54 protein-coding genes, 2 tRNA genes, 1 other RNA gene and 2 pseudogenes (2 of these 59 running past the window's edge) are annotated in these 54,435 nt (G+C 69.4%); 29 read left to right on the top strand and 30 right to left on the bottom strand.

What is annotated here, in order from left to right; genetic code table 11:
* Positions 1-272: the 5' portion of a MarR family winged helix-turn-helix transcriptional regulator gene (locus tag ACIP6U_RS21105; RefSeq protein WP_401719873.1), read on the bottom strand. The gene continues 205 nt to the left of window position 1, outside the view; 272 of the gene's 477 nt are visible here — the first part of the coding sequence; the start codon lies at positions 270-272; its stop codon lies beyond the left edge, outside the window.
* A 115-nt stretch (positions 273-387) separates the two neighbouring features.
* Here ACIP6U_RS21105 and ACIP6U_RS21100 point away from each other — a divergent pair, with 115 nt between their 5' ends.
* The 3 genes from ACIP6U_RS21100 to ACIP6U_RS21090 are packed head-to-tail and all read left to right on the top strand — an operon-like array spanning position 388 to position 2,636.
* On the top strand, positions 388-750 hold the full coding sequence (locus ACIP6U_RS21100; protein ID WP_401719870.1) for an HGxxPAAW family protein: 363 nt from the start codon (positions 388-390) through the stop codon (positions 748-750).
* The gene (locus ACIP6U_RS21095) at positions 750-1,676 is read left to right on the top strand and encodes a DUF2797 domain-containing protein (protein WP_401719868.1); all 927 of its coding nucleotides are present in this window, start codon (positions 750-752) and stop codon (positions 1,674-1,676) included. Before ACIP6U_RS21100 ends, ACIP6U_RS21095 begins: the two co-directional genes overlap by 1 nt.
* Before the next feature lie 30 nt (positions 1,677-1,706).
* Complete coding sequence (locus ACIP6U_RS21090; protein ID WP_401719866.1) at positions 1,707-2,636, top strand: amidohydrolase family protein; 930 nt, start codon at positions 1,707-1,709, stop codon at positions 2,634-2,636.
* A 45-nt stretch (positions 2,637-2,681) separates the two neighbouring features.
* Here ACIP6U_RS21090 and ACIP6U_RS21085 read toward each other — a convergent pair whose 3' ends face one another.
* The gene (locus tag ACIP6U_RS21085) at positions 2,682-4,022 is read right to left on the bottom strand and encodes a PQQ-binding-like beta-propeller repeat protein (RefSeq protein WP_401719863.1); all 1,341 of its coding nucleotides are present in this window, start codon (positions 4,020-4,022) and stop codon (positions 2,682-2,684) included.
* A gap of 307 nt (positions 4,023-4,329) precedes the next feature.
* On the opposite strand from ACIP6U_RS21085, the gene ACIP6U_RS21080 reads away from it, so the two are divergent.
* From ACIP6U_RS21080 to ACIP6U_RS21055, 6 genes and pseudogenes are all read left to right on the top strand, one after another.
* Entirely contained in the window at positions 4,330-5,070 is a 741-nt protein-coding gene (locus ACIP6U_RS21080) for a response regulator transcription factor (RefSeq protein WP_185146104.1), read from the top strand.
* Positions 5,067-6,755 (top strand): sensor histidine kinase, encoded by a 1,689-nt coding sequence (locus ACIP6U_RS21075; RefSeq protein WP_401719859.1) that lies wholly within the window; start codon positions 5,067-5,069, stop codon positions 6,753-6,755. Before ACIP6U_RS21080 ends, ACIP6U_RS21075 begins: the two co-directional genes overlap by 4 nt.
* Before the next feature lie 13 nt (positions 6,756-6,768).
* Entirely contained in the window at positions 6,769-8,214 is a 1,446-nt protein-coding gene (locus ACIP6U_RS21070; protein ID WP_401719856.1) for a glycosyltransferase, read from the top strand.
* The gene (locus ACIP6U_RS21065) at positions 8,211-10,409 is read left to right on the top strand and encodes an ArnT family glycosyltransferase (protein ID WP_401719853.1); all 2,199 of its coding nucleotides are present in this window, start codon (positions 8,211-8,213) and stop codon (positions 10,407-10,409) included. Before ACIP6U_RS21070 ends, ACIP6U_RS21065 begins: the two co-directional genes overlap by 4 nt.
* A 52-nt stretch (positions 10,410-10,461) precedes the next feature.
* Positions 10,462-11,884, top strand: a pseudogene (locus ACIP6U_RS21060) (MFS transporter).
* A 43-nt stretch (positions 11,885-11,927) separates the two neighbouring features.
* Positions 11,928-12,683, top strand: a complete 756-nt coding sequence (locus ACIP6U_RS21055) for a TetR/AcrR family transcriptional regulator (RefSeq protein ID WP_401719850.1) — start codon at positions 11,928-11,930, stop codon at positions 12,681-12,683.
* A 6-nt stretch (positions 12,684-12,689) separates the two neighbouring features.
* Here the strand turns inward: ACIP6U_RS21055 and ACIP6U_RS21050 are convergent, their stop codons facing one another.
* The 4 genes from ACIP6U_RS21050 to ACIP6U_RS21035 form a co-directional block, all read right to left on the bottom strand.
* A complete protein-coding gene (locus tag ACIP6U_RS21050) occupies positions 12,690-13,163 on the bottom strand; it encodes a PPOX class F420-dependent oxidoreductase (protein ID WP_401719847.1) in 474 nt (157 codons plus the stop codon).
* A 21-nt stretch (positions 13,164-13,184) separates the two neighbouring features.
* On the bottom strand, positions 13,185-14,003 hold the full coding sequence (locus tag ACIP6U_RS21045) for a YceI family protein (RefSeq protein ID WP_401719844.1): 819 nt from the start codon (positions 14,001-14,003) through the stop codon (positions 13,185-13,187).
* Between the two features lie 95 nt (positions 14,004-14,098).
* A complete protein-coding gene (locus tag ACIP6U_RS21040) occupies positions 14,099-16,669 on the bottom strand; it encodes an MFS transporter (RefSeq protein ID WP_401719841.1) in 2,571 nt (856 codons plus the stop codon).
* 13 nt (positions 16,670-16,682) lie between these two features.
* A complete protein-coding gene (locus tag ACIP6U_RS21035; RefSeq protein ID WP_401719839.1) occupies positions 16,683-17,180 on the bottom strand; it encodes a MarR family winged helix-turn-helix transcriptional regulator in 498 nt (165 codons plus the stop codon).
* 204 nt (positions 17,181-17,384) lie between these two features.
* Between ACIP6U_RS21035 and ACIP6U_RS21030 the strand changes: the two genes are divergently transcribed.
* The gene (locus ACIP6U_RS21030) at positions 17,385-17,582 is read left to right on the top strand and encodes a hypothetical protein (protein WP_401719837.1); all 198 of its coding nucleotides are present in this window, start codon (positions 17,385-17,387) and stop codon (positions 17,580-17,582) included.
* Positions 17,583-17,608: 26 nt separating this feature from the next.
* On the opposite strand, the gene ACIP6U_RS21025 is transcribed toward ACIP6U_RS21030, so the two are convergent.
* The 5 genes from ACIP6U_RS21025 to ACIP6U_RS21005 form a co-directional block, all read right to left on the bottom strand.
* On the bottom strand, positions 17,609-18,361 hold the full coding sequence (locus ACIP6U_RS21025) for a hypothetical protein (protein ID WP_401719834.1): 753 nt from the start codon (positions 18,359-18,361) through the stop codon (positions 17,609-17,611).
* Positions 18,362-18,462: 101 nt separating this feature from the next.
* Entirely contained in the window at positions 18,463-19,356 is an 894-nt protein-coding gene (locus ACIP6U_RS21020; protein WP_401719831.1) for an RNA polymerase sigma factor SigF, read from the bottom strand.
* A gap of 304 nt (positions 19,357-19,660) precedes the next feature.
* Positions 19,661-20,536, bottom strand: coding sequence for an RNA polymerase sigma factor SigF (locus ACIP6U_RS21015; RefSeq protein ID WP_401719829.1), 876 nt, complete (start codon positions 20,534-20,536; stop codon positions 19,661-19,663).
* A 151-nt stretch (positions 20,537-20,687) separates the two neighbouring features.
* On the bottom strand, positions 20,688-20,981 hold the full coding sequence (locus ACIP6U_RS21010; RefSeq protein WP_401719826.1) for a Dabb family protein: 294 nt from the start codon (positions 20,979-20,981) through the stop codon (positions 20,688-20,690).
* A 24-nt stretch (positions 20,982-21,005) separates the two neighbouring features.
* Positions 21,006-21,182: a hypothetical protein gene (locus ACIP6U_RS21005; protein WP_185146105.1), complete on the bottom strand. Its 177-nt coding sequence runs from the start codon at positions 21,180-21,182 to the stop codon at positions 21,006-21,008.
* 738 nt (positions 21,183-21,920) lie between these two features.
* Here ACIP6U_RS21005 and ACIP6U_RS21000 point away from each other — a divergent pair.
* Both ACIP6U_RS21000 and ACIP6U_RS20995 read left to right on the top strand, forming a co-directional pair.
* The gene (locus tag ACIP6U_RS21000; protein WP_401719823.1) at positions 21,921-22,139 is read left to right on the top strand and encodes a hypothetical protein; all 219 of its coding nucleotides are present in this window, start codon (positions 21,921-21,923) and stop codon (positions 22,137-22,139) included.
* Positions 22,140-23,096: 957 nt separating this feature from the next.
* Positions 23,097-24,075, top strand: a pseudogene (locus tag ACIP6U_RS20995) (tyrosine-type recombinase/integrase); the annotation flags it as partial.
* Between the two features lie 40 nt (positions 24,076-24,115).
* Here the strand turns inward: ACIP6U_RS20995 and ACIP6U_RS20990 are convergent.
* The 5 genes from ACIP6U_RS20990 to ACIP6U_RS20970 form a co-directional block, all read right to left on the bottom strand.
* Complete coding sequence (locus ACIP6U_RS20990) at positions 24,116-24,928, bottom strand: hypothetical protein (protein ID WP_401719820.1); 813 nt, start codon at positions 24,926-24,928, stop codon at positions 24,116-24,118.
* Positions 24,929-25,043: 115 nt separating this feature from the next.
* Positions 25,044-25,128, bottom strand: a tRNA-Ser gene (locus ACIP6U_RS20985).
* A gap of 64 nt (positions 25,129-25,192) precedes the next feature.
* Positions 25,193-25,618 carry a tRNA adenosine(34) deaminase TadA gene (gene tadA / locus ACIP6U_RS20980; RefSeq protein ID WP_401719817.1) on the bottom strand — a complete coding sequence of 142 codons (426 nt, stop codon included), beginning with the start codon at positions 25,616-25,618 and terminating at the stop codon, positions 25,193-25,195.
* 56 nt (positions 25,619-25,674) lie between these two features.
* On the bottom strand, positions 25,675-26,208 hold the full coding sequence (locus ACIP6U_RS20975; RefSeq protein WP_401719814.1) for a hypothetical protein: 534 nt from the start codon (positions 26,206-26,208) through the stop codon (positions 25,675-25,677).
* 302 nt (positions 26,209-26,510) lie between these two features.
* Positions 26,511-26,729 (bottom strand): hypothetical protein, encoded by a 219-nt coding sequence (locus ACIP6U_RS20970; RefSeq protein WP_401719812.1) that lies wholly within the window; start codon positions 26,727-26,729, stop codon positions 26,511-26,513.
* Positions 26,730-26,825: 96 nt separating this feature from the next.
* Here ACIP6U_RS20970 and upp point away from each other — a divergent pair, with 96 nt between their 5' ends.
* The gene (gene upp, locus ACIP6U_RS20965; RefSeq protein WP_401719809.1) at positions 26,826-27,461 is read left to right on the top strand and encodes a uracil phosphoribosyltransferase; all 636 of its coding nucleotides are present in this window, start codon (positions 26,826-26,828) and stop codon (positions 27,459-27,461) included.
* Positions 27,462-27,620: 159 nt separating this feature from the next.
* Here the strand turns inward: upp and ACIP6U_RS20960 are convergent, their stop codons facing one another.
* Together ACIP6U_RS20960 and ACIP6U_RS20955 are read right to left on the bottom strand one after the other, a co-directional pair.
* Positions 27,621-28,268: a LytR C-terminal domain-containing protein gene (locus ACIP6U_RS20960; RefSeq protein WP_401719806.1), complete on the bottom strand. Its 648-nt coding sequence runs from the start codon at positions 28,266-28,268 to the stop codon at positions 27,621-27,623.
* A gap of 112 nt (positions 28,269-28,380) precedes the next feature.
* The gene (locus ACIP6U_RS20955; RefSeq protein WP_003999914.1) at positions 28,381-28,677 is read right to left on the bottom strand and encodes a type II toxin-antitoxin system VapB family antitoxin; all 297 of its coding nucleotides are present in this window, start codon (positions 28,675-28,677) and stop codon (positions 28,381-28,383) included.
* 105 nt (positions 28,678-28,782) lie between these two features.
* Between ACIP6U_RS20955 and ACIP6U_RS20950 the strand changes: the two genes are divergently transcribed.
* Positions 28,783-30,390 (top strand): helicase HerA-like domain-containing protein, encoded by a 1,608-nt coding sequence (locus tag ACIP6U_RS20950; protein WP_401719803.1) that lies wholly within the window; start codon positions 28,783-28,785, stop codon positions 30,388-30,390.
* Between the two features lie 21 nt (positions 30,391-30,411).
* On the opposite strand, the gene ACIP6U_RS20945 is transcribed toward ACIP6U_RS20950, so the two are convergent.
* From ACIP6U_RS20945 to ACIP6U_RS20925, 5 genes are all read right to left on the bottom strand, one after another.
* The gene (locus ACIP6U_RS20945) at positions 30,412-30,555 is read right to left on the bottom strand and encodes a hypothetical protein (RefSeq protein WP_401719801.1); all 144 of its coding nucleotides are present in this window, start codon (positions 30,553-30,555) and stop codon (positions 30,412-30,414) included.
* A gap of 57 nt (positions 30,556-30,612) precedes the next feature.
* The gene (locus ACIP6U_RS20940) at positions 30,613-30,918 is read right to left on the bottom strand and encodes a hypothetical protein (RefSeq protein ID WP_401719799.1); all 306 of its coding nucleotides are present in this window, start codon (positions 30,916-30,918) and stop codon (positions 30,613-30,615) included.
* A 74-nt stretch (positions 30,919-30,992) separates the two neighbouring features.
* Positions 30,993-31,658, bottom strand: coding sequence for an HdeD family acid-resistance protein (locus tag ACIP6U_RS20935; protein WP_401719797.1), 666 nt, complete (start codon positions 31,656-31,658; stop codon positions 30,993-30,995).
* Between the two features lie 214 nt (positions 31,659-31,872).
* Entirely contained in the window at positions 31,873-32,466 is a 594-nt protein-coding gene (locus tag ACIP6U_RS20930) for an HhH-GPD-type base excision DNA repair protein (RefSeq protein WP_401719794.1), read from the bottom strand.
* 24 nt (positions 32,467-32,490) lie between these two features.
* Complete coding sequence (locus tag ACIP6U_RS20925) at positions 32,491-33,201, bottom strand: siderophore-interacting protein (RefSeq protein WP_401720574.1); 711 nt, start codon at positions 33,199-33,201, stop codon at positions 32,491-32,493.
* A 78-nt stretch (positions 33,202-33,279) separates the two neighbouring features.
* On the opposite strand from ACIP6U_RS20925, the gene ACIP6U_RS20920 reads away from it, so the two are divergent.
* The 8 genes from ACIP6U_RS20920 (at position 33,280) to ACIP6U_RS20885 (ending at position 42,627) form a co-directional block, all read left to right on the top strand.
* Positions 33,280-35,448, top strand: coding sequence for a penicillin acylase family protein (locus ACIP6U_RS20920; RefSeq protein ID WP_401719792.1), 2,169 nt, complete (start codon positions 33,280-33,282; stop codon positions 35,446-35,448).
* A complete protein-coding gene (locus ACIP6U_RS20915; RefSeq protein WP_401719791.1) occupies positions 35,441-36,055 on the top strand; it encodes a GNAT family N-acetyltransferase in 615 nt (204 codons plus the stop codon). The genes ACIP6U_RS20920 and ACIP6U_RS20915 overlap by 8 nt, the downstream gene beginning before the upstream one ends.
* Positions 36,052-36,525, top strand: a complete 474-nt coding sequence (locus ACIP6U_RS20910; protein WP_401719788.1) for a cupin domain-containing protein — start codon at positions 36,052-36,054, stop codon at positions 36,523-36,525. Before ACIP6U_RS20915 ends, ACIP6U_RS20910 begins: the two co-directional genes overlap by 4 nt.
* Positions 36,522-37,286, top strand: coding sequence for an SDR family NAD(P)-dependent oxidoreductase (locus ACIP6U_RS20905; RefSeq protein ID WP_401719785.1), 765 nt, complete (start codon positions 36,522-36,524; stop codon positions 37,284-37,286). The genes ACIP6U_RS20910 and ACIP6U_RS20905 overlap by 4 nt, the downstream gene beginning before the upstream one ends.
* Positions 37,287-37,423: 137 nt before the next feature.
* Complete coding sequence (locus tag ACIP6U_RS20900) at positions 37,424-39,208, top strand: copper resistance CopC/CopD family protein (protein WP_401719784.1); 1,785 nt, start codon at positions 37,424-37,426, stop codon at positions 39,206-39,208.
* Between the two features lie 229 nt (positions 39,209-39,437).
* A complete protein-coding gene (locus ACIP6U_RS20895) occupies positions 39,438-40,754 on the top strand; it encodes an ABC transporter substrate-binding protein (RefSeq protein ID WP_401719781.1) in 1,317 nt (438 codons plus the stop codon).
* Between the two features lie 8 nt (positions 40,755-40,762).
* Positions 40,763-41,743 carry a carbohydrate ABC transporter permease gene (locus ACIP6U_RS20890; protein ID WP_401719780.1) on the top strand — a complete coding sequence of 327 codons (981 nt, stop codon included), beginning with the start codon at positions 40,763-40,765 and terminating at the stop codon, positions 41,741-41,743.
* Positions 41,740-42,627 (top strand): carbohydrate ABC transporter permease, encoded by an 888-nt coding sequence (locus tag ACIP6U_RS20885; RefSeq protein ID WP_401719778.1) that lies wholly within the window; start codon positions 41,740-41,742, stop codon positions 42,625-42,627. The genes ACIP6U_RS20890 and ACIP6U_RS20885 overlap by 4 nt, the downstream gene beginning before the upstream one ends.
* A 93-nt stretch (positions 42,628-42,720) precedes the next feature.
* Here the strand turns inward: ACIP6U_RS20885 and ACIP6U_RS20880 are convergent, their stop codons facing one another.
* Positions 42,721-43,065 (bottom strand): hypothetical protein, encoded by a 345-nt coding sequence (locus ACIP6U_RS20880; RefSeq protein WP_401719775.1) that lies wholly within the window; start codon positions 43,063-43,065, stop codon positions 42,721-42,723.
* 346 nt (positions 43,066-43,411) lie between these two features.
* Here ACIP6U_RS20880 and ACIP6U_RS20875 point away from each other — a divergent pair, with 346 nt between their 5' ends.
* The 3 genes from ACIP6U_RS20875 to ACIP6U_RS20865 are packed head-to-tail and all read left to right on the top strand — an operon-like array spanning position 43,412 to position 45,186.
* A complete protein-coding gene (locus ACIP6U_RS20875; RefSeq protein ID WP_401719773.1) occupies positions 43,412-44,413 on the top strand; it encodes an acyl-CoA desaturase in 1,002 nt (333 codons plus the stop codon).
* Between the two features lie 60 nt (positions 44,414-44,473).
* Positions 44,474-44,872: a DUF5994 family protein gene (locus tag ACIP6U_RS20870; protein ID WP_401719772.1), complete on the top strand. Its 399-nt coding sequence runs from the start codon at positions 44,474-44,476 to the stop codon at positions 44,870-44,872.
* Between the two features lie 20 nt (positions 44,873-44,892).
* Entirely contained in the window at positions 44,893-45,186 is a 294-nt protein-coding gene (locus ACIP6U_RS20865) for a hypothetical protein (RefSeq protein WP_401719769.1), read from the top strand.
* On the opposite strand, the gene ACIP6U_RS20860 is transcribed toward ACIP6U_RS20865, so the two are convergent.
* A complete protein-coding gene (locus tag ACIP6U_RS20860) occupies positions 45,162-45,851 on the bottom strand; it encodes a DUF5994 family protein (RefSeq protein ID WP_401719768.1) in 690 nt (229 codons plus the stop codon). The genes ACIP6U_RS20865 and ACIP6U_RS20860 overlap by 25 nt on opposite strands.
* A 1,068-nt stretch (positions 45,852-46,919) precedes the next feature.
* Positions 46,920-47,315 carry a hypothetical protein gene (locus ACIP6U_RS20855; RefSeq protein ID WP_401719765.1) on the bottom strand — a complete coding sequence of 132 codons (396 nt, stop codon included), beginning with the start codon at positions 47,313-47,315 and terminating at the stop codon, positions 46,920-46,922.
* Positions 47,316-47,379: 64 nt separating this feature from the next.
* Here ACIP6U_RS20855 and ACIP6U_RS20850 point away from each other — a divergent pair, with 64 nt between their 5' ends.
* Positions 47,380-47,571 carry a hypothetical protein gene (locus ACIP6U_RS20850; protein ID WP_401719763.1) on the top strand — a complete coding sequence of 64 codons (192 nt, stop codon included), beginning with the start codon at positions 47,380-47,382 and terminating at the stop codon, positions 47,569-47,571.
* A gap of 1,435 nt (positions 47,572-49,006) precedes the next feature.
* Here the strand turns inward: ACIP6U_RS20850 and ACIP6U_RS20845 are convergent.
* Positions 49,007-49,483, bottom strand: coding sequence for a hypothetical protein (locus ACIP6U_RS20845; RefSeq protein ID WP_401719760.1), 477 nt, complete (start codon positions 49,481-49,483; stop codon positions 49,007-49,009).
* A gap of 114 nt (positions 49,484-49,597) precedes the next feature.
* Positions 49,598-50,554, bottom strand: a complete 957-nt coding sequence (locus ACIP6U_RS20840) for an ArsR/SmtB family transcription factor (RefSeq protein ID WP_401719757.1) — start codon at positions 50,552-50,554, stop codon at positions 49,598-49,600.
* Positions 50,555-50,873: 319 nt separating this feature from the next.
* On the opposite strand from ACIP6U_RS20840, the gene ACIP6U_RS20835 reads away from it, so the two are divergent.
* On the top strand, positions 50,874-51,395 hold the full coding sequence (locus ACIP6U_RS20835) for a hypothetical protein (RefSeq protein ID WP_401719754.1): 522 nt from the start codon (positions 50,874-50,876) through the stop codon (positions 51,393-51,395).
* Between the two features lie 257 nt (positions 51,396-51,652).
* Here the strand turns inward: ACIP6U_RS20835 and ACIP6U_RS20830 are convergent, their stop codons facing one another.
* Both ACIP6U_RS20830 and ACIP6U_RS20825 read right to left on the bottom strand, forming a co-directional pair.
* Positions 51,653-52,171, bottom strand: a complete 519-nt coding sequence (locus ACIP6U_RS20830) for a DUF402 domain-containing protein (protein WP_401719751.1) — start codon at positions 52,169-52,171, stop codon at positions 51,653-51,655.
* Between the two features lie 114 nt (positions 52,172-52,285).
* Positions 52,286-52,373 (bottom strand) — tRNA-Ser (locus tag ACIP6U_RS20825).
* 72 nt (positions 52,374-52,445) lie between these two features.
* Between ACIP6U_RS20825 and ffs the strand changes: the two genes are divergently transcribed.
* Positions 52,446-52,544, top strand: an RNA gene (ffs, locus tag ACIP6U_RS20820) — signal recognition particle sRNA small type.
* Between the two features lie 154 nt (positions 52,545-52,698).
* Positions 52,699-54,435: the 5' portion of a DNA polymerase III subunit gamma and tau gene (locus ACIP6U_RS20815; RefSeq protein ID WP_401719748.1), read on the top strand. The gene runs 678 nt beyond the window's last position; only the first 1,737 of its 2,415 coding nucleotides appear in the window; it begins with the start codon at positions 52,699-52,701; its stop codon lies off the right edge, out of view.

The raw sequence follows: 54,435 nt of genomic DNA, 5'->3' as shown, positions 1-54,435 counted from the left end.
TCGGGACGGCGGGTGACGTAACCGGCGCGTTCCAGGCGGTTGAGGATGCCGGTCACCGCGCCCGTCGTGACGTGGGCGCGGGCCGCCAGGTCGCCGGCCGTGAGGAGGTTCTCGCCGGCCTCGATGACGTAGCCGAAGCAGGTCAGGTCGGTGACGTTCAGGCCCACCTGCTGGGCCATCTCCTGCTGGCCGATCATGCTCGTCGTGATGAGGTGGTCCATCGCGCTCAGTGCCTCGGCCGCGGTGGCGGGGCGGCGCGGTGTGGCTTGCATCGGAGTGGTTCCCTGATTCCCTTAGCTTGTGAGAGGTTTATGCGGTAAATTTCTTACGTAGTGAGAGATTGCTTGGATTCCAGTTTCCGCTGCCTGGAGAGAGGCGGGTACGTGCATGAGCGCACATCAGTATGACGAGGGCCATACGGCTGCGGGGTGGACCGGCTTCGGCATCGCCACCGTCGGAACGGCCGTGCTGGGGCTCGGCGTGTGCACGACCTCGGTCGCGCTGCTGGCCGGGGGCCTTGGGATCGTCGTCGTGAGCGTCCTGGTCACCTGGGTTCTGCACCTCGCCGGCTGGGGCAAACCGCCCGGGCTGCGACCGCGGGAGCAGTGGGCGTGGCGGGTCCGGGATCTGACCGCGCGGGAAGGGCATGCGGGGTGTGTGGGGTGTCGGTTGGCGGGGCGGAATCCCGAGCGCGGGCGGTCGCCCTCTCCGGCAGCCGTTGTCAGTGCCGTCTCCTACTCTCGTGAGTGATGGCACAGGGATGGAAGTGTTCGGGGTTGCGGTGGGTGGACGGCGGCCCCGTGCTGGTGTGGGACGGCGGGCGGCGCAGTGCGCTGACCTGGGGGAAACGAGTGGCCTTCGGGGTCGCGAACGGGGGTGTGCGGACGTGTGTGGGAGCGCGGGGGCACGCGTGTCCGGTGCGGGCGGGGGTGTCGGGGCGGAGTACGGGGGCGCGGTGCGAGGAGTGTGCGCGGCTGGACCGGGCGCACTCGGTGGCCGCCGACACGATCGCGGACGACCCGCGGCCGTACCGCGTATATCTGGCGTGGTTCGGACCCGGCATGGTCAAGGTCGGGATCACGGGGGTCGAGCGGGGATCGGCCCGGCTGTTGGAGCAGGGGGCGGTGTGCTTCAGCTGGCTCGGCACCGGTCCGTTGATGGCCGCCCGACGGACCGAAGAGTTGTTGCGGGCCGCGCTCCGGGTGCCCGATCGGATTCCGTACGCCGACAAGCGGGCGGTGCGTTCGGAGTTGCCCGGGGCGGAGAGTGAGCGGGCGGCCGAGGTCGTGGAGTTGCATGCCCGTGCGGTCGCGCTCGCCGACTGGCCCGAGTCGCTCACGCGTGAGCCGTGCCGGCCGGTCGACCACGCGGGCGCGTTCGGGCTCGCGGAACTGCCGGGTGCCGTCGGCGAGGTGAGTGAGCTGGTTGCCGGTGGGGTGGTGAGTGGAGAGCTGGTTGCGGCTGCGGGGCCTGATCTCCACCTTGCCGTCGGGGGAGGTGGCGACGGAGTGCCGGAGGTCGTCGTGCTCGACAGCCGGTTGATGACCGGGTGGGAGCTTGTGCCTGTCGGGGACGGGGACGGGACTGGAAGCGGGACCGGTGACGGGCGCCGACTCCGTTTTCCCGTGCGGGAGTTCAGAGGAGTGTCTCCGGTGGTGCAGGACGAGCTGTTCTGATTGTTCGGACGAGGTCAGGATCAGGAACGGATGGGCGACGTGGACGATCAGGAGACCGAGGCAACGGATTCCGAGGCGACGGAAGCCGAAGAAAAAGACCAGGTCCGCCGCTTCTGGCAGCGCCTCGGGCTCCCCGGGCTCGTCGACGTCCACACCCACTTCATGCCCGAGCGCGTTCTCCACAAGGTCTGGGGATACTTCGACGCGCTCGGCCCGCTCACCGGCGGCGTCGAGTGGCCGATCACCTACCGCGCCGAGGAGGCCGAACGGGTCGCCCTGATCCGGGACTTCGGTGTTCGTGCCTTCACCGCGATGCTCTATCCGCACAAGGCAGGCATGGCCGAGTGGCTCAACGGCTGGGCCGTCGACTTCGCCCGCCGTACCCCCGACTGCCTGCACACCTCGACGCTGTTCCCCGAGCCGGGAGCCGAGGGCTATGTCCGGGAGGCCGTCGAGGCGGGGGCGCGGGTCTTCAAGGCGCATGTGCAGGTGGGGGCGTACGACCCGGCCGATGAACTCCTGGACGGCGCTTGGGGCTTGCTCGCCGAGGCCGGCGTGCCGGTCGTGATCCATTGCGGTTCGGGGCCCATGCCGGGCAAGTCCACCGGGCCGGAGCCGATCGGGCGGGTGCTCGCCCGGCATCCCCGACTGCGGCTGATCGTCGCGCACATGGGGATGACGGAGTACGAGGACTTCCTCGACCTGGCCGATCGGTACGCCGAGGTGCGGCTGGACACGACGATGTCGTTCACGGACTTCAGCGACCGGTTCGCGCCGTTCCCCCGGAGGGCACTGCCCCGGCTGACCGACCTCGGCGACCGGATCCTGCTCGGCAGCGACTTCCCCAACATCCCTTATCCGTACGTCCACCAGCTGGAGGCACTGGAGCGGCTGGAGCTCGGCGACGACTGGCTGCGGGCCGTGTGCCACGACAACGGGGCGAGGCTGTTCGACCTATGACGCCTTTGGCGAACCACGTGCCGTGCACCGCCTGCCCCCTACGAGTCACCCCGTCACCAGCAGCAATTCCTTGCTCCCACCCCGCCAGCTGATCGCGACCGCGCCATCCGCGCCGGCCTCCCTGGCCCCCACCTCATCCATATCCAGCGACGCATACGCATTGACGTCCGTCGGCACCGTCAACCCCGTCAGCTCCAGCACCTGCCGTGAACGCCCCGTCCTCGCGTCGAGGACGAGGAGGTCGGCCGTGGTGCCGTGGCCGGCGTCGGCGTACTTGAAGATGGGTTGGCGGACGACGTACACCCGGCCGTTCGCGACCACGGGATCGCCGTACTTCTGGCCGGTCGGTGCGCGGAGTTTCCAGCGGAGGCGGCCCGTTCCGGTGTCGTAGGCGCTGAGGAGGGTGGGGGATTCGGTGTCGTAGATGTGCGGGTCGACCGTGGTGACCGCGATGCCGTCGGCCGTGGTGACGCGGGCAAGAAGGTGGATGGAGAAGGTGGTTCGGACCGGTGCTCCCTCGCGGCTCACGTCCAGGAGGCGGACCGGGCGCGGGGTGCGGCGTTCGGGGCCGACGGCGGCCAGCGTGCGGGTGTCGGCCCGAAGGAGGTCGTCGTACTGCTCCCCTTTCTGTTGCCGCCAGAGGACCTTGCCCGTGCGGTCGTCGATGACGAGGAGCAGGGCGGAGCTTCTGGTGACGGAGGGGGTGACGCCGGTGCCCGCGGTGCGGCGCTCGGTGCCCAGTACGTCACAGCTCGCCGAAGCCGTGATCAGGTGGTCCGGGAAGGCGTACACCGTCCCGACCGGCGTCTCGTCGCACTCGGCCGGTCTTGTCGCCGTCCACAGGGTGCGGCCGGTGCGTTCGGTGAGGGCGCGGATGCCGGCGGGGGTGTCGAAGATGACGCGGCCGCCGGTGAGCTGGGCGTTCGGGCGTCGCCTGCTCTCGCCCTCCCAGATGTTCCGGTGCCACAGGATCCGGCCCGAGCGCAGGTCGATCGCCGTGAGCCGGCCGTCCACGAAGCCCGCCACCACCGTGCGCGCGGACACCTGGAGCGTCGGTGTGTAGTAGCTCCTGTTCTCGTCTCCGTCTCCGTCCCCGTTCCCCTCCCCGTAGCCGCCCCGCTCATAGCGCCAGTACTCCGCGCCGCTCCGTATGTTCACGGCTCGCACGCCCGCCCCCGTGCTCTGGATCGACAGCCCGTGGACCACGATCCCGTCGGCGGTCGTCCGGCGCAGGACGTGGCTCGGGACGAGCGGGGCCGCCGCCGAACCGAGCGCGGCCGGGAAGGCGCCCCGCGCGCCGGTGACCACGTCAGGTTCCGGTGCCGGGGTCTCATGCCGGGCCTCCAGGCCGGTGAGGACGAAGAGGACCGCGGTCACGTATCCCATCAGGTAGAGCGTCAGCCGGCGCCACGCGTCGGGATCCCGTTCTCCCGGCAGACGTATTGATATGCCCCCGCTGTCCCCACCCGTCACCGCAGCCCCCGTGTCCCCGTCGCCTCAAACAGTTGAGGGATCTTGTCCCGTCGGCTCCCCGTGAGGCAAGCACCCCGCTCCCGCCTCCGTCTCCCCCTCCGTGGCAACCGCTTTCAGCAAGCGGTTCCAAGGGGTTGCCTGAGAGGCCCCTGTGAGTTTCTTAGGGAAATCACAGGTTGTCGAAAGCGTGCTCTCAGAGGATCCCGACAGTGTGCTCACTATGACCACGACCTCGCCCCAGGGGCGCACCGAACTGCTGAGGCCGGACGGGAGCCCCGTCCGAGTGCTTGTGGTGGACGACGAAATGTCGATCACCGAACTGCTGTCCATGGCCCTTCGCTATGAGGGCTGGCAGATCCGGAGTGCGGGTGATGGCACGGGTGCCATCCAGACCGCGCGGGAGTTCCGGCCCGACGCCGTCGTCCTGGACATGATGCTGCCGGACATGGACGGCCTGACCGTCCTGGGGCGGATGCGTCGCGAACTGCCGGACGTGCCGGTGCTGTTCCTGACGGCGAAGGACGCCGTCGAGGACCGTATCGCCGGGCTCACCGCCGGTGGCGACGACTACGTCACCAAGCCGTTCAGCCTCGAAGAGGTCGTCGCCCGGCTGCGCGGGCTCATCCGGCGGTCCGGTGCCGCCGACCGCCGCTCCGACTCCGTACTCGTGGTCGGCGACCTCACCCTCGACGAGGACAGCCACGAGGTGTCGCGGGCCGGGGAGGGCATCCACCTCACCGCCACCGAGTTCGAACTGCTGCGCTTCCTCATGCGTAATCCACGGCGTGTACTCAGCAAGGCGCAGATCCTCGACCGGGTGTGGTCCTACGACTTCGGCGGCCAGGCCAATGTGGTCGAGCTCTACATCTCCTACCTCCGCCGGAAGATCGACGCCGGACGTGAGCCGATGATCCACACCCGGCGTGGGGCCGGCTACCTGATCAAGCCCGCGGCCTCATGAGCGGGCGACGACGGCCGCGTGCGCAGAAGCGACGAGCGGGTAAGCCGCGCACCCTGCGGACCCGGCTCGTCGTCGCGTCCGTGACGCTGATCGCCGTGGTGTGCGCGGTGATCGGTACGGTGACCACGCTCGCGCTGAAGTCGCATCTCTACGACCAGCTCGAGGGCAAGGTCAAGGATGTGGCCATCCGCGCGGTGGGTCGTCCGCAGAGCGGCCCGGCCAACGGAGTCCCGGGTGCCGTCGCCCCCGGGAACCCGAACAACTCGTCCACCTCGTCCTCGGGATCGGCCAACGCGCCCGACGGGGAGACACCGGCCGCCAAGGTCACCAAGCTCCTGACCAACGGTCCGACGCAGGAGAAGACCGTCGCCGCCTACGCGCAGAACGGCACGATCACCACCGCGTCCTACAGCCAGCAGCGGAACGACACCACCACCGGTGCGTTCAAGGACATGACCGCCGTGGATCTCAACACGGCGCAGAAGCAGGCCCTCGCGTCCGTGGCCCGGGACCAGAAGACGCACACCGTGACCCTCCCCGGGCTCGGGGACTACCTCGTCAAGTGGGCCGAGGACCCTGACAACAAGAGTCAGGGGTTCTACGTCGCCCTCCCGACCACCGACGTCGACAACACCATCAACACCCTCATCCTCGTCGAACTGAGCGTCACCGCCGCCGGCCTCGTCGCCGCCGGAATCGCCGGCTACGTCCTCGTCGGCGTCGCCACCCGCCCGCTGCGCCGCGTCGCCAGCACCGCCACCCGCGTCTCCGAACTCCCGCTCCACACGGGCGAGGTGAACCTCAGCGAGCGGGTCCCGGAGTCCGAGACCGATCCGCACACCGAGGTCGGCCAGGTCGGCGCCGCGCTCAACCGGATGCTGAACCACGTCCACGGCGCCCTGCACGCCCGCCAGCAGAGCGAGATGCGGGTACGGCAGTTCGTCGCGGACGCCAGCCACGAGCTGCGCACCCCGCTCGCCTCCATCCGCGGGTACGCCGAGCTGACCCGGCGCGGCAGAGAGCAGGTCGGCCCGGACACCCGGCACGCGCTGGGCCGTATCGAGTCCGAGGCGAGCCGCATGACGCTGCTCGTGGAGGACCTGCTGCTGCTCGCCCGGCTGGATGCCGGACGGCCGCTCCAGTTCGAGCAGACCGACCTCATCCCGCTGGTCGTCGACACCATCAGCGACGCCCGCGCGGCCGGCATGGACCACAACTGGCGCCTCGACCTGCCCGACGAACCCGCCGCCGTCTCCGGCGACGCGGCCCGCCTCCAGCAGGTCCTCATCAACCTGCTCGGCAACGCCCGCAAGCACACCCCACCGGGTACGACCGTCACCGCACGCGTGCAGCGGCGCGGCCCGTGGATGTGCGTGGACGTCGAGGACAACGGCCAGGGCATCCCGCCCGACCTGCTCCCGCACGTCTTCGAGAGATTCGCCCGCGGCGACTCGGCGCGCTCGCGCTCGACCGGCTCGACCGGGCTCGGGCTGGCGATCGTGCAGGCCGTCGCGAGCGCCCACGGCGGCGCGGTGACCGTGGACAGCGTTCCCGGCCGTACGGTCTTCACCGTGCACCTGCCCGCGCTGGCTCCGCAGCTCCCGCAGCCGGCCCCCGAAACGAATTGGCAATCGCACTCACAGGCCCAGCACAGTGCCACCACATGGGTGCAACAGGGCGCTTGACAAGAGTCGTTCCATGCGAACCGACTCTTCTCCCGGCACCTTGCCGGCGCGGGAGCACCTCCCGGCCGGCGACGCCGGTACGCCTGTTCTGGACGTAGTGATCCCCGTTTACAACGAGGAGAAGGACCTCCAGCCGTGTGTGCTGAGACTGCACGACCATCTCAAGCGCACGTTCCCGTACGCGTTCCGCATCACGATCGCGGACAACGCGTCGACGGACACCACTCCCCAGGTGTCCGCACGGCTGGCGGCGGAGCTTCCGGAGGTCAAGGCCTTCCGGCTGGAGCAGAAGGGCCGCGGCCGGGCGCTGCGGACCGTCTGGTCCGCCTCGGACGCTCCGATCCTCGCCTACATGGACGTGGACCTGTCGACCGACCTGAACGCCCTGCTGCCCCTGGTGGCACCGCTCATCTCCGGCCACTCCGACCTGGCGATCGGTTCCCGGCTGGCCCGCTCGTCGCGCGTGGTGCGCGGCGCCAAGCGGGAGTTCATCAGCCGCTCGTACAACCTCATTCTGCGCGGCTCGTTGCAGGCCCGCTTCTCCGACGCGCAGTGCGGATTCAAGGCGATCCGGCGTGACGTGGCGCAGGTGCTGCTGCCGATGGTCGAGGACACCGGCTGGTTCTTCGACACCGAGATGCTGGTCATCGCCGAGCGCGCGGGCCTCAGGATCCACGAGGTGCCGGTCGACTGGGTCGACGACCCGGACTCGACCGTGCACATCGTCAAGACGGCGACCGAGGACCTCAAGGGCGTGTGGCGCGTCGGCAAGGCCCTGGCGAGCGGTTCGCTGCCGCTGGACCGGATCACCCGCCCCTTCGGTGACGACCCGCGCGACCGCGACATCCAGGACGTGCCCAAGGGCCTGGCCCGCCAGCTCGTCGGGTTCTGCGTGGTCGGCGGCCTGTCGACCCTGTTCTACCTGGTCCTGTACAGCGCCTTCCGCTCCTTCACCGGCTCGCAGATCGCCAACGCGCTCGCCCTGCTGGTCTCCGCCGTCGCCAACACGGCGGCCAACCGGCGGCTGACCTTCGGGGTGCGCGGACGCGGCGGCGCGGTCCGGCACCAGGCGCAGGGCCTGGTCGTCTTCGGTATCGGCCTGGCGCTGACCAGCGGCTCGCTCGCCGCCCTGAACGCGGCGAGCAGCGACCCGGCGCACTCCACCGAACTGGCGGTCCTGATCGCCGCCAACCTCGCGGCGACCGTCCTGCGCTTCCTGCTCTTCAGGGCGTGGGTCTTCCCGGACCGCCGGGACAGCGACGCGGGCTCGACGGTGCAGTACCAGCAACAGGGCTATGAGCAGCCGTACGCGCATGCATCACAGTCCTTGAACACCATCCAGACCACCCACACCACCCAGTTCCGCGCCGGTGAAGCCGCGGACGGCACCTGGCGGGACTCCACGATGCAGTTCCGGCCGCTGCGCCCTTACGACACCGATCCGGGGGACACCCGATGACCACCCACTACGACCAGTCGACCTACCAGGGAGGTGCGGCTCCCACCCCCTCGGGCCCCGCACCCGACGTGGTGGACTCGCAGCGGCCGCACGCACCGGCCCCCGCCGGCGGCGAGCCCAAGCAGCCCTTCGTCCGCAGACTGTGGCGCGGTCGTCCCGAGGACCCCCGCTGGGCCCGCCCGGCCTTCCTCGGCCTGCTGGCCGCCACCGCGGTGCTCTACTTCTGGAACCTGGGCGTCAACGGCTACTCCAACTCCTTCTACTCGGCGGCCGTCCAGGCCGGCACCCAGAGCTGGAAGGCGATGTTCTTCGGCTCGCTGGACGCGGGCAATGCGATCACCGTCGACAAGCCCTCGGCGTTCCTGTGGCCGATGGAGATCGCGGCCCGGATCTTCGGCCTCAACACCTGGACGATCCTGGGCCCCGAGGTCCTCATGGGCGTCGGCACGGTCGCCGTCGTCTACGCCTCGGTGCGCCGCCGCTTCAGCCCCGCGTCCGGCCTGATCGCGGGTGCGGTGCTCGCGCTCACCCCGGTCGCCGCGCTGATGTTCCGGTTCAACAACCCGGACGCGATGCTCGCCCTCCTGATGGCGCTGGCCTGCTACTTCGTGGTCCGCGCCCTGGAGGACGGCCGGACCAAGTGGCTGGTGTGGTGCGGGGTCGCGATCGGTTTCGCGTTCCTCGGCAAGACCCTCCAGGCCTTCCTGATCCTGCCGCCGCTGGCGATCGTCTACGCCGTCTGCGCGCCGGTGTCGCTGAAGAAGCGGTTCGGTCAACTGGCCGCGGGCACGCTCGCGTTGATCGTCTCCGGCGGCTGGTGGGTCGCGATCGTCGAGCTGTGGCCGGCTTCCTCGCGCCCCTACATCGGCGGTTCGCAGAACAACAGCTTCCTTGAACTGACCTTCGGCTACAACGGACTTGGCCGCATCAACGGCGACGAGACCGGCAGTGTCGGCGGCGGCGGTGGCGCGGGCGGCACCGGGCAGTGGGGCGAGACCGGCTGGGACCGGATGTTCAACTCCGAGATCGGCAGCCAGATCTCCTGGCTGCTGCCGGCCGCGCTGATCCTGCTGGTCGCGGGACTCGTGGCCACCCGCAAGCTCAGGCGGACCTCGGTGACCCGCGGTTCGTTCCTGGTGTGGGGCGGCTCGCTGCTGATCACCCTGCTCGTCTTCAGCTACATGGCGGGCATCTTCCACCAGTACTACACGATCGCGCTGGCTCCCTACATCGCCGCCGTGATCGGCATGGGCGCCGGGACCCTGTGGGAGAAGCGCTCCGAGATGTGGGCCTCGCTCACCCTCGCGGCGGCGATCGTGGCGGGCACGGTCTGGGGTTACGTCCTCCTCAACCGCACGCCCGACTACCTGCCCTGGCTGCGCTGGCTGGTCCTGATCGGCGGCCTGGCCGCCGCGCTCGGTGTGATCTTCGTGGCCAAGCTGGGCCGCCAACTCGCGCTCGCCGCGGTGGGCTTGGGCATCGTGGCCTCGCTGGCCGGTCCGACGGCGTACACCCTGAGCACGGTCGACTCCGCGCACACCGGCTCCATCCCGACGGCCGGTCCGGCGGGCGCGAGCATGATGGGCGGCCGGGGCGGTCCCGGTGGTGGCGGCGCACGCGGCGGCTTCGGCGGCGGTGGCATGCCGGGTCAGCAGAACGGCAACGGCAACACCCAGAACCAGCAGGGTGGCGGCGGCTTCCCGGGCGGCGGCACGGGCGGTATGCCGGGGCAGAACGGCAACGGGAACACCCAGGGCCAGCAGGGCGGCCCCGGTGGCACCACGGGTGACGGCGGCGGCATGGGCGGCGGCGGTGGCGTCGGCGGCCTGCTGAACGGCGCGACCGTGAGCGCCGAGGCCAAGAAGCTGCTCCAGACCGACGCCGGCGACTACACCTGGGCGGCGGCCGCGATCGGCGCCCAGAACGCGGCGAGCTACCAACTCGCCACGGGTGACGCGGTGATGGCGATCGGCGGCTTCAACGGCACCGACCCGTCCCCGACGCTGGCGCAGTTCGAGAAGTACGTGGCCGACGGAAAGATCCACTACTTCATCTCCAGCGGCACGGGTGGCGGCATGGGCGGCAGCAGCACCGGCACGTCCTCGCAGATCACCTCGTGGGTCGAGAGCAACTTCAAGAAGGTGACGGTCGGTTCGTCCACCTTCTACGACCTCACGCAGAAGACGAGCGGCTGACAGAAGGAGAACTTGCTGTACACCGTATGGTTGGCACCATACGGTGTACAGCATGTCCGTTTCCCAAGGCCACCCCCAGCGCTGGCTGATCCTCGGTGTCATCTGCCTCGCCCAGCTGACCGTGCTGCTCGACAACACCGTGCTGAACGTCGCGATCCCCTCCCTCACCCGGGAGTTGCACGCCGAGACCTCGGACATCCAGTGGATGATCAACGCGTACTCGCTCGTCCAGTCCGGCCTGCTGCTCACCGCGGGCAGCGCGGCCGACCTCCCCCACTGCCTAAAGGGCGCGGGGGACCCCCATCGGCCGCAAGAAGATGCTGCTGACCGGACTCGCCCTCTTCGGCATCGGTTCGCTGGCGGCGGGCCTGGCCGGCTCCACGGGCCAACTGATCGCGGCCCGCGCGGGCATGGGCGTGGGCGGCGCGCTGCTGATGACCACCACCCTCGCCGTGGCGATGCAGATCTTCACGCCCGAGGAGCAGCCGAAGGCGATCGGCATCTGGGCGGCGGTCAACGCGCTCGGCTTCGCGATCGGACCGCTCCTCGGCGGCTTCATGCTGAACCACTTCTGGTGGGGCGCGATCTTCCTGATCAACCTGCCGGTCGCGGCGCTGGGCCTGGTGGCGGTCGTGGCCCTGGTCCCGGAATCCAAGAACCCCACCGGCGACCGCCCCGACCTCCCCGGCGCCCTGCTCTCCACGATCGGCATGGCATCGCTGGTCTTCGCGATCATCTCGGGCCCGGCACACGGCTGGACGTCGGCCCGGGTCCTGCTGCCGGCGACCGTGGCCGCCGTGTCGCTGGGCGCCTTCGCGTACTGGGAGAACCGGATCCCGTACCCCATGCTCGACCCGCACTTCTTCCGCGACCGCCGGTTCACGGGTGCGGTGGCGGGGGCGGTGCTCATCGCCTTCGGCATGGGCGGCTCGCTCTTCCTGCTCACCCAGCACCTGCAATTCGTCCTGGGATACGGCCCGTTGGAGGCGGGCCTGCGGACCGCTCCGCTGGCCCTGACGATCGTGGTCCTCAACTTCAGCGGCCTGTCGGCGAAGTGGTCCGCGCGGCTGGGTACGCCGGTGTCCATCGCGCTGGGCATGGTGCTGATGTCGGCGGGGCTGGCGTCGATCGCGGTGCTGGCGACGGGGGGTTATGCGGGCACGCTGGTGGGGCTGCTGCTCATCGGCGCGGGAGGCGCGATCGCCAGCCCGGCGATGGCGCACGCGATCATGAGCGCGATTCCTCCGGCGAAGGCGGGGGTGGGGGCCGGGGTGAACGGAACGCTGGCGGAGTTCGGCAACGGTTTGGGCGTCGCCGTGCTCGGAGCGGTCCTCAGCTCTTCCGGAGGGCTCGCGGAAGGGCTGAGATCGGGTCAGTTGGTGGGGGCGGCTGCGGTACTGCTGGGTGGGTTCGTGGCGGCGGCGTTGTTGCGCAGGGCGGAGCGGGCAGACTCGGAATTGGTGACTGCCGTTTAGGATCTTGATCAGTAACCGGACGGCCAGAAAGGTGCGTGCGCTGATGGCTAGGTCGGCCGAAGGGGCGGCGCGGACCAGTGTGTGGCTGGAGGGCAAGGTCCGCCGGGGTCGGGGCGGTCAGCCGTCCGGGCTCGACCGGGACCGGATCACCGGGGCGACCGTGCGGCTGCTGGACGCCGAGGGCATGGCCAAGTTCTCCATGCGCCGCCTCGCCGCCGAACTGAACGTCACGGCGATGTCCGTCTACTGGTACGTCGACACCAAGGACGACCTCCTCGAACTCGCCCTCGACGCGGCCTTCGGCGAACTCGCGCTGCCCGACCCGGAGACCGACGAGGACTGGCGGGACCAACTCCGCGCCCTGGCAGGGGAGTACCGCGCTCTCTTGGTCCGCCACCCCTGGCTCTCCCCGCTGGCCGGCACGTTCCTGAACATCGGCCCGAACTCACTGGCCTTCTCCAGGGTCGTCCAGCAGGTCATCCGGAGAACCGGCCTCCCCGCATCCGGCCTCACGGGCGCCATCTCGGCCGTCTTCCAGTTCGTCTACGGCTTCGGCACGATCGAGGGTCACTTCATCGCCCGCACCGCCGCCGCCGGCCTGACCCAGGACGAGTACTTCCGCCACGCGATGACCGCGGTGAACCAGTCCCCGTCGGCCGCCGAGGTCATCCAGGAGTCGGCGGACCTCATGGCGGCTAGGGGAGGAGACACGGTGGAGGAGATGCGGGAGAGGGACTTCACCTTCGCGTTGGAGCTCCTGGTGGCGGGAATCGAGGCGATGGTGAATCGGAACAGTTAGCTCGGCTCACGCCTCCGGCGAAGAAAGCCGCGCAGGGAACCCACCCGTAGCCACCGGACCCCACTTCTCCGGCGTGACCCGAATGATCGACTTCCCCTGCTTCACCATCGCCGCCCGATACTCGTCCCAGTCCGGATGCTCCCCGGCGATGTTCCGGTAGTACTCCACCAGCGGCTCCACGGACTCCGGCGGATCGATCACCTCGGCGACGCCGTCCACCTGCACCCACGGCCCGTTCCAGTCGTCGCTCAGCACAACGACACTGACCCGCTCGTCCCGCTTCGCGTTCCGCGTCTTCGCGCGCTCGGGATACGTGGAGACAACGATCCGCCCCGAGTCGTCGACCCCACAGGTCAACGGCGAAGCCTGCGGACTCCCGTCGGCCCGCCGCGTCAACAGCAGCGCGTGATGCCGGGGCCGCACAAACTCCAGCAGCTCTTCCAGGGATACCCGGGTGTTACTAGCGATGTTCGGTGCCATACGACCAGCCTATGTCCAGCCCTACGGCAACGCCTCGCCCTGCACCGCCTGCACATCCAGTTCCACCTTCAACGTCGTCCCGATCGCCGCGATCCCCGCCTGCACCACCTGGTTGTAGTTCATGGCGAAGTCCTCCCGCCGCAGCTCGGCCGTCGCGCGGAACGCGGCCCGGGTCCCGCCCCAGGGATCGGCCCCCGTGCCCAGATACGCGAGGTCCAGATCGACCTCCCGCACCACCCCGTGCAGCGTCAGCTCCCCCCGCACCGTCCACCGGTCCGTGCCCGCAGCCGCCACAACACCCGTCGAGCGGTACGTGATCTCCGGGTACTTCTCGACGTCCAGAAAGTCCGCCGAGCGCAGATGCTCGTCCCGCATGCCGTTGCCCGTGTCGATGGACGCGGCCCGGATCACCGCCTCCACGCGGGACTTGGCGACCTCGTCCGGGGCGATCTCGACGCGCGCGGCGAAGTCGGTGAAGCGGCCGTGCACGCTGGAGATGCCCAGGTGCTGGGCGACCGCGGCGACGGACGAGTGCGCGGGGTCGACGGTCCAGGGCCCCGGCGGCGGCAGTTCGGTGCCGCCCTGGCGGCTCAGGGTCACGGCCCCGACCTCGGCCCGCCCGCTCGCGGTGACGATCGCGGTCGCGGCGGCGGGCGCGTACCCGACGGCCGTGACGATGACGGTGTACGGGCCGGGCGCCAGCTCGGTGGCGTCCCGTACGGCCCCCTCGGCGTCGGCCTCCGCGCGCAGCACCTGCGTGCCGCGCATATCGGTCACCGTCACGACCGCGTGCGACACGGCCCATCCGTCCCGCGTACGGATCCTCGCGGTCAGTCCCATGTTCCTCAAACTCCTTGCCGTACGCGTGAATCCGGCCCGCGGCGGCCGCACCTCCGCTCGGAGCGTGCGCCCGCCACGGGCCGGGGGTGTCCCAACTACTCGCCGGGGTGGGCGAGTTCGATGTCGTGGTCGTCGACACCACGCCCGTTGACGGTCAACGCACTGGCCACCGGCGGGTAACCCGTCGCGATGACCGTGTACTCGCCGCCGCCCAGGTCGGTGAAGGCGTACGCCCCGTCCGACCCGGTGGTGGCCGTGCCGACCACGTTGCCCGCCGCGTCCACGAGGGTCACGCGGGCATCGGCCAGCGGGCCGTGCGGAGCCCTTACGACGCCCTGGAGTTGGGCGCCCGAGTCCAGGTCGACCTCGATCCGGGTGACCCCGGTGCCGCCGACCTCGACGGGCAGCGCCCGCGGCCGGTACCCGTCGGCGTTCACCGCGACGGTCACCGACCCCGGCACCAGCTCACCGAAGGCGAACTCGCCCTGCTCACCTGTCTGTTGGGTGGCCAGCAGATCCCCGCGCACATCGGTCACGACGACCATCGCGTCCTTGACGGCGAGTCCGGTCGCCGCGGCCCGCACCAGCCCGTTCAGCCCACTGGTCCCACTGAGCAGCACGTCGTACGCGAGCGGCTCACCGTTCACGAGGACCGTGGACGCCTGCGGCTGGAACCCGTCGGCGGACGCGATCAGGACGTACGACCCGACGCTCGGCGCCTCGACGGCGTAGGAGCCGTCGGCCTGGGTCATCGACCGGCCCAACTGGCGGCCGGCCAGCGAGATCAGCGTGACGGCGGCCTGCGGGACGGGCGCGCTCTCGTTGCCGCGCACGAAGCCCCGTACCGGGATCCCGCCGAAGCCGAAGCCGAAGCCGGAGCCCGAGCCCGAATCTCCCGACTCCTCGGGTCGCGCGAGCGTCGCCACGGCGCCGAGCCGCTGGGTGCCGTCGGCGGCGGGCTCGGTCTCCGACACGGCCCAGCTCGGGACGTGTTCGGCGGCCGGAGCGTCGGCGGCGGCCGGAGCGGTCTCCGCGGCGGGGGTCTCCGTGGCCGGGCTCTCCTGCTCGCCCGCGGCCTGCGCCAGCGCGCCCTTGGTCCGCAACGGGACCTCCTTGATGAACAGGGTGATCAGGAACGCGACGGCCGCCAGGGCGCCGGCGATCATGAAGACGTCGGCGATGCCATGGCCGTAGGAGCTCTCCATGAGCGTGCGCACCGGGGCCGGCAGCTTGGCCAGGTCCGGGATGCTGTCCGTGGAGGAGTTCGAACCGGCAAGGGCCGCACGGTACTTGGGGTCGAGGGAGGCGATGCCGTCGGTGACGTAGTGCGTGATCCGGTGGGACATCACCGCGCCGAGGGCGGAGACGCCGACCGCGCCGCCGAGGGAGCGGAAGAAGGTGACCGTCGAGCTGGCGGAGCCGAGGTCGCTGGGGTCGACCTGGTTCTGCGTGCACAGCACCAGGTTCTGCATCATCATGCCGATGCCGAGACCCAGCAGGGCCATGAAGATGCCCATCTTCCAGTAGTCCGTGTCGTACCGGATGGTCCCGAGCAGGCCGAGGCCCGCCGTCACCAGTACGCCACCGCTCACCAGCCACGCCTTCCAGCGCCCGGTGCGGGTGATGAACTGCCCCGAGACGGTCGAGGAGATGAACAGTCCGCCGATCATCGGGATCGTCATGACCCCGGACATCGTCGGCGACTTGTCGCGGGCCAGCTGGAAGTACTGGCTGAAGAAGACCGTGCCGGTGAACATCGCGACACCGACGAACAGCGAGGCGAGCGAGGCCAGCGTGATGGTCCGGTTGCGGAACAGCCGCAGCGGGATGATCGGTTCGCGCGCCTTGGACTCGACCAGCACGAAGAGCAGACCCAGCGCGATCGAACCGCCGACCATCGCGTACGTCTGCCAGGAGATCCAGTCGTACTTGTCACCGGCGAAGGTGACCCAGACCAGCAGCAGTGAGACGGCGGCGGCGACGAGGGTGGCGCCGGACCAGTCGACCTTGACGTCCCGCTTCACGACCGGCAGGTGCAGGGTCTTCTGCAGCACGATCAGCGCGATGACGGCGAAGGGGACACCGACGTAGAAGCACCAGCGCCAGCCGAGCCAGCTGGTGTCGGTGATGACACCGCCGAGCAGCGGGCCGCCGACGGTGGCGACGGCGAAGGTCGCGCCGAGGTAGCCGGAGTAACGCCCGCGCTCGCGCGGGGAGATCATCGCGGCCATGACGATCTGGGCGAGTGCGGACAGACCGCCGACGCCGATGCCCTGGAAGACACGGCAGGCGATCAGCATGCCGGCGTTCTGCGACAGACCGGCCGCCGCGGACCCCAGCACGTAGATGATCAGGGCTATCTGGACGAGCGCCTTCTTGCTGTAGAGGTCCGAGAGCTTGCCCCATAGGGGCGTGGTCGCGGTCATCGCCAGCAGGGACGCGGTGACGACCCAGGTGTAGGCGGACTGGCCGCCGCCGAGGTCGCTGATGATGTGCGGCAGGGCGTTGGTGACGATCGTGGACGACAGGATCGCCACGAACATGCCGAGCAGCAGGCCGGAGATGGCCTCCATGATCTGCCGGTGCGTCATCGGGGCGTACTCGGTGGAGGGGCCTCCCCCGTGCTTGGCATGAGCCCGCACACCGGCTGGTGTGGTTGTAGCCATGGGTTTCCTTGTCTCAAGTGGTCGCGGGTGTACGGGTGGTCGCTGCGAGCAGATGCGGGGGTGGCAGCCGGGGCGGCGGGGCACGGTGGTCGTCGAAGCTCGTCCGCAGCCGGGCCATGAGCCGGGTGAGCTGGGCGACCTCTTCGTCGCTCCAGTCGCTCAGCCGGTCGGCCAGCAGCTCCGTGGTGCGCTCGAAGAGCGCCTCCAGCTGGGCCTGCCCCGGCGCGGTGAGGCGCAGGATCCTGGACCTCTTGTCCGCCGGGTCGGGGGACCGGTCGATCCAGCCCCGCTCCGCGAGGTGCGCGGCATGCCGGCTGGTCACGGACATGTCCACCGCGAGCAGCTCCGAGAGCTTGCTCATGCGCATGTCGCCGTACCGTCCGAGCAGGGTGAGCACGGCGACGCTGCCGCCCGGGCACTCGGCGGGCAGCACCCGCCCGAGCTCCCGTTTCACCGCCCCGAAAGCGCTGAACTGCTGGAGCAGCTCCTCGTACTGCGCCCGTTCGGCCATCACACCTCCCGCATCGTTGCTCTGGGCAACCATAGGAGTTGTTGGTTGCTACAGGCAAATAAGAAGTCTGTGAGCGGGATAAAAACTTGGCAAAGGCAAGTATTGCGAACGTAAACGCGCAGGTGGGGTCAGCCGCGGGCCGGATGCGGCCACCCACCTCCCCCCACTTGGGTCTCCCCCACGCATTCGCTAGGGTCTCGGGCTATGGCTAACCCCCAGAACCCCCAGGGCAACCACGACCCCGCCGGCAGCACCCAGATGTTCCGCGCGTTCGTCGACGAGGGCCCGCAGGGCCGGCAGCCGGAGCCGGTCGCAGCGGCCGGTCCCCGCATCGGCCTGATCGTGGGCGTGGTCGTCGCCGTGGCGATCGTCGCCGCGGTGGCCTGGCTCGCCCTCATGTAACTCGCTCAAGTCGGGCCCACGGCCCGTTACTTCCACTGGACGGTGACGTCCCGCGTCTCGATGTGCATCCCCAGCGGCACACGCCACGCGTCGACGCACACCGTCCAGGTCTTTTTCCTGCGTGCCTCCGCCGCGATCGGCACCGGCAGCTCCACGGTCGACTCGACCGTCGCCCAGTCGATGCCGAGCGCGCCGATGACATGCGTCCCGAAGGTCACCGAGCCCGAACGCACCGCGCTGCCCCCGGAGTTCACAAAGGCGAGCGTCACGTCCTCGCACCACCGTTCGTCCGTGGCGGCGCGGGTCGGCTCGCCCCAGCTCAACGCGGCGGGCCCGGCGGACGATCCACCGGGCGCGGGGTCGGGTGGGGGCTTGGCCGTGGGAGTACCCGGCGGGGCGGGTGAATTGCCGGTCGTACGACCGGACTTGGCGCCGTCGCCGACGGAGGTGCCGGAGGAGTCACCGGAGGCGCTGTCGCCCGCGCCCGGTGCCGCCGCTGCGGCGCTGGGCGAAGTCCCGTTCCCGGCAGGGCCGTCGCCGTCACCGCCGGGCGCCCCGCTCGCCGCCCGCGGCCCGTCCAGCGGCACCAGCGTCACCCCGCCGGTGGGCGCCGTCGCCGTACCGGACGCCTGAGGCGTGCCGCCCGCCGAGCCGGTGGCGACGTATCCCTCGCCCCCACCGCCCGCACACGCGGCCAGCGCGGCGCCCAGACAGACGACGGCCGCCGACGTACCGAGTACGGCACCTCGACGGCCATGTGTCCGTGTCGTCCGAAGCATCGCGCCATGGTGGCTGACGCTCCGTCAAATAGGAACCCTCAGGAGCCCCTTGAGCACCTCGCGGGGGCTCGGAAGTCCCCTGGGTACCTTTCGGGGCGCCCTCAGTCGGAGATCAGCAGACCTTCCCGCAGCTGCGCCAGGGTCCGGGTCAGCAGCCGGGAGACGTGCATCTGGGAGATGCCGACCTCCTCGCCGATCTGCGACTGGGTCATGTTGGCGAAGAAGCGGAGCATGATGATCTGCCGCTCGCGGGGCGGGAGTTTGGCCAGCAGCGGCTTCAGGGACTCGCGGTACTCCACGCCTTCCAGCGCGGTGTCCTCGTAGCCCAGCCGGTCGGCCAGGGAGCCCTCGCCGCCGTCGTCCTCCGGAGCCGGGGAGTCCAGCGAGGAGGCCGTGTACGCGTTGCCGACCGCGAGGCCGTCGACCACGTCCTCCTCGGACACGCCCAGGACCGCGGCGAGTTCGGGGACGGTCGGGGAACGGTCCAGCTTCTGCGAGAGCTCGTCACTGGCCTTGGTGAGGGCCAGCCGCAGCTCCTGGAGCCGGCGCGGCACGCGCACCGACCACGAGGTGTCGCGGAAGAACCGCTTGATCTCGCCGACCACCGTCGGCATCGCGAACGTCGGGAACTCCACCCCCCGTTCGCAGTCGAAGCGGTCGATCGCCTTGATCAGGCCGATGGTGCCGACCTGGACGATGTCCTCCATCGGCTCGTTGCGGGAGCGGAAACGCGCGGCGGCGTACCGCACCAGCGGGAGGTTGAGCTCGATCAGGGTGTCCCGGACGTAGCCGCGTTCGGGGCTGTTCTCGTCCAGTGCGGCGAGCCGCAGGAAAAGGGAGCGGGACAGGGTGCGGGTGTCGATGGCTCCCGAAGTGCTCGGGAGGGCCGGGGCCGGTACGGCCTCAAGGGCCGTGACGTCGTTGAGAACGGCGTCGGGCGCTGACTCGCTCTTCGTGAGCGTGAGCACCTTGGAGCTGCCCTGGTCTGCGGACATGCCACCCCCTCTGGGTCGCGGGACGGTCGTGGCCGATGTTCCCCTGATGAGGAGTTCAGCCTTCACCTGAATACCGGAACCGAAGCCCCGGCAAACGCTCTACCGGGAGAATGTCACATGTCGGCAACACGCTGTAGTGACATGTCGACAAGCAGGAGCCGAAACGGCCCTGGAAAGAGGGGGTCTGGGGCTTTATAGGCGCAGAACCACGGGGAAGCGCCCTGGTGAGCGATTCGCTCGTCACGGTGACAACTCGACCCCGCGTGCGAACTGCGGTGTTACCGAGTGTGCGCCTGTGCGCCTCTTATGCCTCGATCCGATTGGCGGATCGCAGCCGCTGGAAGCTACGCGCGAGTAGCCGGGATACATGCATCTGTGACACACCGAGTTCCGCACTGATCTGCGACTGGGTGAGATTGCTGTAGTAGCGCAGCAGCAGGATTCGCTGTTCGCGTTCCGGGAGTTGGACCAGGAGGTGGCGGACCAGATCGCGGTGCTCCACACCGTCCAGCGCCGGGTCCTCGTAGCCCAGCCGGTCGAGCAGGCCCGGCAGTCCGTCGCCCTCCTGGGCAGCCTCCAGCGAGGTCGCGTGGTACGACCGGCCGGCCTCGATGCAGGACAGCACCTCGTCCTCGGAGATGCGCAGCCGCTCGGCGATCTCGGCGGTGGTGGGCGTCCGTCCGAAGGCGGTCGTCAGGTCCTCGGTCGCGCCGTTGACCTGCACCCACAGCTCGTGCAGCCGGCGCGGGACATGGACGGTACGGACGTTGTCGCGGAAGTAGCGCTTGATCTCGCCGATGACCGTCGGCATCGCGAAGGTCGGGAACTGCACGCCCCGGTCCGGGTCGAAGCGGTCGATGGCGTTGATCAGACCGATGGTGCCGACCTGGATCACGTCCTCCATCGGCTCGTTGCGGGAGCGGAAGCGGGCGGCGGCGTAGCGCACGAGCGGGAGGTTGGCCTCGATCAGCGCCCCGCGCACCCGGTTGTGCTCCGGCGTACCGGGTCTGAGCTCCTTGAGCTCCCCGAAGAGCACCTGGGTGAGGGCCCGGGTGTCCGCGCCGCGGCGCCGCTCGGGGGTCTGGACGGGCGCCTCTTCCTGGGGCGGCGCAGTACTGGCCGACACGGTCAACGCCACCTCTTCATCGGTTCTGCTTCGGTCAACGCTCGGTCGACCCATCGGTCAACTCATCCGTCAAAAGCGGTCATAGCATCACAAGACATGTGCACTGTGTGCAAGCACCGCATAACACCGTGTTGAGGGCGAGTTGGGGCGTAAGACGCGAAAAGGCCCCCAGCCGTTCCCGGCGGAGGGCCCAGAAAGGTGCCGATCAGTACGCGTAATCGGCGATCACCCAGGTGGCGAACTCCTTCCACAGCGCCACTCCCGCCTGGTGCTCCGGGTGCTCCACATAGCGGCGCAGGGCGTCCGCGTCGTCGAAGCCGGAGTTGATGGCGAAGTCGTACGCCATGGGCCGGTCGCTGAGGTTCCAGCCCAGTTCCCAGAAGCGGATCTCGGGGATCTTCGCGTCCAGCGACCGGAAGGCCTCGAAGCCCGCCTCGACCCGCGGGTCGGCGCGGTCGACGCCCTCGGCGAGCTTGAAGAGGACGAGGTGGCGGATCATGCGCGCTCCTTGTTCGAGCCGGTCTCAGTGCGCCCCGTCGGCGAGCCAGGTGAAGAAGTCGCCGATGGCCTTGGCGGCGTCCGATATGCCCTCGAAGCCTATCTGGACGTAGTCCGCGGCCTTGGCGGGGTCGGTGATGATCACGTACAGCGCGAAGACCACGAGCACGTAGACGGCGATCTTCTTCGAATGCACCGCCACCGCGGCCTCCCCCTGAGACTGAAGTGCCCATCGGGGCCCGTGTTGTCGGCGGTGAGTGTAACCGTCGGAGCCTCTTATATGACCAACGGCTCGCAGGTAGAAGGCTTTCGGGGGCTACGGCCCGACCGGCGGCCCCCACGCGAGGGGACGCACGAAGCGGACGCACGAAGGGCCCCGTCTCTCGACGGGGCCCTTCAGAAGCGGTAGCGGAGGGATTTGAACCCTCGGTGACTTGCGCCACACTCGCTTTCGAGGTCTGTTCGTGCTGGTCAGAGCGCCATCCGCAGCCGTTCAACCTCGTTCATTCCCGTACTCCCGCCTGACGCGTGAACCCGCGCGGACGGCTTCGGACGGGGGTGAATGAGACGGAAACTGAGACGCTCGCCGGCCAGCTCCGAGCTTGCCTGTCGGCTCGGCCTCGTCGCCACCGATCCCGAGGCGCTCCGGTGGTGGCGTGCACGGTTGAAGTTGCTTGATCGTCTCAATGGTGACGCCTTGGGCTAGGCGATCTTCGAGTTTGTGCAGGCCATGGGTCCGCCCCTTGGGGGCGATGCGCCGAAGTGCGGGTTCTGGTGAAGTGGAATTGACCAGGCATAGATGTCAAGACGCCGATGGGATGATGACCCAGACGAGGGAACCCTTGCGCTCGTCCGTTCGCTTGCCCACAATATCCCATCACTATGACCTGAATGTCATTCCTTTTGCATGGGTGGCGCAAAACGGACAACGGGGTGAAAAATGGATCAGGGCTTCTTAGTGGCGATTGCTTCCGCTGTGGCGGCAGTCTTCGGGGCAGCGGCAGTTGCCATGAAGATCTCATTCAGTAAGAGGAACGAGGCGCAGGGCAACGGTTCGGTGACCTCTGTGACCGGCAAGGGGAACATCACCGCAGGTCGCGACTATATCGTCGGCCCTCGTCAGTCAGAGGAGCCCGGTCAGCAGAACGGGACCAACTGACGTGGAGCCAATTCGGCTCAGCGTCCCCGGGGCTGGGAGCGCTGGCGTGGAGCAGGTACAGGTCAGTGTCCCCACTGCTGACGGCGCTGGCATTGCGCAAGTTCAGGTCAGCGTCGCCGGTACTGGGAACGTCACCGCAGGCAGGGATATTCACTACCGTGGTGGTGACGTTTACACAGTTGCGAGTGCAGAGAGGGCTCTAAGTAAAGCAGACAAGAATGACATAGCCGATGCTGTGGTAGACGGGGTGCGCAACGGATACATCGCTCCCGCCGTCGCGACGCAGCTTGCAGGTGGAGCACCCGCCCGCCACCGAGGAGGAACTCGGGGCGTATTCGTATGGTCCAGTGTGGCCGTCGCGTTCATGCTGGTGGCAGCACTGTCTCAAGTGGACATGGACTGGTTGCGTACCAAGAACTATTTGATAACCGGGGGCCTAGCGTGGCTGGGATGGTTATCCGTTAAACGGGGTTGGTGGTAACTCCAGCTTAGGCCGAATCGGGCTGACATTGACGGGTCGCCTTGGCTCCGGCAGCGAGCGCGTGTCGGGTCTGAAACTGGCCGACACCCAGGGAGTGTCCGCTTCCTGGGGAGGAATGAACCGGGTCCGGTACCGTTGTAGGTCGCTTTCGGAGAAAAAGATCGAGTTCGGATTGTCCGCGTGGAACTCGTTTCGCTTGCTGATCCTCGCCTAGAGCTCATCATGGCTGGCCGCGAGATAGACCAGTACCGGGCTGGCGCCAGCGGCGGCTATGGTCCCCCACCTAGCCCGATCTTCGGGGGGCCAAAAGCCCCGTGGTCGATGACGACGTCGTGTCCGGCCTTGAGCTGTTCCCGGAGTTCGACTGCCACGTCTTCGAGTACAGGGCGCTCAAGGATGGGAAACCCGCGGTCCGTGAGGGCGCGGGAAAGCGTGGTCTTGCCCGAGCCGGGGAGTCCGGCCATCAGGACGCAGAACTCGGCTACGGCGTGGCCGTTCGGAAGCACCTGATCCCGGCACTTGGGGCCCACCGGCTCGACAAGCTCAAGCCGGAGCACATCGAGCGCTTCTACGGGAACATGCAGGCTGACGGCGTAAGGCCGGAACGATTCATCAGATACACCGCACCCTTCGCACCTCGCTGAACGAGGCGGTACGGCCTGGCTATCTCGGACGAAATCCCGTCCAACTCGCCAAGGCGCCCCGCCTCCGGGAAGAGGGGGTGGAGCCGTACACCGTCGAGGAGGTGCAGTGGCTCCCGCGGACCGCAGACAACCGCCGGAACGCCGCACGCTGGGCCGTGGCTCTCGCGCTCGGTCTACGGCAGGGGGAGGCGCTCGGTCTCAAGTGGGCCGACGTGGACTTGGAGCGGGGCGTACTGATGGTCCGCAGGAGTCGCCGCCGCCCGCGCTACGCCCACGGGTGCGGGGACGCCTGCGGACGGAAGGCCGGTTACTGCCCGCAGCGTCAGCGGACGAACCCCGAGACGGCGGACACCAAGTCCCGCGCGGGGCGCCGCTCGGTTGGCCTCCCTGCACAGCTTGTGGACCTACTCCGGGTCCACTGGACCAAGCAGGACGTCGAACGCGCGGCGGTCGGTGACGACTGGGCCGACGAAGGATGGCTGTTCGCGACGCCGACCGGCAGGGACACATCACCCCGAACTGACTACGATGAGCGGAAGGGGCTGCTCGAAGACGCGAGGGTGCGAGACTGCCGACTGCACGACGCTCGCCACACCGCCGCCACGGTCCTGCTGATCCTCGGAGTCTCGGAGCGGGCCGTGATGGGGCTCATGGGCTGGTCCACCACCGCCATGGCCACGCGGTATCAGCACATGGTGGACTCAGTTCGCAGCGACGTTGCCCGACAGTCGACGGGCTCATCTGGAAGCCGTCCAGAGACGGTGCGGACAACGATGACGGGCTAGCAAGCGTGCTCGCTTCGACTGGCTGAGGCGTCCTGGGGCGGCCACATGTGGGCCGTCCCAGCATGTTCAAGGTGCGTTGCCCGGCTGCTCCTCAGAGAGTCCAGCAGGCACCTGGGCCGCAGGTCCGGCGATCATTGCCTGAACGAGGAGGCTCAAGGCATCCGCCCGCTGCTGGTCTGTCAACCGTGCATCAGTCAATAGCCGCTCAACCGCGAGGTACCGCGAAAACTCCAAGGGCTGGTCGAAGTAGGCGCGCAAATGCCCTGCCGCAGCTTCCTGTGACCTGATGAACGTCCGACTGATGTAACCAGTCAACGCAGCAGATACAGCCCCAAGTCCGCCTGCGACGACACTGCCAGCGGTCGTGCTGGCGTTCAAAGCGATAGCGACGAAACCGACGAGCAGTGTGAACCCGAGTCCCATAGCGATCTGCGCGTTGCGGAACGACTGCGTCGCTTGGTCTTGGGCGATCTCGTGATAGAGATCGAGGCGGCGGTGTGTCACCTCCCATAGCACCGCGAGTCTAAGTCGGCTTTGCTCATCCTCCGGAACCTTCTTGACCTGGGCCTCGGGAACTCCTTCAGCGTCTTCATCTGTGTCCCCTGAGGAGTCTCCGCTGATCGGGACGGCACGGCCACGCAACGCGTCTTCCAACTCACGTTCGGCCTCACGTACGCGTGCGCGAGTCTCCGACCGGAGCTGATCCTTCGGAGGCTTTTGAAACAGGCTGACGAGCGCGCCGTACAGGATGAGCAAAGCGAACGGCGTCATCGGGATGAGGTACGCGGGGTTGCGGGCGTGTGTCCCGAGAGCCACGAGTCCGCCCACCGTTCCAACTATCAGGGCAGCGGCGACCATGATCTTGAACGCTTTGGGCATGGTCGGTCAGCATCGTCGTACCCAGGGCCCCTGTCTACCCCATCATGCCGACGGCCAACTGAGACGGAAGCCGAAGAGGCGCACAGTTCGATGAACCGTGCGCCTCTTCTACCTGCGGTAGCGGAGGGATTTGAACCCTCGGTGACTTGCGCCACACTCGCTTTCGAGGCGAGCTCCTTCGGCCGCTCGGACACGCTACCGAGAGAGACCTTACCGCACGGTGGGCCGTGCTTTGAAATCGGTATTCGACGGCCCCCGGGGAGGTCAGCGGTCCCGGAAGAAGTCGGTCAACAGCCGGGCGCACTCGTCCGCGAGGACGCCCTCGATCACCTCGGGCCGGTGGTTGAGCCGGCGGTCGCGCACGATGTCGAAGAGCGAGCCGGCCGCGCCCGCCTTCTCGTCACGGGCGCCGTAGACGACCCGGTCCACCCGGGACTGGACGAGCGCGCCCGCACACATCGTGCAGGGCTCCAGGGTGACGACCAGCGTGCAGCCGGCCAGCCGCCACTCACCCAGCCGCGCCGCGGCCCGGCGGAGCGCCAGGACCTCGGCGTGCGCGGTCGGATCCCCGGTGGCCTCCCGCTCGTTGTGTCCGCCCGCGAGCACCGTCGTACCGTCCGGGGCCAGCACGACCGCGCCCACGGGCACGTCCGTACCGGCCTTGCGGGCCTCGTCCAGGGCGAGCCGCATCGCGGCCCGCCAGCGGTCCCGTACCGGGTCGGGACCGCCGGCTGCGGTCGGCGAGGTCAGCGGACGGTCTCCAGGACCTCGGAGGCGCCCAGCGCCTCGGCGATCGAGTTGAGCGCGTCCTCGTCCAGGGCACGCAGTTGCTTCGGGCTGACACCGAGGTCGTCGAGGATCTCGCTGTCGCCCACGGGACCTTGCGGCACCGCGTCGGCGGACGGGGTCTCCTCGTCGCTGTCGTCGTCCTCGTCCTCACCGTCCTCGGTGCCGTCGAGGTCGAGGGCGTCCAGGTCGGGGCCGTCGTCGCCGGGATCCCTCCCGAGCAGTTCGTCGGTGAGCAGCAGCTCCCCGTACGAGCTGCGGCTGGCGGCGGCGGCGTCGGAGACGTAGACGCGGGGGTCTTCCTCACCGTCCACGCGGACGATGCCGAACCACGAATCCTCCTGCTCGATGAAGACGAGAACGGTCTCGTCCTCCTCACCGGAGGACTCCCGCGCCAGATCGGCAAGATCCGACAGCGTCTCCACATCGTCGAGCTCTGTGTCGCTCGCTTCCCACCCGTCTTCGGTGCGCGCGAGCAGTGCGGCGAAGTACACCGTGACTCTCCCACTGGTCTTAGGCGTGCCGGTTGGGGGTCCCCCCGGCGGAGGTCTTCGGGTGGGGAGAGCTGTGCTCCGAGCCCCGCCCACTCGGAATCGTGGCAGAAACAAGGCGTTCAGGGGACGTCTTCGGCTCCCTGTGTCCGGTGGTTTTGATCGCACGCACGCGTGCGCGTCGCCCAGCACTCACCAGCACACTCGTTGCCGCCAACAGCGGATCGTACGCGGCTTTTCCATGTGTCCACGCACGCCCACCTGGTCAACACCCGTACCGCCCTTGATCTTCCGCGTCGGGCCGACTACCAACGGAACGTGCGCATCCGCATCGCGTGTCGCAGTCGGGCCGTCTTCGCGCGCCGGGGCTGAACACGGTCGCGCAGTTCGCGGGCCTCGGTGAGTTCGCGCAGAAACCGGGCGCGGCGCCGTCGGCGCTCCGCGTCGGTCTCCTGCGACCCCTGCGGGGGCGGTCCCGGCGGGGACGGATTCTGATCGGTCTCCCGATTCGGCAGGTCAGTCATCGGTTCACCACCCCAGTCCGTCCCTCCCACTTTCCCCCGGACGGGCGGTTTGATGCCAGCGCGAGCAGGGACGGAGCGGCGGCTACTGTTGTGGACATGCGTCTCCACGTCGTCGACCACCCCCTGGTCGCCCACAAGCTCACCACCCTGCGCGACCAGCGCACCGACTCCGCGACCTTCCGCCGCCTCGCCGACGAGCTGGTCACCCTGCTCGCCTACGAGGCCACCCGCGACGTGCGCACCGAACAGGTCGACATCACGACGCCGGTCGCCTCCACCACGGGCGTCAAGCTCTCCTACCCCCGCCCCCTGGTGGTCCCGATCCTCCGCGCGGGCCTCGGCATGCTCGACGGCATGATGCGCCTGCTCCCCACCGCCGAGGTGGGCTTCATGGGCATGGTCCGCGACGAGGAGACCCTCCAGGCCTCCACGTACGCCACCCGCATGCCGGAGGACCTCTCAGGCCGCCAGGTCTACGTCCTCGACCCGATGCTGGCCACGGGCGGCACCCTGGTGGCGGCAATCCGCGAACTGATCAAGCGAGGCGCCGACGACGTCACAGCCGTGGTCCTCCTGGCCGCCCCCGAGGGCGTAGAGGTCATGGAACGAGACCTGGCGGGAACGCCGGTCACCGTGGTCACGGCAGCCATCGACGACCACCTCAACGAGCACGGCTACATCGTGCCGGGCTTGGGCGACGCGGGAGACAGGCTGTACGGCGCGGCTGAGTAGCCACGAGCTTTCCCGGCGCCTTCGGGGTGCGCGAAGTCTGCGGTGCCTTTGAACGGGCGTCGGCTGCATGCTGTTAAGGGGCGCGGGGAACTGCGCGACCAGCCACGACGGGCGCGCACCCGCCCAAACCACCGCACCCCTACGGCGAAACCGCGCCCCTCAGCAACTCTTCTTCGTCGAGGCGGTCGCAGACGCAGGCTTGGCCAGCAAGGCCAACGCCTTGTCCGCGGCCGCCTTCGGCGTAAGCGCCTTGAACCCGTCCCCGACGATCAGATCGAGCTCGGCACCCTTGCGGGACGCAACCGCGCGCTGCTCAGCAGTGGAGAGCTGCGTACCCAGCACAGGCAAAGACGTCTTCAACGCCGACGAAGGCCCGAGCAGTATCCCGCTCCCCTTGACCTTCTTGTCGAACTCCTTGCTCGCGTTGCCCACGTCCCCGATCTTGAACCCGCGCTTCTTCAGCGCATCCGCCGTGTCCTTGGCCAGCCCACTACGAGCCGTCGCGTTGTAGACGTTGACGGTGATCTGCCCGGGCTTCGGCACGGAGACCGACGTGGTCGCCCCGCGCACCCCCGGAGACGGACTAGCGCACGCGGCCTTGGAGCCGGCCGCCGACGCCTTGTCCCCACCCCCGGTGAAGACGTCGATGAGCTGCAACGTGCCCCAGCCCAGCAGCCCGAGCGCCGCGGCGGACGCCACCACGGTGACCGCGAGCCGGCCGCGCCGCCGGCGCTGTCGCATGCGCGGGTATTTGTCCCCCGTGATCCGGTACTTGCCGCCCATGCCTGGGGGAGTCAGCATGCTCATGAGCGCAGCGTAGTGCGCCTGAGCGGCGATGCCTACTAGATGATCATTAGACGCCACGCAGGTGAACCCGAAAGGGCCAAGCCTTTACCGACAGGCTTCTGAAAAGCGCGAGTCAGTCCAGTTCGAGGACGCGCGCGTGCAGCACCTGACGCTGCTGGAGTGCCGCCCGTACCGCGCGGTGCAGTCCGTCCTCCAGGTACAGGTCGCCCTGCCACTTCACGACATGCGCGAAGAGGTCGCCGTAGAACGTCGAGTCCTCGGCGAGGAGGGTCTCCAGGTCGAGCTGCCCCTTGGTCGTCACCAGCTGGTCGAGGCGGACCGGGCGCGGCGCGACGTCCGCCCACTGCCGGGTGCTCTCCCGGCCGTGGTCGGGGTACGGACGGCCGTTTCCGATGCGCTTGAAGATCACACGGAAAGCCTACCGGTCGAGACGTTCCGGGCGCAGCCATGGCGACGGAGTGCGACGCTGGAAAAGACGTGTCGAAACAGGGCAAACCGGGAACAGGGGTCCGACATGAGCGACAGCGAGACCGTGCCCGCGGCCACGACCGGCGAGTCAGTAGGGAGCGCTCCCGCACTTCCGCAGGGCGCCCTGGAGATCGCCGCCGGGTACGCCTTCACCGGACCGGCGCTCGACCTTGGCGCCCTCATGTGGGAGGGGCGGTGCCTGCCGGACGCGCAGATCCGCATCCCGCTGCCCATGCTCAACCGCCACGGCCTGGTCGCGGGCGCCACCGGCACCGGCAAGACCAAGACGCTCCAGCTCGTCGCGGAGCAGCTGTCGGCCCAGGGCGTGCCCGTGTTCCTGGCCGACGTGAAGGGTGACCTCTCCGGGATGTCGGCGCCGGGGGAGGCGAACGACAAGGTGCGCGGACGGGCCGGCGAGGTCCATCAGGAGTGGACGGCGACCGGCTTCCCGGCCGAGTTCTACGCGCTCGGCGGCCTCGGGCACGGCATCCCGCTGCGGGCCACGATCACCAGCTTCGGCCCGGTCCTGCTCTCCAAGGTGCTCCAGCTCAACCAGACCCAGGAGCAGTCGCTCGGCCTGATCTTCCACTACGCCGACACCAAGGGCCTGGAACTGCTCGACCTCAAGGACCTGCGCGCGGTCGTCGCCTTCCTGACCTCGGACGAGGGCAAGGCGGAGCTGAAGAACATCGGCGGTCTCTCCACCGCCACGGCCGGCGTGATCCTGCGCTCCCTCACCGCCTTCGAGGCGCAGGGGATGTCCGACTTCTTCGGGGAGCCGGAGTTCGACACGAACGAGTTCCTGCGGACGGCGGCCGACGGGCGCGGCATGGTCTCGATCCTCGAACTGCCCGCCGTCCAGGACAAACCGCAGCTCTTCTCCACCTTCCTGATGTGGCTGCTGGCCGACCTCTTCCACGATCTGCCCGAGGTCGGCGACGCCGACAAGCCGAAGCTGGTCTTCTTCTTCGACGAGGCGCACCTGCTCTTCAACGACGCCTCGAAGGCCTTCCTGGACTCGATCACGCAGACCGTCCGGCTGATTCGCTCGAAAGGGGTCGGCGTCTTCTTCGTCACGCAGACCCCCAAGGACGTGCCGTCCGACGTCCTCGCCCAGCTCGGCAACCGCGTCCAGCACGCGCTCAGGGCCTTCACCCCGGACGACCAGAAGGCGCTGAAGGCCACCGTGAAGACCTTCCCGAACTCGCCGTACGACCTCGAGGAGCTGCTCACCGGGCTCGGCACCGGCGAGGCCGTCGTCACCGTGCTGAGCGAGAAGGGCGCCCCGACCCCGGTCGCCGCGACCCGGCTGCGCGCGCCGGAGTCCCTGATGGGCCCGATCGAGGCGACGGCTCTGGACACGGCGGTGAAGTCGTCGCCGCTGCACGGACGTTACGCACAGGCTGTGGACAGGGAATCGGCGTACGAGAAGCTGACGGCCACGCAGGAGACGACGGCGGCGGAGTCGAGCCCGGCCCCCGCCAAGGCCCCGGCGTCCAAGCCCGCCGCCGCCAAGGCTCCCAAGGAACCGCCGTCCATGGTCGAACAGGTCGTCGGCAGCGGGATGTTCAAGTCGCTGGCCCGCTCGGTCGGCACGCAGATCGGACGGGAGATCACGCGCTCGCTGTTCGGGACGGCCCGGCGGAGGCGGTAGCGGCTCCGCCGGGCCCGCGGGTCAGCGCTCCCGTTTCGCCGGGGACCGCTCGGGCTGGGGTTTCTTCACGGCCGGTACGGCGGGTACGGCGGCCGGTTTCGGCTCGCTGCGGACGGCCTCGGCGCGCAGCAGGGCGCGCAGGATCGCGTACGGGTCTGTGGGCATGGCTGAAGTTCCTTGCGTCGTACTGAGGGACCTGGCTCGCGTGGGGGAGCGGGTCTGTCAGCAGCGCAGGACCACCGTGCGCAGGACGTCCGGGACGTGCGGGGGGACGGCGGCGGAGCGGGCCTTGGGGCGGTACGGCGCCGGGGCCGGCCGGGGTGCCGGGCAGTGCGGTACGTCCGGTCGCCGGGCGACCGTGCGGACCAGGGGCGGCAGGGCCGCCTCCACGGCGTCGTACTCGACGCTCTCGACCGCCACCGGGGCCGGCGCGGCCGTGGCCGTCTCCCCCGGCACGAGGAGGACGAGGAGCAGCATGAGCACCCGCAGCCAGGCGCGGCTGTGCGGGTGACGGCGTGCGGTGCTCATGCTGGGGGTGTCCCCGGGGAAACGCCGGATACGTGACGTCACCCGCGATATACGCCCAGTTGGCGTACGCCTTGTTACACCGTGCGCGGCACTTCCTGGGCGCGCCCCTTGATCCGGATCGCGGTCATGATCTCGACCACGCCGACCGCGACCAGCCAGATGCCGCCGACCAGGGTGAGGACGGCGACGGACTCGAAGGGGGAGTCGATCAGGACGATGCCGGCGACGAAGGTGAGGATCCCGAGGAAGACCTGCCAGCCGCGGGCGGGCATGTGCTGGTCGGACGCGGCGGCCAGGGTCTGGGTGATCCCGCGGATGAGCCAGCCGATGCCGATCCACAGGGCGAGCAGCAGGATCGACTGCATCGGGCCGCGGAAGCAGAACAGGCCCAGCAGGATCGACAGGGCGCCGCTGATGAAGGCCAGCACGCGCAACGAGGTCGTCTTGTGGGTGCCGAAGGCGGCGGCGAGCTGGAAGATGCCGCTGATCACGAGGTAGAGGCCGAACAGGACGCCGGCCGCGAGCAGCGAGGCGCCCGGCCAGACCAGCACCAGGACACCGAGGATCAGGGACGCGATGCCGGTGACCAGGACGGCCTGCCAGGCGGCGCGGGAGAGGGCGTGCAGGGGCCCTTCGAAGGGCGGTTCGGGTTCGGTCCGGCCCGGCGCGTGGGCGGCGGCCGCATGGACCTTGCGGTCGTCGTACTCCGGGCCTCGGGAGGAAGCGCTCGGCTCAGTCATGTTCCATGCTTGGACCGTCCGGCCCCACCGCGCCACCCCTGGGACCCACTCGGCTGACGCGGGTGCGGAAGCCTGCCGGAGGGCTGCTCGACCGACCGCCCGCCGGCAACCGGACGGGCCGCTCGCCGGCCGGCCGCCGGGCCACTGTGCGGGCCGCCTGTCGGCCGCTCGACAGGGTTCGCTCGTCGGCCGATCGACGGGCGAGGAGCGGCGGCTACTTCCCGGCGGCCTTCGCCGCCTTCGCCGCCGCCTTCATCTCCTGCTTGTGCGCCCGTACCTTGGCCAGCGATTCCGGGCCGGTGATGTCGGCGACCGAGCGGAAGGACTTCGTCTCGCCGTACGCGCCGGCCGCCTCCCGCCACCCCTTGGGCCGTACGTCCAGCTGCTTGCCGAGCAGTGCCAGGAAGATCTGTGCCTTCTGCTTGCCGAAGCCGGGCAGTTCCTCGAGGCGCCGCAGCAGTTCGGACCCGTCCGTGACGCCCTTCCAGACGAGCTCGGCGTTTCCGTCGTAGTGCTCGACGAGGTACTGGCACAGCTGCTGGATCCGCTTGGCCATGGAGCCCGGGTAGCGGTGCACGGCCGGCTTCTCGGAGAGCAGCGCGGCGAAGGCCTCCGGGTCCTGCGCGGCGATCTCGTGCGCGTCCAGGTCGGCGGCGCCGAGCCGGTCCGCGATCGTGCGCGGCCCCTTGAACGCCCACTCCATCGGAACCTGCTGGTCCAGCAGCATCCCGGTCAGCGCGGCGAGCGGGGAACGGCCGAGGAGCGCGTCGGCCTCGGGGTCCTGGGCGAGGTGCAGGGTGACGTCCATGCCCCGATTTTCGCCCGTGCGCCGTCAGCTCGCGCGCCAGTACCCGAGCGCGTGCGTCCGCTCCTTCGGCACGCCCAGCTCTTTGCGCACGTAGGCGGAGAGCGCGCGGGTGGTCCGTGTGTCGCAGGCGATCCAGACGTACGGCGAGTCGCCGGCCGCCAGCGCCTTCGGCAGATCGGCACGCACCTGCTCGACCAACTCGCCCCGGGACAGCCGCCGCACCTCGTGCCGGTCGGGGTCGGTGCGGAAGGGCAGGTCGTCCGCGCCGCCCTCGAACCACACGGTCGCCGGGACCGAACCGAACGCGCCGAGCAGGGAGTTGATCGCGGGCAGCGAGGCCGGGTCGCCGATCGCGAGGACGTGGGTGGGCGTGGGCGCCGGCTCCTCGAAGCCGGTGCCCTGGACGGTCGCGTCGATGGTGTCGCCGGCCTTCGCGGCCCGGGCCCAGTCGCTGGCGGCGCCCTCGTGCAGGGCGAACTCCAGGGCGAAGGTGCCGGTCTCCGGGTCCGGGTCGACCAGGGTGTACGCCCGCTGGTGCGGCTTGCCCGCGTTGGTGAACCACAGCCGGACCCACATGGTCGGGTGGACGCCGGTCGCGGCGAGCAGGCCGCCGTCGGTGAGGCGCAGCCGGCGGTACTCGGGCGTGACGTCCTCGGCGCCGGTCACCGTCAGCGTGAAGTCCTTCGCCCGCATCAGCCGAAGGACCGTGCCCTCCCAGCCCCGCCCCTGCGCCATGCCGTCTCCACCCTTCACGTACGATTTCTCCTCGGCTTACTTAGGTGAGGCTAACCTAAAGAACAGTGAGGACACAGGGTGGGGACCGAGATCTACCGAGACGCATGGGGCATCCCCCACCTGCGCGCCGACACCGCCCTCGACCTGGCCCGGGCCCAGGGCCGCACGACGGCCCACGACCGGGCCTGGCAACTGGAGGTCGAACGCCACCGGGCCGAAGGCACCTCGGCGTCCTTCCTGGGCCCGGAGGCGGTGCCCTGGGACGTCTTCACCCGCCGCACCCGCCTGACGGACACGGCGAAGCGCTGCTTCACGTCCCTGGAGGAACGCGACCCGGAGACGGCGGAGTGGGTACGGGCGTACGTGACCGGGGTCAACGAGGGACTGGCGGCCGGCGGCACGTCCACCACCCCCGAGTTCGCCCGTGCCGGTCTCTCTCCCGGTCGCTGGGAGCCCTGGACGCCGCTCGCTGTCTGGCTCGCCACGCACATCCTGTTCGCCGGGTTCCCGGCCAAGCTCTGGCGGGAGGAGGCGGTGCGGGAGTTGGGCGAGGAGGCGGTCGGGCTGTTCGCCACCGACGGTCCCGGTACCTCCGGGAGCAACGGCTGGCTGGTGAGCGGGGCGCGGACGACGACCGGTCACGCGGTGATCGCCGGTGACCCCCACCGCTTCATCGAGGACCCCGGCGTCTACCAGCAGATCCACCTCTCCTGCCCGGAGTTCGACGTCGTCGGCTTCGCCGTCCCCGGCATCCCGGGCATCGCCCACTTCGGGCACACCGGCACGGTCGCCTGGGCCATCACCAACGCCATGGCCGACTACCAGGACCTCTACCGCGAACGCCTCCGCCGCACCGGCGCCGGCATCGAGGCCCTCGGCCCCGACGGCCACTGGCACCGGGCATCCCGGCACACGGAGACGGTGGAGGTGGCCGGCGAGCCCCCGATCGAGATCGAGGTGATCGAGACGGACCGGGGACCGGTGATCGCGGGCGGCCCGGAGGGCCTGGACGGCGGAGTACTGGACGACGAGGGGGAGGTGCCGCCTGGCGTGTCCGGACCCGGGGTCGACTCCCGGGGAGCGGGCGGCCCCCTGGCCCTCGCCCTCCGCTACCCACCCCGCGTCACCTCCGACCTCGGCTTCAGCGCTCTGCTCCCCCTCCTCCGGGCCCGTCGTGTCGCCGACGTCGACCGGGCCGTCGACCTGTGGGCCGAGCCCGTGAACGTCGTGCAGGCCGCCGACACCGACGGCGGCACCCTGCACCGGGTCGCCGGTCGGGCGCCGCTGCGGGCCGAGGTCAATCGGGTGCGGCTCGTCAACGCCTGGGAGCCCGGGCACGAGTGGCACGGGTGGCATGAGATGCCCCGGGCCGGGCTCAGCGGCGGTATCGCGGTGATGGCCAACCAGCGTGGCCCGGCCACCCCGCTCGGCGTCGAGTTCGCCGCACCCCACCGGGCCGACCGGATCACCGACCTGCTGGGGGAGAAGGACCAGTGGGCGCCCGGGGACATGGCGAGGATCCACATGGACACCCATCTCGGTTCCGCGGGGCCCCTGTTGGACCGCCTCGCCACCCTCACCGACCTGTCTCCCGAGGCCGTCGCCCTCCGCGACCGTCTGCTGCGCTGGGACCGCCGTATGGACGCGGCCGACGCCGACGCGGGGGCCTACGCGGCGGTGCGCGGCGCGGTCGTACGGCGGCTCGCGCGGCAGCAGGCGTTCGCCGGGCTCGCCGTGCCGCCCGCCTACCCCGACGTCTTCCAGCCCTGGCTCGCCCTGCTCCCCCGGATCGCCTTCGCGCTCGAACACCTGCTGCGGGCCGAGGAGTTGTACGGCATCGACCGGGCGGCGGTCGTGCGGGAGGCGCTGGAGGAGGTCGCCGGCACGCACGCCGACGTGCCCTGGGGCGGTACCCACCGCCTCGCTCCCTGGCGGGCGCTCCCGCAAGTCCCGTACGACGAACCCGGGTTGTCCGGCGATCACGACTGCGTGCTGTGCACCTCGGCCGTGCCCGGGCTGACCGACCTGAGCGCGCGCGGGCCGGCCGCCCGGTACGTGTGGGATCTGGCGCGGCGCGAGGACAGCCGGTGGGTGGTGCCGTTCGGGGCCTCGGGGGTGCCCGGTTCGGCCCATCACCGGGACCAACTCCCCTTGTGGCTCAAGGGAGATCTCGTCCCGGTCGTCACCGACTTCGACCAACTCACCCAAGAGACCACCGAGGAAATCCTCAAGGAGACCGATGTCTGATCCCGACCCCTACCGCTCCCGCCCCGCCGTCCACGAGCAGGACGTCGACGGGTTCGGCACCGTCCGTCTGCTGCCCCTCGACCCGCCCGTCGACGCGGAGGTGCTGCACGCCTGGGTGGCCGAGGAACGCGCCGCCTTCTGGGGCATGAACGGGCTCACCCGCGATCAAGTCGCCGAGATCTACGCGCACATGGCCGGTCTCGACACCCATCACGCCTTCCTGGTCCTCAAGGACGCCGAACCGGTCGCGCTGCTGCAGACCTACGAGCCCGAGGCCGACCGGGTGAGCGAGTGCTACGAGGTCGGGCCCGGTGACATCGGCGTCCACCTGCTGCTCGCCCCCGCAGGGGAGCGCGGCGCACGGAGCGGCTGGACGGCGGCGCTGCTGGGGGCCGTATCGACGTATGTGCTGCACACGCTCGACCGGTCGCGGGTCGTCGTCGATCCGGACGTGCGCAACGAGAAGGCGATCGCGCGGTTCCTGCGGCACGGGTTCGAGGCGGGTCCGGTGGTCGTGCTGCCCGAGATCGATCTGCCGGACGTGTATCTGCCGGAGAAGAAGGCCCGGCTGGCGTTTCTCTCGCGGGCGGTAGCCTTCCCCGGATGACTCCCGAGGACCTCGTCGCCCACTACGGACTGGAACCGATTCCGCGCGAGGGCGGCCTGTTCAGACAGACCTGGGCGGGCCCGGAGCGCGCGGACGGCCGGCCGGCGGGCACCGCGATCGTCGCGCTGCTGATGGCGGACGACTTCTCCGCCCTGCACCGCCTGCCCACCGACGAGATCTGGCACTTCTACGGCGGCGACCCGCTGGAACTCCTCCTCCTCGCCCCGGACGGGACCTCCCGCACGGCGGTCCTCGGCCCGGACGTGCTCGGCGGCCACCACCCCCAACTCACCATTCCGGCCGGGACCTGGATGGGCGGGCGGGTCGTCGCGGGCGGCGCGTGGTCGTTCTTCGGCTGCACGATGGCGCCCGGGTTCACCTACGAGGGGTACGAGCACGGGGACGCGGCCGATCTCACGGCGCGGTATCCCGACCGGGCCGACCGGATCGCGGGACTGTGCCGTCCATGAACTTGCTGGAAGGACAGACCGCCCTGGTCACCGGCGCGGGCGGCGGCATCGGCCGGGGCATCGCGCTGCGCTTCGCCGAGGAGGGCGCTGCGGTCGCCGTGCACTGCCGTACGGCGGTGGACGCGGCCGGTGAAGTGGCCGCGCGCATCCGGGACCTCGGCGGCCGATCTGTCGTCCTGCGCGCCGACCTCACCGACGCGGACGCGTGCGCGCGGCTGGTCGGCGAGGCGGCCGAGTGGGGCGGCGGCCGGCTGACGGCACTGGTCAACAACGCGGGCGTACAGCCCGTGTGGGCGCTGCCGGGCATGACGGCGGACGAGTGGCGGGCGGTCGTCGACGCCAACCTGTCGAGCGTGTTCGCGTGCACGCAGGCCGCCGCGGAGATCATGCGGGGACAGGAGGGCGGGGGCTCGGTGACGCACATCGCGTCGATCGAGGCCCGGCAGCCGGCACCCCTGCACGCGCACTACAGCGCCTCCAAGGCGGCCGTCGTCATGCACGCGCGTGCCGCCGCCCTCGAGTACGGCCCGTACGGTGTCCGGGTCAACACGGTCTCGCCCGGCCTGATCGACCGGGAGGGGCTGACGGAGTCCTGGCCGGAAGGGGTGCGCAGATGGCTGGACGCGGCACCGACGGGACGCCTGGGCCGCCCCGAGGACATCGGCGACGCCTGCGTCTTCCTCGCCTCCCGCCTCGCCTCCTGGATCACGGGCCACGACCTGGTGGTGGACGGCGGGGTGTCGACGCGACCCACCTGGTGAGCGTTCGTCGGCTCCCCTGCGTACCTATCGGGACGGTGGCAGGTCCCAAGACGGAGTGTGGCGTGGGGTGTGACGGTGGACGCAGTGGACGGCAAGGGCGTCGAGGACTCTTCGGGCACCGGAGAGTTCAAGGGCTGGTGCTGCTGGGCTCCCTGCTGGTCCTGCTCGTCCTCGGCGGGGCGGGGCCCGCGTCGGCCCATGCCGCACTCAAAGGCACCGACCCCGCCGACGGAAGCGTCCTCAAGTCCGCACCCGGCAGCATCACCCTGACCTTCACGGAGTCCGTCGGTCTGCTCGACGACTCCTTCCGCGTCCTGGATCCCGACAACCGGCGGGTGAAGATCGGCGAGGCCGGGCACGGGCCCGGCGGCTCCGACACGGCCCGGGTGACGCTGCCCAAGGGGCTCGCCCAGGGCACGTACGTCGTGGCGTGGCGGGTCGTGTCGGCGGACAGCCACCCGGTGTCGGGCGCGCTGACCTTCTCCGTCGGCAAGGCGTCCCCGACGGCGGCGGTGGCGGACGCGGGACCGGTCGAGGACCCGGCGACCGGCAGCCTGTACAACATCGGCCGCTACCTCGGCTACCTCGCCGCCGCCCTCCTCATCGGCACCGCCGCGTTCATCGTGCTGTGCCGCCCGTCGGACCGGACGCCGTTGCGCCGGCCGCTGGTGGTGGGGTGGTGGACTCTGGTGGGTTCCACGGTCGCCCTGCTGGTCCTGCGCGCTCCGTACGAGGCGGGTACCGGCCCGGGGACCGCCTTCGACTCCGAGGCCCTCAGCCGCACCTTCACGGGCCGTCCTGGGCTCGCTCTGCTGGCCCGCCTGGTGCTGCTCGCGCCGGCCGCCGTCCTCGCCGTACGGCTGCGCGGGCGTGAGACCTTCTCGCGCCCGGCGCTCGCCGCCGGTACCGCACTCGCCGTAGGCCTGGCGCTCACCTGGGCCGCCGCCGAGCACGCGTCGGCCGGTATCCAGGTGCCGGTGGCGATGGCGTCCTCGGTGCTGCACCTGCTGGCGATGGCCCTGTGGCTGGGCGGACTCACCGCCCTGCTGCTGTCCCTGTACCGCGCCTCCTCGCTGCCCGCGGCCACCGTCGCCCGTTTCTCCCGGCTCGCCTTCCTCTCGGTGACCGTCCTGGTCGTCACCGGCGTCTACCAGTCCTGGCGCGGCCTCGGCTCCTGGAGCGCCTTCACGGAGACGACGTACGGCCGCCTCCTGGTCGCCAAGCTCTTCGCGATCGTCCTGCTGCTCATGGCGGCCGGCGTCTCGCGGCGCTGGACGTCGGCCATGACGACGGCCGACGCGGATGTCGAGACGGCCGCGGAGACGGTCGTACGAGAGGGCGTACGGGAGAAGGTTCCGCAGCCCGTGGGCGGGCCGGCGCTGCCGTCGCCGGGGGAGCCCGACGGGCCGGCGGAGCCGATCGCGTCCGACGCGCACCGGCGTGGGCTGCGGCGGTCCGTGCTGGCCGAGGTCGGTGTCGGTGTGGTGGTGCTGGTGATCACGACGATCCTCACCGGCACGCTGCCGGGCCGGGCCGCGGAGGAGGCCGCGGCGCAGCCCGCGACCGGCGCCGGGCTGCCCGCCGCGTCCGTCACGACCATCCCCTTCGACGTGGGCACCCCCAACGGCAGGGGCAAGGTGCAGATCACCCTCGACCCGGGCCGGGTCGGCGACAACACCGTGCAGGCCGTGGTGTTCGGCCCCGACGGCGGCCTCTCCACCATTCCCGAACTGCGCCTGTCCCTCACCCTGCCCGCCCAGAAGATCGGTCCGCTCGACGCCCGTCTCACCAACCGCGGCGGGTACTGGGGCAGTGACAACCTCACCGTCCCCATCGCCGGGACCTGGGAGATGAAGATCACGGTCCGGGTCTCCGAACTCGACCAGGTAAGTGCGACCAAATCGGTACGCATCATCGGTTAGCGCCATTTCGGCGGCCAACTCACCCGCTGTTGTTCGAGGGTTCGGACGAAACGATCATCGTTGTGTCGGTCACGTTTCCACAAATGTGGACGTGACCCCTTGACCCATGACCTGGCATGGGGCTGTTATTACCGCCACGATGTTCGGTCGAGTTGGTTTCTGGTCGGTTTCGACTTTTTTTCGACGCGGCAGTATCTCCGAGACCGAACCCAGCCCTCAGGAGCCGTTGATGCGTGACCTCTCCCCCTCGGGTCTCTCCCTCACTGGTCCAAGTCGCCGTGGTGTGTTGCGCGGTGTCGGTGGCGCCGCGCTCCTCGCGGGCGCCGGCATACCCCTGCTGTCAGCCTGCGGCGACAGCGGATCCTCCTCCGACCCGAAGACGGTCAGCGTCGGCTCGAACCAGTCCGACGCCGTGCCGAAGAAGGCCTACGGAGCTCTCTACACCGCCTTCACCAAGCAGTCCGGCCTCACCGTCAAGGTGAACACCAAGGACCACAACACCTTCCAGGAGCAGATCAACTCGTATCTGCAGGGCACGCCGGACGACGTGTTCAACTGGTTCGCGGGCTACCGCATGCAGTTCTTCGCGCAGAAGGGCCTGGCCTCCCCGGTCGACGACGTGTGGGAGAAGATCGGGGCCAACTTCCCCGACGCGATGAAGAAGCTCAGCAAGGGCGCGGACGGCAAGTACTACTTCGTGCCGCTGAACACGTACCCCTGGGCGATCTTCTACCGCAAGAGCCTCTTCGCGGACAAGGGCTACACCGTCCCCACCACGTGGGACGAACTGGTCGCCCTGTGCAAGCAGATGAAGAAGGACGGCCTGGTCCCGATCGCCTTCGGCGACAAGGACGCCTGGCCGGCCATGGGCACCTTCGACCAGATCAACTTCCGTCTCAACGGCTACGACTTCCACGTCGAGCTGATGGGCGGCAAGGCGTCCTGGACCGACGCCAAGGTCAAGGCCGTCTTCGACCACTGGGCCGAGCTGCTCCCCTACCACCAGGACGGCTTCATGGGCCGCACCTGGCAGGACGCGGCGCAGGGTCTGGTGGCCAAGAAGTCCGGCATGTACCTCCTCGGCTCCTTCGTGGCCCAGCAGTTCACCAACAAGGCCGACCTCGACGACCTCGACTTCTTCGCCTTCCCGGAGATCAACTCCGCGTACGGCCAGGACACCGTCGAGGCGCCCACCGACGGATTCATGGTCAGCAAGTCCCCGAAGAACCACGACGGTGTCGTGAAGCTGCTGGAGTACCTCGGCACCCCGGCCGCCGAGGAGCTCTACCTCAAGGGCGACCCGAGCGTCGTGGCGGCCTCCAACAAGGCCAGCACCGCGGCGTACACGCCCCTGCAGAAGAAGGCGTACGAGATGATCGGCGCCGCCAAGAGCCTCACCCAGTTCATGGACCGCGACTCCCGCCCGGACTTCACCTCCACGGTGATGCAGCCCGGTCTGCAGAAGTTCCTGCAGAACCCCAAGGGAATCGACAGCCTGCTCTCGTCCATCGAGCGCCAGAAGAAGACAATCTTCGCGTCCGAGTGAGCTGCTGAATGACAATCGAGACCCCCACGAAGTCCCAGGAGGCGGCCGCCGTGCCGCCTCCTGGGCGCGCGTCCGAGAAGAAGCGGGTACCGCGGGGCCACAAGCGCCTGCTGACCCGCCGCGACCGGATCACGCTCGCCTTCATGGCGGGCGTGCCGACGATCCTGCACGTCCTCCTGGTCTGGGTGACCGCCCTGGCCTCCATCCTCCTCGCCTTCACCAGCTGGGACGGCATCGGCTTCGACTCGATCAAATGGGTCGGCCTTGACAACTTCCAGCAACTCTTCACCGACAACCCGCAGTTCTGGCCGGCCGTCGAGCACAACGTCATCTGGTTCGTCGTGCTGATCCTGATCCCGACGCCGTTCGGCCTGCTCCTGGCCGTGCAGTTGGACAAGAAGATCCGGTTCAGCCGGGTCTACCAGACGGCGTTCTTCCTGCCCGTCGTCATCTCGCTGGCGTGCATCGGCTTCGTCTGGCAGCTGATCTACAACCCGGACACGGGCCTGATCAACAGCCTCATCGGCGCCAACAAGCCGGGCCACTACATCGACTGGATCGGCGACCCGGACCTCAACCTGTGGGCCGTCCTGGTCGCCGCGTCCTGGCGGCACACCGGCTACATGATGATCCTGTACCTGGCCGGCCTCAAGAGCGTCGACCCGTCGCTGCGGGAGGCCTCGGCGATCGACGGCGCGAACGAGTGGCAGACGTTCAAGAGCGTCATCTTCCCGACCCTGCGCCCGACCAACACGGTCGTCCTGGTCGTCACCATCATCGAGGCGCTCCGCGCATTCGACCTGGTCTTCGTCTTCAACAAGGGCGCACAGGGAACCGAGTTGCTGTCGATCCTGGTGACCAACAACATCATCGGTGAGTCCAGCCGGATCGGTTACGGCTCGGCGATCGCGGTGGTGCTGCTGTTCATCTCCCTGATCGTGATCATTCCCTATCTGATCGCGACCTTCCGGAAGGAGCGGCGCGCATGAGCACCGTGAGCGCGGCGCCCAAGCAGCGCACCCCGATCCGTCCGGCCCGCGTCCTGCTGCACGTCTTCCTGGCCGGCACGGCGCTGGCGTGGGTCGCCCCCCTGCTGTGGGCGATCTTCTCGGCGCTGCGTCCGTACAGCGAGACCAGCGACCGCGGCTATGTGTCCTGGCCGCACACGCTGAACTTCGACAACTTCAAGAACGCGTTCGAACAGTCGGACATGACCCACTACTTCGTGAACACGTTGATCATCGCGGTCCCGGCCGTGCTGATCACGCTGCTCCTGTCGTCGATGGTCGCGTTCTACGTCAGCCGTTTCGACTTCCGGGTCAACCTGGCGCTGCTGCTGGTCTTCACAGCGGGCAACCTGCTGCCGCAGCAGGTCATCATCACCCCGCTGTACCGGATGTACCTGCTGACGAACCTCCCGGGCATCACCGAGAGCGGCAAGCTGTACGACTCGGCGCTCGGTCTGGTGCTCATCCATGTGGCGTTCCAGTCCGGGTTCTGCGCCTTCGTGCTGTCGAACTACATGCGGTCGCTGCCGCACGAGCTGACCGAGGCCGCGCTGGTGGACGGCGCCTCGGTGTGGCGGCTGTACTGGCAGATCACCCTGCCGCTGTGCAAGCCGGCCATGGCGGCCCTGGGCACCCTGCTGTCGATCTGGATCTACAACGACTTCTTCTGGGCGTTGGTCCTGATCTCGACCGGTGAGAACATGCCGATCACCTCGGCGCTGAACAACCTCTCCGGGCAGTTCTTCACCGACCCGAACCTGATCGCCGCCGGTTCGCTGCTCACCGCGATCCCGACGCTGGTCGTGTACTTCGTGCTCCAGAAGCAGTTCGTCAGCGGTCTGACCCTGGGCTCGGCCAAGGGCTGAGCCGGTCTCCTCCCTCGCCTCCCTCCTTCTGGACCGGTCAACACCCTGGTCCACGAGGAGGGTTGGCGATTCCGGAGCCCCGGCGGCGAACACCTAGAGCCGCAGCAGCCGTTGGATGAGCTCCCGGTACTGCCGTAGCGCGAGGTGGAGTTCGGCGGTCTGGGTCTCGGGGTCCTGCCCCTGCCAGCTCTCGCGCAGCGCCTGCCGCTGCCCGGAGAGGACGGCCATCACCTGGGCGGCGGCTTCGTCGAAGGCACCCTCGGCCTCCTCCAGCGACTCGTGCGGGGCATCGGGGAACGTGTTGAGGGCCCGGCCCAGCCGCGTCACGATCTTCTCCCGCTCTCCCGGCGGGAACAGCGGTTCGGGGCCGGAGGTACGGCGTCCCGATACACCGCGGGGCTGGTCAGAGGGCTGTTGGGCGCGTGTCTGGTCGTACATCGTCGAGTACCGCTTTCCTGTCGGTGGGGCCCGCGCCGACGCGAAGCCGCTGTCGGGCGGACGCGGTTCTTACACGGGCGGGAGTACGGTGGAGGGGATCAGGGTTTTTCGTATGCCGGAACTCGGACCGGCTCGGGACCCTCGTCCCGGAGCCTGAACGAGTCCGCCGGAGCGATTCCTCCGTACCAGGGCCTGTCCGGCGGATCAGCCCGGCTGCGAAGTGCTGTGCTTCTCGGCGGCCCGCGACGCCGGGCTGATCCGCCGGACAGGCCCTGTGCCACCCGTCCTCACAGGGGCTGCCCGTGACCCCGGCCGCGCCATACGCATCCAGGCCGAGGAGCCACGCATGCCGCTCAGTTCGCTCACCCCCACGACGGTCGCACCGGAGGATCCGGTCCCGTCGCCCCAGGTCTACGACGGAACGTCCCCGTTCCCCGCGGACGACCCGACGCCCCCGCGCGACGGCGCCGCGCGGATCTACGTGACGATCACCGCGGTGATCGTCGTGCTGCCGTTCGTGGCGATCGGCCTCGCCGGCTGGTTGCTGTGGGGCAGGCTCATCCACCCCGTCGACATCGTCCTCGCGGCGGTCCTCTACACGATCACGTGCCTCGGCGTCACGGTCGGCTTCCACCGCGGTCTGACCCACGGCGGCTACCGGGCCGTCCGCCCGCTGCGCATAGCCCTCGCGATCGCCGGTTCGATGAGCTTCCAGGGCGATGTCATCGGCTGGGTCGCCACCCACCGCCGCCATCACGCCTTCACGGACCGCCCCGGCGACCCGCACTCCCCGTACCGCTACGGCACCCATCTGACCGGCCAGTTGCGCGGACTGCTGCACGCGCACGTCGGCTGGCTCTTCCGCAACGATCAGACACCGCCCGAGCGTTACGCCCCCGACCTGCTCTCCGACCGCGACATCCAGGCCGTCTCCCGCGCCTTCCCCCTCCTGTGCGTGGCCACGCTCGCGTTGCCGTTCGGGCTCGGCTGGGCGATCGGCGGCAGCTGGCTGTACGGCGTAACGGCCTTGCTGTGGGCGGGACTTGTCCGCATCGCGCTGCTCCACCACGTCACGTGGAGCGTCAACTCCCTCTGCCACATGATCGGCGAGCGCCCGTTCCGCACCAGGCGCCACGACCGCGCGACCAACCTGTGGCCGCTCGCCCTGCTCTCCTTCGGCGAGAGCTGGCACAACCTCCACCACGCCGACCCCACCAGCGCCCGGCACGGCGTCGACCGAGGCCAGATCGACCTCTCGGCCGAGGTCATCCGCCTCTTCGAGCGTCTCGGCTGGGTGCACGACGTGCGCTGGCCGGCTCCGGACCGAGTGGAAGCCCGCCGCACCTGACGCCAACCACCCTTCTCCGTACGGCAGTTGACATCCGCACTGCAGCTGACAGGAGCCTTCATGACCACCGCACTGGAGCCCCCGCTTCCCTCCCATCCTGTCCTGCGCCTGCGACTGGCCGCCCCCAGCGGCAATCCCCGCCCCATCGACGGAGCCTGGTGGCCCCGCTCCTACGACCTGCTCGCCGAACTCCCCAAGCTGCTCGCCGGGTTGCCGCGCAAGTGGGGCCACATCACCAGCGTCACCGTCAACGGCTCGACCTGGGCCGAGGTCCCCGACCAGATGCTCGTCGCCGGCCGCTCCGTACAACTCCACCGAAGCCTCGCCACGTCCGCCGCCCACACCATCGTCCTGCTCACCCCCGGCCGAGGCCGCTGGGACCTGCTGGTGGTACCTCCCGGGGCGACGGCGGAGGAGGCGGAGCTGCTGATGGAGGCCGCGGCGGCCGATCCCGGGTGAGCGGGTCGGGTGGTAGGGCGGTGCTCGGTGGTGTGCCGGTGCTCGGCGGTGTGGCGATGGTCGGTGGTGTGCCGGTGCTCGGTGGTGTGGCGATGGTCGGTGGTGTGCCGATGTTCGGTGGTGTGGCGGGCTCATGGGTGGCCGGACCCGCCCCGCGCGGCTGCCGCCGCCGCCCGACCGCGGCGGGCGACGCGTCCGCCGTGACGCGCGTCGAACCGGCAGTACAGACGCGTCCCGGCAACGACCATGATCAGCAGGGCACTTACGGCCAGGGCGGTGATCACGGCGGTCACATCCCCAGGGCGGGGTGCTGAATCCGCCCGTACGGGGAGTGTGAGTCGCGGCCGGGGACGTGACCGGTGATGTGACCGGGAACGGGAACGGGAAGAGCGACGGCGACGGCGACAGCGACGGCAGTTTGGCTCGCGGGATTCGAGTCGTCCGACCCTGCCTCCGGGGCGTCGACCTCCGGCCCTTCGCTGCCGCGGACCCCTTCCGCCGCCAGGAGCGCGCTCGCGGACAGTGCCGGACCACTACCAGGACCAGGACCGGTGTCCGGACCGGTGTCCGTACTCGCGGCGGCCATCAGACGGGCGGCCACGGACGCGTCGGTCTCCGGCGGAACCACCAGCAGGTCCCGGCGCCCGGCGGTGCCGGACAACAGCAGGATCTGGTTCGGGTCCAGCCGCTCCGAGGCGAACCAACCCACCTTCACCACACGGCCGTTGACGAAGATCCGCGGCGGCAGAATCTGCCAGTTGCGGCGGTTGACCGCGATCCGGGTGACCCGCCCCCACAGCGGATCCAACACATCGGCCAGCGCGGAGAGTTCACCCGCGAGGTCACGGGTACGGGGCCACCACGCACCGTCCAACCCGGTCGGTCCGCCGGTACGGCTCTGGGACTTCAGCGCGAGGCGGGCGATCGGGGCCCTGAACGGGACGGCCCGCAGCGGGGAACGAGGGCTGGACGCGGACATCGCGCAAACCTGTCTCCGGACCCCTGCGGAGGCGCAGTCGCCCGGTGTCGTGGCTCACCGGGAACGACACCGGCATCGGGGCCGGTGCGCGAAGTACTCCCGATGACCTCACGCTACTCCCCGAACTGCCGAGACGGACCGTTCTCGCAGGCGGTCTCACCTTGGCGGGGGTGGGGGTGGGGTGGGGGAATGGGCGCGGGTGTGGTCTTCCGTGCGCGTATCCGGGCGGGGGTCCGCCTGTGTGCGGGCTCCGGCTGCCGTCGGGGCCGAGACCTGGGCGGTCATCCCTGACCGCGCCCGATACGGCGGTCCGGCCCCGGAAACGGAAACCTTGCTCCGCGTCGGTGCGCACGCTTCGGGCTCTTGGCCGCGGGTGCCTTCCCGCTTGTGGGTGAGTGCTCAGAGACCAGCCCAAGAGGTCCGGGCCGTCTCTTCGTCTCTTCGGCTGTTCGGCGGCTTCGACCGGCCATTCCGCCGCCCATGGTCCTAGATCTGGCCTCGCCACCATGGCACGTCCAGGCTGTCAGCCGGAATGACCTTGGCCCTTGCCAGGATCCTTCGATCGAGGGCTCGCACGAGGGCGCGCAACTCCCGCGCGCTCTTCTTGGGCATCGCGTGAAGCACGACTTCGAGGTGCTCACGGAAGCCGGCGCCGTAGCACCCGCACTCGGGGATCGAGCAGTCAGGACCTGTAAGCGGGTCAAAGAGGTGTCTGAGAGGCCCGTGGGCAAGGGCCTGCCAGTGCCAGAACGCCTCTTCCGTGGCTTCGGGCCAGAAGCGGGTCCGCTCCAGCCGACGCAGGTCGGCTGTGCAAGATCCTGAAAGGCGATCAATGGGCGGGTAGCGTCGCCGCCAGAGGCGAACAGGGAGGTCGCCCCGCAGGACTGACGGGCGCCTACGCGGCATTGCCCCTTAGGTTGTCGGTCATGGGGGCAACGTACAGAGTCATGCGTCGAGTGGCCACCGCGTATTCGGCGGCCGAAGATCGGGACCGGCACGAACAACTGCCGGGGTCCGGTGGGGACTACTCAGGACGCCGATCGTGCGCCACGCAGTGAAGCGCCCCGTTCAGAGATCCTTGGCACCCGGGTAGTGGTGGCGAAGTTCGCTGAGCACGCGCTCGTCGACAGCCCTGACATCCCACAAGGAGCTGTCGAACTCGGTCAGGACAACCACCAGTTGGTCCTCGGCGAACCCACGTGCATCAGCATCGATCAACTGAAGGAAGGGGGTCGTCAACGACAACAGCGTCAACGTGTCTATACCCTCGTCGGCAGACAACCTCTCCATCTCGACACAGCGAGGATCGACGATCTCGTCGAATTCGACGCGCCACGTCAGTTCCAGGCCGAAGCTGCCGAGGCGAACCAGCAGCTCGGCCAGGGTCACGTAGTGCTTTCCGTGCCAGGCAGGAAACGTGATCCCCTTCACCCCCGCCTCTGCTTCGGCTGTATCGCGCGACATGCGACGACCCCCCCTAGCGCTCAACGCCGGCGTGGGCGAAGAGGAGTTCGGCTGACTCGTTGCCGTGGCCGAGGATCCGTCGAACACGGTGGCCGCTGCCGAGGAGGCCACGGGCGCGGTGCGGGAGCGGTGGGTCTGGGAACTCGCTCAGGTCGAGGAACCCTTCATGCCCGACGTCCTCAACGGTATGGACGTAGACCTGTATGACGCCTTCGCGGGCGGCGTTGTTGTACCAGCCGTCCGCGTTCTCTCATGATTGGCCCTCCTCGGTGTGGCTCCGGTGGAGCGCACGGACGAAGGCAGCCAGGTCTTCTCTGCTGTCGACGTGATCAGGAGAAGTGGCCATGAGCGGCACCCTACTTGGCACGTCTGCGGTAGGTCTGAGCCTGGCAAGTACCGCCTAGGAGTTCGGTCTGCACCCGCCCCCAGTAACCGTCGACGACTGGTCCGACGGTCGCCCGGGGACGCTGCCGTATTCCGCCGTCCGACCCCGTTGACGTCAGCCGTGGATGTCAGAGGTTTCTGGCATCCTGCGCCGGTGAGAATGCCATCGGCCGCCTTCTGGTCGCAGTTAGCCACCCTGAATGGCGAAGCCACGCAGGCGAGTTGCCGACGCCTGGCCGAGGATCTGAGCCGCCTTTACGTAGCTGCTGTCTATGCCGGACCAGGCATACGAACTCGCCACCGGGAAGGAGGTGAGGTGGACCACCGCTTGACGGAGATCCCGTAGGTCGGTCCTTCTGGCGCCGGGCGTTCACCGGGTTCCTGGGCGGCTGGCTGCTGGAACGGAACCCTTTCTGGGTCTCGCCTGAACGGCCGTGAACAGGGCTGAATGAGACGGGAACTGAGACGCTCGCGCGAGCCGGACTGTTTGCTATCTGCCGTGTCGAGGAGGAGCCATGGCTCTGGGCCGCAAGGGATCTCGGCGCATCGTCGTCGGAGATACGGCCTACCGCATTCCGCCGGTTTCACACCCTCGCCCTGAGCACGACTTCGAGACCTGAGTGGGGGGTGCTGGCTCGATACCCTTCGGCTACCTGGGGTTAGGGGCGTCCTGGACGTCAGCTGACCGCCGAGTTGATGCCCGGTGTTTCCTTTGATCCCTCCGGTCGGTCTGCGGCCTTCCTGGTGATGGGCTGTCATGGATTTGGTACCGCCGGCTCCACGCAGCTCCTTCGCGACCCCGCCCTTGCACGGCAGCTTGCCGCAGAGGTCGAACAGCGGGACTTTGCGGCGATCGCAGAAATACTCGTACAAGGCCACGAGTACGGCACGCGCATCATCGAGTCCTTCCCGCAAGGCGGGTTGCAGACCGTCGAGTCAGGCGCCATGGAGTTGGGCCCCAGCGGGCCGCGTCATTGAGCGCAGAGCCACCCGCGCTCTCCCCCATCAACCTCATTGAGGACGCGGTTGTCCTTCGGGAGCCAGGGGCGCGCCCGGCCCACCACGGAGGCTCATCGCGGCGACCGCGGCGCCATCACGGCCCTACGAGCCGCCGGACGCGTCCTGGGCGAAGCGGTCGCCTACGCGACGAGCCGACTCCGACGATTTCTTGGAGCGGCGAGGGACTGGAAGCGGAGCATCAGCCCGCGCGCCAGTCCCCAACCCTCTACTCAGACGTCATAGCCTTCGGCCCGCAGTGCTGCGACAACCACACCACGCCCCCTGGATGCGCCCAACCCCTGCTGATGTCACGGCCAGGTGATCGAGGGACTGTCGAGGCTCAGAATGACACCGCCCGAGCTGTTGAAGGCCCTGAACTTCGTGTACGCCGACAGCCTCGTGAACTTCGAGGCATCGGCGAACACGTCGGGGGACAAGGTCTCGCTACACGACCTGGCGCTGGTGGACCGGACCAGCGCACCCGTTGCGGCGTCCACGAGATAGACGCGGTAGCTGGCGCACGACGAAGGATGGGCGTCGACGAAACTCCAACCGTCGAACGTCGTGCCCGTGCCGAGATAGATGCAGGGCGTCACATTCCAACCGCCCGACGTGTAGGGAGTCCGGCATTGCGCCTCCTCCGTGGCCGGTCCCATCTGTCCGTGCTGGGTGCTACCTGAGGTGGGATATGCGGTCGCGGTCTGCGCGCCGGCGGCGGGAGCACCCAGCAAGGCGCCCGCGGTCAGCACGACGGAACCGACGGCGGCAGCGAGATGAGTCTTCATACGACCTCCAGAATGCGATGAGCCGGTTGCGGCTCCACATCCTGGGCAGGTCGGCCACCTGCGGCCCACCTCTTAAGCCACGGCTTAAAGGGACGGGACGGCAGGCGCATCGCCTCACGGTTCCGTCAGGACACCGGTCTGCAGCAATGCCAGCCCGAGGGGGGTGATGAGGTGCAGCACGGACCCGCCTCGACGGCTGGTGGTGATGAGGTCCGTGTTCCGCAGCACGGTCGCGTGCTGACTCGCCGCCGCGGCCGTGACGTTGAGGCGGCGGGCCAACTCGCTCGTCGTGCAGCCTTCTGCTGTCACATACAGGGCGGCGGCTCGCGTGCGCCCGAGCAGAGACTCCAGGTTCCGCACGACGGAGCCGTCCGCTTCTGTGGGGTCGGTGCCGGTCAGCGGCCGACGGAGAGCCGGCACGGTCAGTCGGGGTGGCTGGGCGGTATCGAGCGGGTCCCACAGGAAGCTCACCGGGTGCTTCGAGAAGACCGTGGGCGTGATGAGCAGTCCTCTTCCCCGCAGACGTACGTCAACTCGGCGCGGGTAGGGAGCTTCGAGCACCGGCGGACGCCAGCGGATCAGTGGTGCGCAGATCGAACGCAGCAGCAGATCGATGCCTCCCTCCAGCATCAGGTTCGCGAAACGGGTGGACAGCGCTACCAGTTCGGACCGCCCTCGATGCCAGTACGGCTCCACGGTCAGCCGGTGGCAGGCGCGCACGGCCTCGGCGAGCTCCCGCCGCGCGTCACGGTCGCCCTCGGCCACGCGTTTGGCCCATGGCAGGTGTACGGGGTGGAAGTGGAGATCCTCGAATTCGCGTCGCAGCCGGGACACCGGGGCGCGCAGCAGGTTGTCCACGGCGTGGTCCACAGAGGGCACATCGCCCATCAGGGCCAGCAGATCAAGCCCGGGACCTCGCATCGGAACCAGGGACGTCAGGGGGCGCGTGTCGGCCCCCATCCGGCCCGCGACAGCCGACCGCCACGTGCGGAAGTGCGGAAGGTGCCGGTTCTCTCGCAGGAGTTCCAGGCTGTAGTAGACCTCCGCCGCCACGCCGATCGTCGCGGCCACCCGTGTCCGGGCAAGGTCTTCCGCCGTGAAGTGAATGCGTAATACCAACCGGCCCCCCTGCCACCGAAGTAGAGCGCGTGAGCGCACCCCCAGCATGCCCCAATCCGCCGCGCCCGATCCGGTTTCAGGCGTAGGCCGCGCCCGCTCGCCGACTGCGCATACGCGCCCGCAGACCGGTTCGTGGAGCGGATCGGGTCTGCCCCGACATGACCTGGATCATCGCTGACAGCCCGGTCTTCTTCGGCGGTTTCGTCGCCGGGCCCGACTGCGGCTCGGACAACACTCTGTGGGCGGGCGCACCGGTACCCCGCGGTTCGAGGTGGAGAACGGGAACCGGTTCTTCGGCCGGCACCCTGAAGTGCCGCTCATCGACGAGGTGGCGCACGAGGAAGAGGAGCCGTTCTCAACAGTCGTTGTCACTCCGCCCGTACGAGGATGGACCCTGGTCATCGGGCCCTACTTCGGCCTGCGCTATCCCCAGCAGACAGCGCACATCACCGACCTGTGCCGAGAGCTGAGCATCCGCTTCGGTAAAGCCCAACTCTTCTTCCGCAGCGAGCAGAACGACGGAGAAGCATGGCTGATCGCCGAAGGGGGACGGATCATCCGGCGTTGGATCAGTGAGTACCCGTCCCTCGCCCTGGGCGATCCGTTCGGTATCGAACGGCGACTCCTCGACGCCTACGGCATCACGGGCAAGCCCGAGGATCTCGACCCCGACAGCGACCTGGCCGGCGACTGGGCGGCGACCTGGGGGACTGCTGGGCAACGACAGTCGCTGAGGAGTCCAGCATCGACCCCACCACGGTCGTCGATACGGGCTCAACCCGCGTCATGCTGACAGCAGTTGCTCCGCGCATCGGGTAGGCACACTGCCATCCACCCACCACCCCACCGTCAAGTACACGGCTCCGGAGGCCCCTTGGCACCTCTGACCTGCGGGATGCTGACCTCGGCGTCTGCTGGGTGCGGCCTCCCGGCAGTCGCAGTTTCCCGTGAGTCCTCGCCCGATCCCGATCCCGATCCCGATCCGACGCGGTCGTGGCACAAGCCGTTCCTCTTCGATACGAGATGAGATGAGCGAGACCGTGCCCCGCCCTACGCGATGAGGTCGAGCCAATAGCGGTACACCGAGGCGAAGGGTTCGACGCCATCACCATCGCGACGGCCCGCCTCCATCAACCACAAACACGTCTGCCGGGCCTTGCCGATCACGCTGTCGGGATAGCCGTAGCGCTTTTGGTGTTCGGCGAACTCGTCCTCGTCCTCGATACGGGCTTCGCCGCCATGAGGCCGCACGACATCGAGATCAAGGTCCACTGTGCGCAGGACGGTCCCGTCCGCGTTCCACTCAGGCACCGTGCACACGTCGCAGTACATCTCAGGGCCCGGCTCCACACAGAACGTAGCGGTCCACCACTCACCGCGCGGCACCACCATCACGTACGCGAACCGGCTGGTCCAGCCCCCCGTGGCCGAACTGACGGGGACACCCCGCGCCGTGCCCAACCACACGCCGTGCTCGTCCTCACCCAGCCGGGTAGCAGTCCACAGCGCGCTCAGACTCCCGTCGTACTTCCGGATATCGACCAGCACGGAAGCGCTGTCTGTGATCACGTCAAGCACCCTACCCAGCGTGCGGCGGAGCAACTCTGGTCCTCTGAGACGGACAACGACGAAGGGCCCCGCTGCAAGCAGCGGAGCCCTTCGACATCGTGCCCGGTGAGGCACTGGCGGAGGATACGAGATTCGAACTCGTGAGGGGTTGCCCCCAACACGCTTTCCAAGCGTGCGCCCTAGGCCTCTAGGCGAATCCTCCGCCGGGAACATTACATGACCGAGAGGAGTGCTCGCGAACTCGTTCCCGGCCCCTGACGTCGGGTACTGTGTGCGGAGCCCCTCACGCGGCGCTATCTGACTGAACTCCCCCAGGGCCGGAAGGCAGCAAGGGTAGGTTGGCTCTGGCGGGTGCGTGGGGGGCGCTTGTGTTCCCGGGGCTCGACTGCGGCTCTCGGCCCGACTGCGGCTCGCGGCTCGCGTCCCGGTTGTGGCTTGCGGCTCGTGGTCCGGTTATGGCTCGCGGCTCGGGTGGTGCTCGGGCCGGGCGGGGCTGGTTGTCAGTGGGCGCCTATAACCTCGTACGCGTGTCGTCTCTCGCGCTGTACCGCCGTTATCGCCCGGAGTCGTTCGCCGAGGTCATCGGGCAGGAGCATGTAACCGACCCGCTGCAGCAGGCGCTGCGGAACAACCGGGTCAATCACGCGTACCTGTTCAGCGGGCCGCGCGGCTGCGGCAAGACGACCAGCGCGCGCATCCTCGCGCGGTGTCTGAACTGCGAGCAGGGGCCCACACCGACGCCCTGCGGCGAGTGCCAGTCGTGCCAGGACCTCGCGCGCAACGGGCCCGGTTCCATCGACGTCATCGAGATCGACGCCGCCTCCCACGGTGGCGTGGACGACGCCCGTGAGCTGCGCGAGAAGGCCTTCTTCGGCCCCGCCGGCAGCCGGTACAAGATCTACATCATCGACGAGGCCCACATGGTCACGTCCGCCGGTTTCAACGCGCTCCTGAAGGTCGTCGAGGAGCCACCGGAGCACCTCAAGTTCATCTTCGCCACCACCGAGCCCGAGAAGGTCATCGGGACCATCCGGTCGCGTACCCATCACTACCCCTTCCGGCTCGTCCCGCCGGGCACCCTGCGCGACTACCTCGGCGAGGTGTGCGGCAAGGAGGACATTCCCGTCGAGGACGGAGTTCTGCCGCTCGTCGTGCGGGCGGGACAGGGCTCCGTGCGTGACTCCATGTCCGTCATGGACCAGCTGCTCGCCGGGGCCAAGGAGGAGGGCGTGACGTATGCCATGGCCACCTCCCTCCTCGGGTACACCGACGGCTCGCTCCTCGACTCCGTCGTCGAGTCCTTCGCGACCGGCGACGGCGCCGCCGCCTTCGAGGTCGTCGACCACGTCATCGAGGGCGGCAACGACCCGCGCCGTTTCGTCGCCGATCTGCTGGAGCGCCTGCGCGACCTGGTGATCCTCGCCGCCGTGCCGGACGCGGCCGAGAAGGGCCTCATCGACGCCCCCGCCGACGTCATCGAGCGCATGCAGGCCCAGGCCGGCACCTTCGGCGCTGCCGAACTCAGCCGCGCCGCCGACCTCGTCAACACGGGGCTGACCGAGATGCGCGGCGCCAACTCTCCTCGCCTCCAGCTGGAACTGATCTGCGCGCGCGTGATGCTTCCCGCCGCATACGGCGACGAGAGTTCCGTCATGGCCCGACTGGACCGGCTGGAGCGGGGCGTCAACTTCTCCGCAGGTGGTGCCGCCAGTGCCATGCCTGCGATGGGGTACGTGCCGGGTCCCGACGCGCACGTCGGTGCGCCCATGGCCGGTGCCGGGGGAGCACCCATGTCCGGGGGCGCGCCCATTCCGCCGGGTGGCGGCGCCGCGGCTGCCCGCGCGGCGGTACGAGGACCTGGTGCGCAGGGCGGGCAAGGGGCGCAAGGGGTGCAAGGGGTACCGGGCGGAGGCGACCCGATCGCCACCGGCACGGCACCCGCCACGCCCGCACCCGCACCCGCACCAACTCCTGCTCCCGCACCGACCTCCACCCCCGAGCCCACCGCCCCTGCGGCCCCGTTCGTCGACCAGCAGCCCCAGTCGCACCCCCAGCCACACCCTCAATCCCAGCCCCAACCTCAGTCGCCGCCTCCCTCGCAGCCCCAGTCTCCCGCCCCCGCCCCCGGCGCCTGGCCCACCACCGCCACCGCCGGTGGCGGCCGACGCCCCGGCGGCTGGCCCACGCCGACCCAGGCGGGCGCCGGACAGCCCCCGACCGGGCCGAGCGCACCGGCACAGGCGCAGCCGCCGGCACCGACCTCC

The organism is Streptomyces sp. NPDC088794, assembly GCF_044750545.1.
Lineage (GTDB): Bacteria > Actinomycetota > Actinomycetes > Streptomycetales > Streptomycetaceae > Streptomyces.
Note: the sequence above shows the minus strand (reverse complement) of the source record. Positions and strands in the feature narration are given on the sequence as shown.

What these genes read in the sequence shown, in the direction of transcription:
- ACIP6U_RS21100 (WP_401719870.1), top strand. Translation starts at nt 388, where the DNA reads ATGAGCGCACATCAGTATGACGAGGGCCATACGGCTGCGGGGTGGACC.
- ACIP6U_RS21095 (WP_401719868.1), top strand. Translation starts at nt 750, where the DNA reads ATGGCACAGGGATGGAAGTGTTCGGGGTTGCGGTGGGTGGACGGCGGC.
- ACIP6U_RS21090 (WP_401719866.1), top strand. Translation starts at nt 1,707, where the DNA reads ATGGGCGACGTGGACGATCAGGAGACCGAGGCAACGGATTCCGAGGCG.
- ACIP6U_RS21085 (WP_401719863.1), bottom strand. Translation starts at nt 4,022, where the DNA reads ATGGGATACGTGACCGCGGTCCTCTTCGTCCTCACCGGCCTGGAGGCC.
- ACIP6U_RS21080 (WP_185146104.1), top strand. Translation starts at nt 4,330, where the DNA reads ATGACCACGACCTCGCCCCAGGGGCGCACCGAACTGCTGAGGCCGGAC.
- ACIP6U_RS21075 (WP_401719859.1), top strand. Translation starts at nt 5,067, where the DNA reads ATGAGCGGGCGACGACGGCCGCGTGCGCAGAAGCGACGAGCGGGTAAG.
- ACIP6U_RS21070 (WP_401719856.1), top strand. Translation starts at nt 6,769, where the DNA reads ATGCGAACCGACTCTTCTCCCGGCACCTTGCCGGCGCGGGAGCACCTC.
- ACIP6U_RS21065 (WP_401719853.1), top strand. Translation starts at nt 8,211, where the DNA reads ATGACCACCCACTACGACCAGTCGACCTACCAGGGAGGTGCGGCTCCC.
- ACIP6U_RS21055 (WP_401719850.1), top strand. Translation starts at nt 11,928, where the DNA reads ATGGCTAGGTCGGCCGAAGGGGCGGCGCGGACCAGTGTGTGGCTGGAG.
- ACIP6U_RS21050 (WP_401719847.1), bottom strand. Translation starts at nt 13,163, where the DNA reads ATGGCACCGAACATCGCTAGTAACACCCGGGTATCCCTGGAAGAGCTG.
- ACIP6U_RS21045 (WP_401719844.1), bottom strand. Translation starts at nt 14,003, where the DNA reads ATGGGACTGACCGCGAGGATCCGTACGCGGGACGGATGGGCCGTGTCG.
- ACIP6U_RS21040 (WP_401719841.1), bottom strand. Translation starts at nt 16,669, where the DNA reads ATGGCTACAACCACACCAGCCGGTGTGCGGGCTCATGCCAAGCACGGG.
- ACIP6U_RS21035 (WP_401719839.1), bottom strand. Translation starts at nt 17,180, where the DNA reads ATGGCCGAACGGGCGCAGTACGAGGAGCTGCTCCAGCAGTTCAGCGCT.
- ACIP6U_RS21030 (WP_401719837.1), top strand. Translation starts at nt 17,385, where the DNA reads ATGGCTAACCCCCAGAACCCCCAGGGCAACCACGACCCCGCCGGCAGC.
- ACIP6U_RS21025 (WP_401719834.1), bottom strand. Translation starts at nt 18,361, where the DNA reads ATGCTTCGGACGACACGGACACATGGCCGTCGAGGTGCCGTACTCGGT.
- ACIP6U_RS21020 (WP_401719831.1), bottom strand. Translation starts at nt 19,356, where the DNA reads ATGTCCGCAGACCAGGGCAGCTCCAAGGTGCTCACGCTCACGAAGAGC.
- ACIP6U_RS21015 (WP_401719829.1), bottom strand. Translation starts at nt 20,536, where the DNA reads ATGGGTCGACCGAGCGTTGACCGAAGCAGAACCGATGAAGAGGTGGCG.
- ACIP6U_RS21010 (WP_401719826.1), bottom strand. Translation starts at nt 20,981, where the DNA reads ATGATCCGCCACCTCGTCCTCTTCAAGCTCGCCGAGGGCGTCGACCGC.
- ACIP6U_RS21000 (WP_401719823.1), top strand. Translation starts at nt 21,921, where the DNA reads ATGGATCAGGGCTTCTTAGTGGCGATTGCTTCCGCTGTGGCGGCAGTC.
- ACIP6U_RS20990 (WP_401719820.1), bottom strand. Translation starts at nt 24,928, where the DNA reads ATGCCCAAAGCGTTCAAGATCATGGTCGCCGCTGCCCTGATAGTTGGA.
- tadA (WP_401719817.1), bottom strand. Translation starts at nt 25,618, where the DNA reads ATGCGGCTCGCCCTGGACGAGGCCCGCAAGGCCGGTACGGACGTGCCC.
- ACIP6U_RS20970 (WP_401719812.1), bottom strand. Translation starts at nt 26,729, where the DNA reads ATGACTGACCTGCCGAATCGGGAGACCGATCAGAATCCGTCCCCGCCG.
- upp (WP_401719809.1), top strand. Translation starts at nt 26,826, where the DNA reads ATGCGTCTCCACGTCGTCGACCACCCCCTGGTCGCCCACAAGCTCACC.
- ACIP6U_RS20960 (WP_401719806.1), bottom strand. Translation starts at nt 28,268, where the DNA reads ATGAGCATGCTGACTCCCCCAGGCATGGGCGGCAAGTACCGGATCACG.
- ACIP6U_RS20950 (WP_401719803.1), top strand. Translation starts at nt 28,783, where the DNA reads ATGAGCGACAGCGAGACCGTGCCCGCGGCCACGACCGGCGAGTCAGTA.
- ACIP6U_RS20945 (WP_401719801.1), bottom strand. Translation starts at nt 30,555, where the DNA reads ATGCCCACAGACCCGTACGCGATCCTGCGCGCCCTGCTGCGCGCCGAG.
- ACIP6U_RS20940 (WP_401719799.1), bottom strand. Translation starts at nt 30,918, where the DNA reads ATGAGCACCGCACGCCGTCACCCGCACAGCCGCGCCTGGCTGCGGGTG.
- ACIP6U_RS20935 (WP_401719797.1), bottom strand. Translation starts at nt 31,658, where the DNA reads ATGACTGAGCCGAGCGCTTCCTCCCGAGGCCCGGAGTACGACGACCGC.
- ACIP6U_RS20930 (WP_401719794.1), bottom strand. Translation starts at nt 32,466, where the DNA reads ATGGACGTCACCCTGCACCTCGCCCAGGACCCCGAGGCCGACGCGCTC.
- ACIP6U_RS20925 (WP_401720574.1), bottom strand. Translation starts at nt 33,201, where the DNA reads ATGGCGCAGGGGCGGGGCTGGGAGGGCACGGTCCTTCGGCTGATGCGG.
- ACIP6U_RS20915 (WP_401719791.1), top strand. Translation starts at nt 35,441, where the DNA reads ATGTCTGATCCCGACCCCTACCGCTCCCGCCCCGCCGTCCACGAGCAG.
- ACIP6U_RS20910 (WP_401719788.1), top strand. Translation starts at nt 36,052, where the DNA reads ATGACTCCCGAGGACCTCGTCGCCCACTACGGACTGGAACCGATTCCG.
- ACIP6U_RS20905 (WP_401719785.1), top strand. Translation starts at nt 36,522, where the DNA reads ATGAACTTGCTGGAAGGACAGACCGCCCTGGTCACCGGCGCGGGCGGC.
- ACIP6U_RS20895 (WP_401719781.1), top strand. Translation starts at nt 39,438, where the DNA reads ATGCGTGACCTCTCCCCCTCGGGTCTCTCCCTCACTGGTCCAAGTCGC.
- ACIP6U_RS20890 (WP_401719780.1), top strand. Translation starts at nt 40,763, where the DNA reads ATGACAATCGAGACCCCCACGAAGTCCCAGGAGGCGGCCGCCGTGCCG.
- ACIP6U_RS20885 (WP_401719778.1), top strand. Translation starts at nt 41,740, where the DNA reads ATGAGCACCGTGAGCGCGGCGCCCAAGCAGCGCACCCCGATCCGTCCG.
- ACIP6U_RS20880 (WP_401719775.1), bottom strand. Translation starts at nt 43,065, where the DNA reads ATGTACGACCAGACACGCGCCCAACAGCCCTCTGACCAGCCCCGCGGT.
- ACIP6U_RS20875 (WP_401719773.1), top strand. Translation starts at nt 43,412, where the DNA reads ATGCCGCTCAGTTCGCTCACCCCCACGACGGTCGCACCGGAGGATCCG.
- ACIP6U_RS20870 (WP_401719772.1), top strand. Translation starts at nt 44,474, where the DNA reads ATGACCACCGCACTGGAGCCCCCGCTTCCCTCCCATCCTGTCCTGCGC.
- ACIP6U_RS20860 (WP_401719768.1), bottom strand. Translation starts at nt 45,851, where the DNA reads ATGTCCGCGTCCAGCCCTCGTTCCCCGCTGCGGGCCGTCCCGTTCAGG.
- ACIP6U_RS20855 (WP_401719765.1), bottom strand. Translation starts at nt 47,315, where the DNA reads ATGTCGCGCGATACAGCCGAAGCAGAGGCGGGGGTGAAGGGGATCACG.
- ACIP6U_RS20845 (WP_401719760.1), bottom strand. Translation starts at nt 49,483, where the DNA reads ATGAAGACTCATCTCGCTGCCGCCGTCGGTTCCGTCGTGCTGACCGCG.